The organism is Stenotrophomonas sp. SAM-B (genome assembly GCF_013387485.1).
In the GTDB taxonomy this organism is placed as follows: Bacteria; Pseudomonadota; Gammaproteobacteria; order Xanthomonadales; family Xanthomonadaceae; genus Stenotrophomonas; species Stenotrophomonas maltophilia_AA.
In genome coordinates this window covers 1-52,217 of sequence record NZ_JABBXB010000017.1, presented here as the reverse complement: position 1 = coordinate 52,217, position 52,217 = coordinate 1, and the positions used below count along the sequence as shown (strand labels likewise).

Genomic DNA, 52,217 nt, shown 5'->3' with positions numbered 1-52,217 from the left:
CTGGCAACGGATGGAACTACGCGAGCCGGCCAGCGGCCGGCACTACTCCCAGCGGCGGGGGCCGTCGCCCTGATCGCCCAGCGTGTCGCCGGGATTGGTCAGGCGACACCGCTTCAACGACAGGCACCCACAGCCGATGCAGTCGGTGAGCTGGTCGCGCAGCAGCAGCAACTGCTCGATGCGCTGGTCCAGCTCGCTGCGCCACAGCGCCGACATCTTCGCCCACTCGGCCTTGGTCGGCGTCTTGTTCTCGGGCAGGGCGGCAAAGGCGGTCGCCACCGCTTCCAACGGCATCCCGACCCGCTGGGCCACGCGGATCACCGCCAGCCGGCGCAGCACGTCGCGGGCGAAACGACGCTGGTTGCCGGCGGTGCGCAGGCTGCGGATCAGGCCCTTGCGCTCATAGAAATGCAACGCCGACACGGCCACGCCGCTCCGCTTGGCGACTTCGCCTACACTCAATTCCTGCGCGATCACTGCTTGACCTCAACCATGGTTCAGGTGGCATCCTGCGCGCCGCCGGGGGTGTACTGCAAGCCCGGCCCTCCTCCCGATGTCTGGAATCCGCATGTCCGTTGAAGTTTCCTCGCCGCCCACCACCGCTCCGGTGGAGGACGCCCCGATCCCGTCGATCCTGTCGCCGGCCTATCGCGCGACCACGATCGGGATGGTCGCGCTGGTCTCGCTGCATGGGTTCGAGGCGCTGGCCGTGGCCGCGGCGATGCCGACCGTGGCACACGACCTGGACGGACTGCGCCTGTACGCCCTGGCATTCGGCGGCACCCTGGCCACCAGCGTGATCGGGATGACGCTGTCCGGCCGCTGGAGTGACCAGCGCGGCCCGGCGCGGCCGCTGTGGCTGGGCCTGGCCTGTTTCATCGCGGGCCTGCTGGTGGCCGGTTTCGCCCAGCACATGCCGGTGCTGGTGCTCGGGCGCCTGATGCAGGGCCTGGGCGCCGGTGCGATTTCGGTCGCGCTGTACGTGCTGGTCGGGCGCTCGTTTCCCGAGCCGATGCGACCCCGCGTCTTCGCAGCATTCTCCGCCGGCTGGGTGGTCCCCTCGCTGATCGGCCCCAGCATCAGCGGCCTGATCGTGCAGCACCTGGGCTGGCGCTGGGTGTTCCTGATCGTGCCGCTGCTGGCGATCCCGGCCGCCTTGCTGCTGCGCCCCGCCCTGCGGCAGGTGGGCGTAGTGACTGCGGGCAGCACCGGCCGCAACGTCGTGCCGTGGGCAGTGGGTGCCTCGTTGGGCGCGCTGGCGCTGTACATCGGCGGGCAGCAGCAGGGCTGGCGGGCCGTGGCGCTGCTGATGCCGGCGCTGGGCGTGCTGGCACTGTGCAGCTGGAAGCTGTTGCCGACCGGCACGCTGACCCTGCGCCGCGGGCTGCCCAGCGTGATCGCGCTGCGCGGGATCGCGGCCTCCGCGTTCTTCGGCTGCGAAGCATTCCTGCCCTTGCTGCTGCAGCGCGAGCGGGGGCTGACGCCCGTCGTGGCCGGTATCGCACTGAGCCTGGGCGCGCTGGGCTGGTTCTCCGGCTCGTGGCTGCAGGGCCACCAGCAGCGTGGCTGGTCGCGCCGACAGTTGCTGCAGGCGGGCGCGCTGCTGATGTGCGTGGGCATCCTGGCCACGTCGCTGGCGATCCAGCCGGGCATGCCGCTGTGGTCGGCGATGGTCGGCTGGGTACTGACCGGGCTGGGCATGGGGCTGATCTATCCCAGCCTGTCGGTCCTCACGCTGTCGCTGTCACCGCCGGCACAACAGGGCGCCAATACCTCCGCCCTGCAGCTCAGCGAAGCCCTGGGCGTGGCGACCACACTGGCCGTGTCCGGCTCGCTGTTCGCGCTGTTCCTGGACGGCCGGGAAGCGTTGGGCTACCTGCTGACCTTCGCGATCATGCTGGTCTTGGCGTTGCTCAGCGTAGGGGTCGCGCGGCGGATCTGAGCCGGCGTCGGCCACGCATCCTCACGGGTGCGTGTCGCCGACCTCTTTCAGATCCTCGCGCAGGATGCGGCGGATCTCCAGCACGGCCTGCGGGGTTTCCTGCACGCTGTGCCCGGAGATGATCACCTTCTCGGAAACCGCGCCGTCCAGGTGCGCGCTCCAGTACGGCACCAGGCCATCGTCGGACTGCAGCAGCGGCACGTCCGGTTTGCGCTGGGCGACGATCGAGTGGTACTTCAGGCCCGGGGTGATCGGCAGCGCACCGGCAGCTTTCACGAACGGATCGCTGGCCTTGAGGTTGTCGATGCTGTTGGGCACCTGCAGCTTCGTGGTGGTGTTGGCCGATTCGGATTCCTGCAGGGTCAGGAACACATCCTCGAACTTGCCCAGGATGGTGATTGGCAGCCGCACCAGCCGGCCGATCAGACGCCCTACCCGATTGCCCGCGATATCCGTGCCCTTGTGCGGGGCGGCGATGAAGATCGCCCGCTCCACGTTCGGTTCGGCCGTGAAGTGCAGCAGCGGGCCCAGCTTGGTTTCGACCCGCTTGAGGCGCTCGCCCTTGAGGTCGTAGTTGGCCAGCAGGTCGTTCCAGAGCACATCACCGGAAGACGTCACCAGCAGGCGCGCAAGCACGCCGCCCATACTGTGGCCGATGAACACCATGTCCTTCGATGCCGGCGTGCTGCCGGTCGGATCGAAGTGTTTGAGCGTGTTGTCGAAGGCCTGGTTGATCTCGTAGCGGTTGAGCGCGATCGGGGCATTGGTCGGGTAATACACCTGCCAGACCTGGAAGTGCCGGCGCAGCTCGGGATCACCCATGATCTCGTTGGCCACGTTCACCCAGGCCTCCGGGCTGCTGCCCAGGCCGTGCAGCATGAAGATGATGCGGCGGTTCGGATCCCACGGCTGCATCAGGTACATGTGCGGCGCGCCGATGCCTTCGCTCAGGCCGAACAGCGTGCGCAGCGACTGCGTGGCGAAGCCGGACTGCGCCAGCCACATACCGTAGGCGGCGGTGAAGTTGCCGGCCAGCGGCACCTTCTCACCGTGCAGGTCCACGCTTTCGGTGGACTCGGGCGAGTACACATCGAACAGCACCTGGGTGGTATCGAGCACCTGCCGCAGGTCGTTGCCCTTGAAACGCAGCAGCGCGGTGGCGTTGATCGCCGACATCTCGCTGTACTGCGGAATCTCCGCCTTCTCGCCATCGGCCGGGGCCACCAGCTTGGGCGGATCCATGATCACCACCAGCTCCGCACCGAAGCCATCGCGCCGATAGGTGCTGCGCAGGCCGGCGAAGCTCACCGCCGAGGCGGACACCATCCGGGTCGGGATGCTCTGCATGCGCAGCTCATCGAAATCGGAGGTCAGCGTCCAGCGCTCACCGGCCACGGCGGCGTTGTAATCCTCGCCCTCGAGCGCGCTTTCGCGGCTGCGCTTGAACACCACCGCGGCGGTCTGCTCGGCGGCGTAGTTGTAGTAATCCCGGACCTGGGTCTGGCGATCCTCGAAGGCGCGGTCGGACGGCGTACGGCCACTGAAGAACAGGTACGCATAGGCATAACGCGCCGCTTCCAGCCACGCATCCAGCGCGGCATCGGACATCGGTGTTTTCTCGCGGTCCTTGGGCTTGGGGGTCAGCGCGAGCGCGGTCTTCACCCAGAGCTCGGACTGCGCCGACAAACGCTGCTCCTCGGGCAGGACATCGGTGTCGGCGAGGGTCTTCTGGCAGGCGGTGACATCCTTTTCGCACTGCGCCACGTCCATGCCGATCACGCTCAGCGTTTCCTGCGAGGCGGCGCTGAGCTTGCCCGAGGTGAGCACGTCGCCACGCTTGTTGGCGAGGTACTCGGTCGGGGCCACCTGCTTCATGGTGACCATCGCACAGCCGCTGGAGAGCAGCAGCGAGAGCACCACGGCCGTCATCGGCAACGCGCGGTGCGCGAGCAATTTCACAATCGACCTCATGGAACGCTTCCCTGCCCTGTCCCCGGAACATCCCGGCGGATCACCTGTGAAAAATCATCGTTTTCATTGCTTGCCCGCGCACGATCGGTAATCCGCCCACGCGCCTTCAGCGTCTCGAACGGCACGCCCGGCGTGAGCACACCGAGATCGCGCGCGTACTCGGCGAAGTAGCCCGAGGCCAGCAGCCGGTAGTCCATCGGCAGGCCCGGCGCGATCTGCTTGGCCAGTTCGTACACGATGGTCGTGCAGTTGCTGGTCAGCGTGTTGTAGAACGCTGGCGCGGCATCCAGCTTGCGGGCCTCGCCGAGGTAGGAGACGAACAGTGCCTTGAGCTGCTCCTGGGTCATGCCGTGCAGGCGGTACAGATACACATCTTCGCCGCGTGCGTTGGTACGCGTGCGCACGATGTCGGTTTCCTCCGAGGCGACCAGGGTCATCTCGAATTTGCGGAAGAAGCCGCCGAGCGCGGAGAAGGACTCGCCGCGCTCCTTGCGGATCTCCAGCGAGAACACCAGGTAACGGCCGTCATCGAAGCCGAACGAGATCAGCGTGTGCGCGATCATGGGCCCCATCCAGTAGGACAGGATCAGGTCGGCCGAGCGCAGCTGGTCCAGGTTGTACTCGCGGCGCACCCAGCGCGCGTCGTAGTCGGTCTCGCTGCGCCAGGTGAAGTCACGCACGTTGTCGAGCACCACGCGCGAGCCATCGACCTGCACCACCTTCAGGCGCTGGGCGACATCATCGGCCCAGACCCGGTCCTGGCGCGGGGTCAGCAGCAGCCACCAGATGCCCGAGAGCACCAGCGCCACGCCGTACAGCACGCCCGGCCAGCGCCCGGCGCGCGCGCGCGCCACGCCGATCGCCCCGCTGACGGCGAACACGACCCACAGCCCGACCAGCAGATACCGCACCCAGCCCGGACCCGGCAGCTGGTAGGCCAGCAAACCGGTGATCCACAGCGCCGCCAGCAGCATCAGCAGCGCCAGCCCCCATCGTCCTGCCTTCTTCACGCATCGATCCGTCGTCTATCCGGGGCGCTAGTTAGCCATAACCCCTGTGTGCGCCGCATGTCGAGCCTGTTCAGCTTCGGGCCGCCGTTCACCCCGGGACCCCGCACGGGCTGGCTCCGCCCCCCGGGCCGGTCGCATACTTGCGCGATCAACGGCCATCAGGGAAGCGCCAAGCATGCAGGGTCCGACCACCGTGGGCGGGGTGCCCATCGAGCGCCACCATCTGCTGCGCTGCCATTGCGGGGCCGTGGTCCTGCGCCTGCACCTGCCCGACGGCGTGGTGTCGCCTCGCCGCTGCGACTGTTCGATGTGCCGGCGACGTGGCGCGATCGTCGCCTCGGTCAAGCTGGCCGATCTGGAGGTCGTGCAGGGGCATGACGTCCTGCGCCTGTACCAGTTCAATACCCACGTCGCGCGCCATCACTTCTGCAGCGTGTGCGGCATCTACACGCATCATCAGCGCCGCTCGTCGCCGGACGAATACGGCTACAACGTCGGCTGCCTGGACGGGGTGAATCCGTTCGACATCGGCGAGGTACCGGTCAACGACGGGGTGAACCACCCGTCCGATGCGACCCGCGCTTAGCGGCGCTCGCGGCCCGGGCCGATCTTCTGCCACGGGGCCATGCCCTTGCGCCCATGCAGCAGCGGGCGCTTGAGCGGCAGCCGGCGCGGCATCGGGATGCCCACCCCGGGTGCGGCCGTATCGTCCTCGCGCAGGGACTCGGCGCGCTGGCCGACCAGCAGCGCTGCCACTTCTTCCAGTCCATTACGCATGGCGCGGGCCGCCGTCTGCAGGGGATTCATGGCATGTCTCCAACCGGTGTGGGGACGATCTACGCTACTGCCGCGCCGGCATGGAAACCGTGAATGGAATGGGTCAGAAAGATGAAATCGCGCGACTAACGCCCGCCGTTCAGGGCGTTGGCGGTGACACCGGCTTCGTCTTGCCCAGCCGCCGCACCAGCACGAAGAACAGCGGCACCAGCAGGATGGCCAGCAGCGTGCCGGAGAGCATGCCGCCGATCACGCTGACGCCGATCTCGCGCCGGCTGACCGCACCGGCGCCGGTCGCCAGCGCCAGCGGGATCACGCCGGCCACGAAGGCCAGCGAAGTCATCACGATCGGCCGCAGGCGCAGCCGCGCGCCCTTCAGCGCCGCGTCCACCGCCGAGCTGCCCGCGCGGTACTCGGCCTCGGCGAACTCGACGATCAGGATCGCGTTCTTGGCGGACAGGCCGATCGTGGTGAGCAGCCCCACCTGGAAATAGATGTCGTTGACGAAGCCCGCCGCAGTGGTGGCGATCACCGTGCCGATCACCCCCAGCGGGATCACCAGCATCACCGCCACCGGCACCGTCCAGCTCTCGTAGAGCGCGGCCAGGCACAGGAAGATGAAGGCGATCGAGGCCGCGTACAGCCACAACGTCTGGTTGCTGGACAGCTGCTCCTGGTAGGACAACCCGCTCCACTGCAGTGCGAATCCAGGCTGTTCGGCCACCAGCGCCTGCATGGTCTGCATCGCCTCGCCCGAGCTGCGCCCTTCGGCGGCACTGCCCTGCACCTGCATCGCCGGCAGGCCGTTGAAACGCTGCTGCAGCTGCGGCCCGCGCGACCAGTGGCTGCTGGCGAAACTGGCGAACGACGCCATCTGTCCGTTGCTGCCGCGCACGTACCACTGGCCGATGTCGTCGGGCACACTGCGGTAGGGCTGGTCGCCCTGCACATACACGCGCTTGACCCGACCGCGGTCGAGGAAGTCGTTGACGTAGGTGCCACCCCACGCCGAGGACAGCGTTGAATTGATGTCGGCCTGGGCCAGGCCCAGCGCGCTGGCCTGCGCCTGGTCGATGTCCAGATGCAGCTCGGCCTTGTCGCCGAGACCGTTGAGCCGGACCGAGGTGAGCCGGTCGTCATCGCCGGCGGCCTGGACCACCTTTTCCTGTGCGGCCTGCAGCGCCGGGCGCCCGGCGGCGCTGTTGTCCTGCAACCACAGCTCGAAGCCGCTGGACTGCCCCAGCCCGCGCACCGCGGGCGGCGCCAGCACGTTGACCTTCGCATCGGGCAGGTGGCGGAACCAGGCGTTGGCGCGGGCGATGATCGCGCCGGCACTGTGCGTGGCATCGCGTTCGGCCCACGGCTTGAGCGCCATGAACCCCTGCCCTGCGTTCTGCCCGGTGCCGGCGTTGTTGCGGCCGACCACCACGAACACCACGTCCAGGCTGTCCTTCTCGTGCTCCATGAAGTAACGGCTGATCTGCTCGCCCAGCGCCTCGGTGCGCGCCATCGGCGTGCCTTCCGGAGTGGAGAACTGGAACGTCACCTGGCCCTGGTCTTCCACCGGCAGGAAGCCGGTCGGCATGCGTGCGTACAACACGACCACGCCGATCACCAGCAGCACGTAGAACGCCATCCAGCGCCGCGGGTGCGCCACGATCCCACCCAGCTTGCCGCGGTAGGCGTTCTGGCTGCGCTCCACGCCGCGGTTGAACGCGGCGAAGAAGCGGCCGGGTGGCTTCATTGCGCTGGCCGGCTTGAGCAGGGTCGCGCACAGCGCCGGGGTCAATGTCAGCGCGACCAGCGCCGACAGCGCCATCGCCGAGGCGATCGTGATCGAGAACTGCCGGTAGATGATGCCGGTCGAACCGCCGAACAGCGCCATCGGCAGGAACACCGCACCGAGCACCACGGTGATGCCGACCAGCGCACCGGTGATCTCGCCCATCGACTTCTCGGTCGCCTCGCGCGGCGGCAGGTGTTCCTCGTGGATGATGCGTTCGACGTTCTCCACCACCACGATCGCATCGTCCACCAGCAAACCGATCGCCAGCACCATCGCGAACAGGGTGAGCGTGTTGATGGTGAACCCGGCCACCGCCAGCACGCCGAACGTGCCCAGCAGAACCACCGGCACGGTGATCGCCGGGATCAAGGTGGCGCGCAGGTTCTGCAGGAACAGGAACATCACCACCACGACCAGCACGATCGCCTCGATCAGGGTGTGGATGACCCCCTCGATGGAGACCCGCACGAACGGCGTGCTGTCGCGCGGATAGGCCACTTCCAGCCCCGGCGGGAAGCTCGGCCGCAGACGCTCGATTTCGGCACGCACCGCATCGGCGGTTTCCAGCGCGTTGGCGCCGGAGGCCAGCGTCACCGAGAAGCCGGCCGCGGGATAGCCATTGAGGAAGCTGCTGGTCTGGTAGTTCTCCGCGCCGATCTCGACCCGCGCGACATCGCCCAGGTGCACCGCGGCGCCACTGGGCAGCGTGCGCAGGATGATCGCGCGGAACTGCTCGGCGGTCTGCAGCCGCGACTGTGCAGTGACGGTGGCATTGAGCGCCTGCTCCGGCCCGGTGGGCAGCGCACCCAACTCACCGGCGGTGACCTGGGTGTTCTGCGCCTGGATCGCGGTGCGCACATCCGAGGGCATCAGATCGAAGGCCCGCAGTTTGTGCGGGTCCAGCCAGATGCGCATCGCATACGGCGAACCGAACACGTTGATCTCGCCCACGCCGGGAATGCGGCTGATCGGATCCTGCACATTACTGACCAGGAAATCGGAGACGTCCACCCGTTCCATGCGCCGGTGGGTGTCGTACAGCGCCACCACCATCAGCGAATCGCCCTGCGATTTGGCCACGGTGACGCCCTGCTGCTGCACTTCCTGCGGCAGCCGGTTGATCGCCTGGTTGACGCTGTTCTGCACCTGCACCTGGGCGATGTCCGGGTCGGCGCGCTGGTCGAAGGTGACCGTGATCCGCGCCTGGCCCGAGGACGAACTGGTGGAGGAGAAATACAGCAGGTGGTCGATGCCCTTGATCTGCTGTTCGATCACCTGGGTGACGCTGTCCTCCACCGTCTGCGCCGAGGCGCCGGTGTAATTGGCGGTGATGTTGACCTGCGGTGGCGCGATGTCCGGGTACTGCTCCACCGGCAGCTGGGTCACCGCGATGGTGCCCAGCGCCATGATGCAGATGGCAAGGACCCAGGCGAAGACCGGGCGGTGGATGAAGAAGCGCGGCAGCATCGGCTCAGCCTTCGCCGGCCGGCACGGTGGCGGGTGCTGCGGCCGGTGCGGCTGCGCCCGCGGGCTTGATCCGCACCGTGGCCCCCTCGCTCAGGCCCTGGCGGCCACTGAGCACGACCTGCTCACCGGCACGCAGGCCATCGAGCACCAGCCACTGGTCGCCCACCGCACGCGCCGTCGAGAAGGTCCGTTGATGCACGCGGCCGTCCGCGCCCACCACCCACGCCAGCGCCTCGCCCTTCGGGCTGCGGTCCACCGCGGCCTGCGGAACCAGCAAGGCCTGCTGGCGGGTGCCCTGCCCGACCTGGGCGCGCACGTACATGCCCGGCAGCAGCTGGCCCTGCGGGTTCGGGAACTGCGCACGCAGGGTGATGCTGCCGGTTTCCTGGTCGACATCGATGTCGGCGAATTCCAGCGTGCCGGTCACGGGGTAATCGGTGCCGTCGGACAGTCTGAGCTGCACCGGCGCGGTGGTCGCTTCCACGCCGCCGTCGGCGATCGCGCGGCGCAGCGCGAGGTACTCGTTGCTGGACTGGGTGATATCCACGTTCATCGGATCCACCTGCTGGATCCGCGCCAGCGGCTCGGCCTGGCCGTTGGTTACCAGCGCACCCGGGGTGAACAGTGCGCGGCCGATCCGCCCGCTGATCGGCGCCGTCACGCGGGCGAAGCCCAGGTTGGTGCGCGCGGTATCGCGGACCGCCTGCGCCGCCTGCACGGCGGCCTCGGCCTGCTGGTGGGTGGCCACGGCATCATCCACATCCTGCTTCGCCGCCAACTGACCGACGCCGAGCTGCTGCATGCGCTGGGCCCGCAGCCGCGCCGCGACCGCGGTGGCCTCGGCCGTGCGCAGGTTGGCCTGCGCCTCGTTCACCGAGGCCTGGTACAGCGCCGGTTCGATCTGGAACAGCGGCTGCCCGGCCTTGACCACCTCGCCCTGCTCGAACAGCCGCGCCTGCAGCACCCCGGAGACCTGCGGGCGTACATCCGACTCCTGCGAGGCCACGGTACGCCCGGGCAGCTCCTGGGCCAGCGCCAGCGATCGGGTCTGCAGGGTGAGCACCGTCACCTCGGGCGCCGGTCCCTTCGCCTTCGGCGCCTCCCGGCTGCAGCCGGCCAGCGCCAACGCCACGGCCAGCCCCAGCAGTGGCAGGCGCCAGGGTCGGGGCAACGGGCCAAGGGCCGGGGAGGACGGGAGCGGGTCGGTCATGGGGGACGGTATTCCAGGCGTGAACGGGGCACGCAGCCCGGGCGGCAGGGCCACTGCTCGAGGCGAATATAGGAGAACCGGGGGGACGATCCGGCGAAAACCGCATGAAACATTTTTCATTTGCAGTCGCTCCGGGGGGTTGCGACGATGCACCGGTCCCCATTGTCAAAGTGGCCCATGCCGCGCGTACTCACCATCGAGGACGACCTCGTCACCGCCGAGGAAATCGCCACGGAACTGCGCAGCCACGGCTTCGAGGTGGACCGGGTGGGCAACGGCGAGGACGGCCTGGCGATGGCCTGCCGCGGCGACTACGCGGTGATCACCCTGGACCGCATGCTGCCCGGGATCGACGGCCTGGCCCTGGTCACCGCGCTGCGCCGCCAGGGCATCACCACGCCGGTGCTGATGATCAGCGCGTTGTCGGACGTGGACGAGCGGGTGCGTGGCCTGCGCGCCGGCGGCGATGACTACCTGACCAAACCGTTCGCCTCCGATGAAATGGCGGCCCGCGTGGAGGTGCTGATCCGTCGCCACGGCCAGCCCGCCGTGGCGGAGAACCAGCTGCGCGCCGGCGACCTGGAACTGGACCTGATGACCCGCACCGCGCGCCGTGCCGGCGAGGAGATCGCGCTGCTGCCCACCGAGTTCAAGCTGCTGGAATTCCTCGTCCGCAACGCCGGCCAGGTGGTCACCCGCACCATGCTGTTCCAGGACGTGTGGGGCTACCACTTCGACCCCGGCACCAACCTGATCGACGTCCACATCGGCCGCCTGCGCAAGCGCATCGACCAGCCCGGGCGCCACCAGCCGATCCGCACCGTGCGGGGCACCGGGTATGTCCTGGACGACCATGTCTGATCACTGGCGCTCGTCCAGCAGCCGGCTGCTCGGGCTGTACTGCGTGCTGTTCGTCGCCTGGTCCAGCGTACTGCTGGGAGTGATGTACTGGCGCGTCTCGGACTACCTCAACGACCTCGCCGAATCCGGCCTGCAGCAGCGCGCGCACCTGTTCGAGAAGTTCGAGGGGCAGGCGCTGGACGATGCGCTGCGCGACAGCCTGCGCTACGACCTGCACGGGGCGTATGCCTACGGCATCTTCAGCCGCAACGGGCAGCCGCTGTCCGGCCCCCTGCTGGCGATTCCCGATGGGCTGCGCATCGACGGGCACGCGCAGGCGGTGGAACGCTGGTCCCTGCGCAGTGGGCCGATCAAGGCGCCCGGGCGCGCGCTCGGCGTGGAAACCCAGGACGGCCGCCTGCTGGTGTTCGTGCGCCAGAGCGGCAAGCTGACGGCGGTCAACAGCATCATCCTCGATGCGCTGCTGTGGGGCGTCTCGTTGACCGTCCTTCCCGGCCTGGCCGGCTGGCACATCCTGCGCCGGCGGCCGCTCAGACGGATCCAGGAGATCGAGGCCGCGACCAACCGCATCATCGCCGGCGATCTCGGCCAGCGCCTGCCCATCTCCGGCCGTCCGGATGAGATCGACCGTCTCTCGAGCATCGTCAATGCCATGCTCGAACGCATCGAGCAGCTGATGACCGAGGTCAAGGGCGTGTGCGACAGCATCGCGCACGATCTGCGGACTCCGCTCACCCGCCTGCGCGCGCATCTCTACCGCACCCGTGTCGGGCTGGAGGAGGACGATCCGCGCGCCGCGCAGCTGGACAAGGCGCTGACCGAAACCGATATGTTGATGGCGCGTTTTTCCGCACTGCTGCGCGTATCGGAACTGGAAAGCCACCAGCGCCGTTCGGCCTTCGTGCAGATCGACGTGACCGATCTGCTGCAGGAACTACACCAGTTCTACCTGCCGCTGGCGGAGGAAAAACAGCAGCAGTTCACGCTGCGGGTTGTCCCGGGGATCAGCATGATCAGTGGCGATCGTGAGCTGCTGTTCGAAGCCCTGGCCAACCTGTTGTCCAACGCGCTGCACTTCGCCCCCGAACACGGGCAGGTGCTGTTGCGCGCACTGGATGATGACGGCGCAGTACGCATCGACGTCATCGACAACGGCCCGGGCATACCGCCAGAGGAGCGCAGCTTGATTTACCAGCGGTTCTTCCGCGGCAGCAGCGACGCTGCGCAAGGCAGCGGCTTCGGCCTGGGCCTGTCGATCGTGGCCGCGATCGCCGGGCTCCACGGTTTCCGCTTGCGCGCCGGCAGCGCCCCTGGCGGCGGTGCCTGGTTGAGCATCCGCGCCGCGGCCGACGGGCTTCTTTGAGCGGTCACCCTGCACGCGCCGCACAGCAGCCACGCACCGTCAGCTATCGGCTCTGACCCGCGCCGGCGGGGGTGCACGGCCCAGCAGTGCCTGCACCAGCACGGCACTGCCCACGGTCAGCCCGCACAGCCCGCGCAGCAGCCCGGCCAGCGCCTCGCTGCTGGCCTGTCGCAGCAACGCCATTGAAAGATCCGGCACCCCGGCCGCGGCCTGCGCCAGCGCTCCGGTGGCCAGGTAGGCACCGGTACCTGTCAGCGATGCCGTCGGCAGGCCGCTGGTCACCGCCAGCCGATGGGTCACCAGCATCGCCAGCACGGCCGTCACCGCCGCCAGCGCGATGCCCTCGCCGGCCACCCGTACCGTGCCGAAAATGCCTGCCGCCATGCCGGCGCGCTGGACCGGCACAACACTGACCGAGAGCCCATCCATCAGCCCCCAAGGCAACGCCGTGCCTGCGCCAATCAACAGCAGCGCCGGCCACCACTGCGTGGGCGGCGCATGCAGCACGCGCTGGGACAAGGCGTACAAACCCGACGCGCAGACCAGCAGGCCGGACGCACACAACCGTGCCGCGCCCACGCGCTGCGCCCAGCCCGCCGCCAGCAGTGGCAGCACCAACATCGGCGCGGACAGCGCGAACATCTGCACGCCCACCTGCGCAGGTGACTGCCGCTGCACGCCGAGAAGGTGCAGCGGCAGGATCACCAGCAGCACCACGTAGCCCAGGCAGGTTGCCACCGGCAGCAGTTGCACGCCGACAAAGTCACGCTGCGTGAACAACGACAGATCCAGCAGCGGCTGCCGCTGGCGGCGTTCGATCTGCACGAAGGCCAGCAGCAACAGCCCCGCCGCGCAGAATGCGCAACGCACCCAGGCGGTGCCCATTCCGTGCTCCGCCGACAGCAGCAGGGCCACGGTCAACGCCGCCAGCATCAGGCTGAAACAAAGCATCCCGGCCACGTCCAGCCGCGCATGCTGGCCGCGGCTCTCATCCAGGTGGCGCCAGCCCAGTAGTAGCGCCGCCAGGGCCAGCGCGCCACCGCCGGCGAACACGCTGCGCCAGCCCAGCGCCTGCAACAGCAGCCCGGCCAGCAACGGCCCCAGCGCCAATCCCGCGCCGAACACGGTGCCAAGTAGCGCGAACACCCGGATGCGTGCGTGACCGTCGAAGCCTTGCGCCAGTGCCGCGCTGCCCGCCGCCAGCGCCGCCGCCGCGGCCACGCCCTGCGCGCCGCGGGCCAGGTCCAGCCACAGCAGGTCCGGTGCCAGACAGACTGCCAACGTGGCCAGCACGAAGGCACCGCTACCGCCAAGGAATAGACGCCGCCGCCCAAAGCGGTCGGCCAGCCCGCCAGCAGCCAACAGCAGGCTGCCAAAGGTGAGCATGAAGGCGTTGGTCACCCACGCCAGCGCAACGGGGCCGCCGTGCAGCTGGTTGGCCAGTGCTGGCACCGCGACTGCACCGGCGGAGAACGACAGCGGCAGAGCCAGCGCGGCCAGGCAGACCGACAGCAGACCCAGGCGCGGGTCGCGCGGCAGGAGGACAAGAGAGGACGCAGACATGGGGATACCGACAGGAACGGGCATTGACGATATAGATGCCGCTATCGCGGATAAATGCCCTCACTGTCGTTTGATTACGGACACTTATTCCGCAATCATCCGTACATGGATTCGATCACCGCTCTACTCGCCTTCGTCCGTACCGCCGAAACCTCCAGCTTCGTAGGCGCAGCGCGCAGCTTGGGGCTGTCTGCTTCCACCATCGGCAAGCGCATCGCGCGGCTGGAGAAAGAACTGGGCGTGCGCCTGTTCCAACGCACCACCCGCCGTGTCCATCTCACCGAGGAAGGCGAGCTGCTGCTACAGCGTTGCCGGCGCGCACTGGAGGAGTTGGCCGAAGCGCAGGCCGAACTGGCCCAGCGCGTGCAGGCCCCACGCGGGCTGCTGCGGATAGGCCTGCCCACCATCGGCTACCGCTTCCTGCTGCCGGCGCTGCCGGCCTTCCAGCAACGCTACCCGGATGTCCAGCTGGAGCTGGACTTCAACGACCGCCTGGTCGATGTCGTCAGCGAAGGCCTGGACGTGGTGATCCGCAGCGGCGACCTGGCCGATTCCAGCCTGATGGTGCGCCGCCTGGGCAGTTTCCGCTTCTTACTGTGCGCCTCACCCGCGCACCTGCAACTGCACGGCCAGCCCGGCACGTTGGCCGACTTGGCCGTGCACCCGGCGGTGCGCTTCCGCTTTCCCACCACCGGCAAGCTGCAGGCCTGGGCGTTGCCCGGCCACGAGAGCGATGCCGGTGCCGAGCTGGCCACGGTGATGACCTGCAACAACATGGAAGCACTGCTGGCCGCGGCGATAGGCGGCATGGGCGTGGCTTGGATGCCCGACTTCCTGGCCGCCGAGGCGCTGGCCGATGGCCGCCTGCAGGAACTGCTGCCTGACTGGCCGCGTCAATCCGGCCAGTTTTCGCTGCTGTGGCCGGGCAATCGACAGCCCAGTGCGCGGCTGCGCGTGTTTATCGACTACATGACCGCGCATTTGTTCACTGCCGCGCCGCACTGAGCCAATAGCATGGAGCGCGAGATCGACTTCGCGTAAAGGCTCCGCCCGATGACACGACTACCTGGCCCCCGCTTCCTCAACACCATCCTGCTTGGCGGCGACACGGACGGGAAACTCGATGCCGCCGCCGCGGCAGGATTCGCACAGGTCGAGCTGTGGCGTGAGGATGTCGAGTCCTCATCCGTCGCCGACGTGCGTGCAACCCTGACGCGCACCGGCCTGCAGCTCACCGACGTGCAGGTGCTGCTGGATTTTGATGGCGCTTCGGCTGCCACCCGCGAGGGCAAGCGTGCAGAGGCACTGTCATTGCTCGCGCTGGCGCACGACATGGGCGCAGGCACGGTGCTGGTCCCCGCCTGCACCGCGACCGACTACGTGCCCGACCGCGTCACCGATGATCTGCGCTGGCTGTGCGCGCGTGCCGCCGAACGTGGACTGCGCATCGCCTACGAAGGCATGGCCTGGAGCCGCCTGCATTCCACCCTGCCCTCGACGTGGCAGCAGATCGAGCAGGTCGGCGCGCCGAACCTGGACATCGTGGTCGATGCCTTCCACCTGTTCGCCGCCGGGCGCACCGCCGACGATCTGCGCCACGTGCCGGTGGAGCGCATCGCGCTGGTGCAGCTGTCGGACGTGCTGACCCAGCCACTGCCCGGCCAGGTCACCACGCAGGCGCGGCATCACCGCTGCCTGCCGGGCGATGGCCTCTGGCCGCTGGAGACGCTGATCGATGCGCTGGCCGCGATGGGTTACAGCGGGCCGATCGGGCTGGAGGTGTTCAACGACGCGCTGAAGGCCCGTGATCCACATGCGGTGGCGCGCGAGGCCATGGCAGCGCTGGAGGCCGTGCTGACGCGCTGAGGCTCGACGGCTGCCACCCGCGGGCCGTGTCGGGAAATCCGGCACGCGTAGGACGTCAGGACGTGTGCGGGTGTCAGCGTGGTTCGACTGCCGCCTTGGCGATCTGCGGCCACTGCCTGGCGACCGCCTCGATGTTACCGGTCACTACGGCCCGCAGATCACGCGGATAGCGCACGCCCTCGGCCTCGCTCAGCCGCGTGGCATGGAACTGGCCGTTGCTGGCGCGCAGGATCCAGCCGCCCTCGATGCAGGCGCGCGAGGCCAGGAACACGACGCCCGGCGCCACGGCCTCCGGGTGCAGCTCATCCGGCTCGCCTTCCACGCCCCACATACGGGTCTTGGCCACGGGCGAAACCGCGTTGACCACGATCCCATGCGCGGCGCCTTCGGCAGCCAGCACATTGACGATGCCGACCGCGGCCGACTTCGCTGCCGCGTAGGCCGCCAGCCCGTGCTGCACGTACTGCGGATACAGCGCGCGGTCGGAGGTGGTCAGCACGATGCGGCCATGCCCCTGCGCCTGCATCGCCGGCCACGCGGCCTGGGCGAGCCACAACGGCGCCTTGGCCGCGACCGCCATCATGTGGTCGAAACGATCCTCGTCCACCGCATCGATCCGCTGGTATTCGACCCAGCCCGCGTTGTGCAGGATCACGTCCAGGCGGCCATGCCGCTGCAGGATATCGGCGACCAGTGCGGCGGCCGGGGAGCGGGAATGGATGTCATGGTGGCTGGCCTCGACAGAGAGCCCCTCTGCACGCAGACGCGCAACAGCGTGATCGATACGCTGCCGATCACGGCCGGTACCGTCCAGCGTGGCGCCCACGTCCTGCATCACCACGTGTGCGCCGCGCTGCGCCAGCAACCGGCTGTAAGCGAAGCCGAGGCCACCCGCGGCGCCGGTGACCAGGGCGACCTGCCCGGCGAAAGAAAGTGTGTCGTTGATCGTCATGCGGACAGCATCCGCCCTGGGCCGCGCGGATGCCAATACCGATGAGAGCTTGCTGCGATACGCAGGGCGTATCGCACGCGGGATCCCTAGACGTGCGTGGGCTCGACGATCACTGCCGTGCCGTAGCACAGCACTTCGGTCAGGCCGGTCATCACGTCGGTGGCGTCATAGCGCATCGCGATGATCGCGTTGGCGCCGAGCAGCCGCGCATGGTTGGACATGTCCCGGTAGGTCTCTTCGCGCGCCTGCTCGCACAGCTGCGTGTAGATGGTGATGTTGCCGCCGAAAATGGTCTGCAGCCCGCCGAGGAAGTTGCCCACGATGGAACGCGAACGCACGGTGATGCCACGCACCACGCCCAGGCTGCGCACAACGCGGAACCCGGGCAGCTCCATCGCCGTGGTCACCATCGCATCATCGAGCCGGGTTGCAGGGCCTGCGCGGCCACCGCTGTTATAAGGATCCGCCATTGCTGCCTCTATCCAGGGTGAGTGCATCGGTCAGGCCAGCGCGCAGGGTGCGGCTGGAGGTGGCGGAAGGATAGCGCCAAGACGCGCACGGATGTGACGTCCACTCGCCTGCCGGCGCCCCTATACCCCACCGAGCCTGACCACCTGGTACACCGCCACATTCTGCTCTGCCAGCGCACGCACCACCTCGGGGATCAGCTGCATGGGCAGGTCCACTTCGTAGCCGTGCGGACGCGCGTGCAGGAGCGAGGCATCGAAATCGAAGGCAGGATTGTCGCTGGCGCGTTGAACGAGGAACGTGGTGATCGCATCGCGGGCGATGTTCTCCGATTCCCCGACTTCGAAATACACCCGGTACAGCGTGTCGCCGTAATCCCTTGGGGTGCCGTGCACGGAATCCACCGCTGGATCGGTCATCGCGTCCTCCTGTGTTGGCGCAGCGCGCCGGGAGCCAGCCGAAACCATACACCTCGGCCGGTCCCCAGCACCTGCACACACGGACGACATCGGATCGTCCTCAGCGACCGCGCGGATCCACCAGATCACTCCTGCTCCGCGCAAACACCGGTGCCGCTACGTCCAACGCCTTGTCACCCACCGGTCGCCCCGCCAGGAAGTCGCCGATGCCCGCCGCGATCTCGGGGTTCCCCACCCACAGTTCATTGTCGTGACTGGCACCACGCACCCGCAGCGTGCGGCTGTCGCTGAAGCCCGGCCGCAGCGCCTCGGCGTTGGCCGGCGGCGTGCGCCCATCCAGCGTGCCGCTGATGAACAGCACCGGCACCTTGCTGCGCAGCGGCCCGCGGAAAGCGTCGCCAAGATCGACCAGCCCCAGGCCATCACCGAGCGCGTGGACGATGGCAACCCGGTTGGCATTGGGATAGGAGACGTGTGCTGCTCAGTTGTTTCCAGGCTCTTATTAGGGATATCGGCATGAGATTGCCCTTCCAGCCGGATAGTTCAAGGCGTGTCAAGGTCGACACTGGTACAGGAAAGAACCCACGTGGCTACGGAGGTAGTGGACCATATCGTCGATGTGATTCCCGTTGACGACGAGCCGTTTGTCCAGAGGGTGCTCGGCCCATTTCGCGACCAGCCTTTCGCGCTTGGTGGCGCTAAGTCTTCCCCCCTCGTGAACCACAATGTTGCGAAGCAGGAAGAAGTTATAGATCCAACAGATAGCCGTGTCGCCGTTCAGCTGCGAATCGATGCTGTGCTTTTCGTGAATTGCCCTCACCATGCACAGCGTTTGATTCCTTATTTCGATCGGAACACCCTTTCTTCGCCCAGATACGATTCGAATGCTGCTTCCCGCTCGAGCTCCGAGACTCTCTCCGAGCTTCGCTATGAACACTTCGAATAGGGAGCACAGAGCAACCATCGCTTGGTAGGCATTCAGCCTTTCGTACTCACCGCGCTGATAAAGCTCTGTTACGTCATTGGCTTGACGAACCGTGGTCGCGACGAGCGGGAAGTCGTTGCTCATTCGCATCTCTAGCTCGTAGCCTTCTGGAAGCTCCAGGGAAGCAATTAGCTTGCCACTGGCTCCAGCGGCCAAGTAGAAGGTGGCCAGATCCGATACGTTCTTAAGGAACTGATCACACTGCTGCTCGATCACACTTAGATCATATTGCCCCACTCCAACTCCATATCACTCCGCATGAGAGATCGGAAGATATCAGCAATGAGCTCGCTGACAGCCAGTCTCCATCTGGAACATCGTCTTCAGGACCGGGGCGCTCTGTCTTCCAAGATCGACTTGGTGCAGCCTGCCGTTTCCTGGACTGAGCACGACCCAGCCCTAGGAATAGCAGATCACGAAGCGTGGGCGCCAAGTTCTTCACCAATGGTCGACCCGCTCGGCTGGTGATAGCCACACTTCAAGCCATCCCCATGTGCGTAAGTCCGGCATCAGTCGCGAACTGTTCCAAGACTGGTGGTTTGGGAAGTACGCTGATCAGTTCAAGACCCTTGAGCATCCTGCGCTGAAGAGCGTGACTCAGTTGGTCAACATGGTGAAAGCTGGGGAAGGGAATCCGTTCACGCATCCCAGCATGCGCCGTTGGCGGCATAACGCTGCTTGGGTCTGACAGTATGTCCGGCGCGGAGGGCTACCTGTGAATTGTCCAGGCTTATGTAGACATTGGCAGCGCGATGCTGGGGTCAGCTTCCTGCCAAGAGCAGACCTGCCTGGCTCTTCAGCACGGACAGCATCGGCGGAAGCAGTTGCTAACATTACAAGCTACTACTCCCTGGAAGGACGTCGCCCGCATGCCTTTCCTGGCTTTCCGCCGAGTCGCAGCGCTGACGCTCGTGGCGTTGCCAGCCTGTCTGTTTTCTACGTTATCAGCGGCGGAGCCTGCTTCTGAGACCAGCGCCTTCATCCACCCCATCAACAATGCCGAAGACGCCCCCTTGGTAGAACTGGGTAGCAGCGGCCTGCTGCGCTATGCCTTGTACTCCGAACGCGGTAGCGATCACGCGCGCAACATCGTCCCGGACTTCTCCCGCGCCGGCTACCAGGGCGGCGGCGTCAGTCTGCCCACCCGCTCCAGCATTCGTGTTGTCGAGGTCCTCGAGCCAAACGCCGAGGGTGACGACTATCCCCGCATCCAGGCAGCCATCGACGCGGTCGCCGTCCGTGTCCAGGACAGCCGGGGCCTACGCGGCGCTGTTCTGCTGCGGCGCGGCCACTATAGATTGAGCAAGACGCTGACCATCCAGGCCAGCGGCGTGGTGTTGCGCGGTGAAGGTCGAGGTGCCGACGGCACGGTGATCCGCTCCGAAGTCAGCGATCGGCAGGGCAGGATTCTTGAAGTGGGCAGCAGCGAATCCGCGGTTCCCCGCGCCGCTCTGGACCCACGCCGGACCGCCATCACCATGGACTACGTGCCGGTGGGGACGATGCGGATCACAGTGAAGTCCGCAGCCGGCTATCGCGTGGGCGATACGGTATCGATCGCGAGGGAACCCAATGCCCGCTGGGTCGGCCCCGAGGGCATCGATACCGCACGATACCGCTGGACGCCCAGCGACTACGCTGTGTACAGCGAACGCGTCGTCACCGCCGTAGACCACGACACGATCACCCTGGATGCCCCGATCATGGATGCCATCGCGACGCGCTTCGGTGGCGGCAGCGTCTATCGCACGGATCCTATCCGCATCTCGCAGGTGGGCATTGAAGACCTCCGCCTTGAGGGTAATCCCGAGACCGGTACGGTCAACGGCACCGCCGATTCCGGCCCCTTTACTGCGCTCCGCTTGGGTGCAATTTACAACTCATGGGTTCGCGGTGTAACGGTGCGTTATGTGTCGCATGGATTCGTGACCCGCAACGGCGCGCAGTTCAATACCCTGCAGGACATTGCCTATCTCGACCCGAGGTATGGCGAAACCCAAGGCGCCCGTCGCTATGTGTTCCTTTACGAGGGCAACGCCGCCTTCAATCTGATCCAGCGCTGCTACAACCAGGGCGGCAGGCATACCTTCGTCATCGGCGCACGTGTACCCGGTCCCAATGTGTTTCTCGACTGCCTCGCCGTAGGTGACAGCAATGACAGTGGTCCACATCATCGCTGGTCCACCGGCACGCTGTATGACAACACCAAGGGATACATGCTGCGGGCACAGAACCGCCGGCACAGCGGAACGGGGCACGGGTGGGCGGGCGCGCAGCAGATGTTCTGGAACACCGAGCACGACATCTACGTCATCCAGGCGCCGCCGTTCGCGATGAACTGGAGCGTGGGACAGGTGGGCGCTATTGCACCGGGGAAATTCCCGCCTGAGGAACCTGCGGGGATCGTGCAATCGATGGGCCAGGTGGTGACACCTCGCAGCCTGTATCTGCAGCAGTTGCGTGATCGTCTGGGCGAACAGGCGGTGATCAACATCACCACTGAAGCGCAACGTGACGGACGTATCTGGGACAGCTTGGCGGCTGGTGCGGGGGACTAGCGCTCGCACCAAAGAGATCGTCCTGAAGCGAGGGTTCGCTTCCGGCCAAAATCGGACATCGGCGACCTCTCCGACTCCGCCCTCAGCGAGTAGACGTTTTGGATTCAGGCACAAACTGCATCGGCCGCTCGGGCCACGCACATGCGCTGTTGAACCTGAACTCCAGTTTCGGCGGTGCATGGCGAGGGGTGAGTCCGTTTCGGAACCCGAGCCACATCAGCGCCGTGTCCAGCGGCTGTTCCTGCTCGAATTCCGCACGCACGAAGCATTGGCGGTTCAGGTCGCCCGCGGGCGCGATGTGCAACTGAGTGGGGCAGCCAGGCGCAGCTGCGTCGGCCACCTGGCGATCGATCTGCACCTGCATGGCGTCGAGCATTTCTCCAACGGTGAGCAGATACCAACCCGTCGTGTCGATCCGGATCTTGTGCATCGTTGCGAACTGACAGTGCAGGGAGGCGCGTAACACGGAATCTGTCTGCGCCTGCACTCTGTCCCACATTCCCTCGAGGATGACGATCGAACACCCCTCCGGATCATCCGTTCCACAAGACGTGAGCAGGGCATCGTTGCCACCCCACAAGCCGAACTGATTGCGCACGCCTGTGCCGTATCCCATGTAGAGCTGGCTGATGACAGCGTCCTTTGGGTTCCGCCGCATCCAATCGACGTCATCGGCGGGAAGTTCGCCCAGAAGTCGATCGACGGCTTCATCAACCGTACCAGGCCAGGGTGTGCTCGCCGGCGCTTCAGGCGCGCGCGGCGCGCACGCGACCAGCCCCAGCGAAAGCAGCGTGATCGTCCAGATCAGCGTCTTGCGCATGACTGGCCGGCCTCAGCCCGGGCGCTGGCGGCGCGCGTAGTCCACCAGGTCGCGCGGATAGACGCGATGGTCGATGGCGCTGTCGTCGATATCGTAGAGATACGCGATGGCGGCCGCCTCGAACGCCCAGTAGCCGACGAAGCGGCCATCGTCGTCCACATGGCTGTCATGCCAGGGCGCGTGCTCGAAGGCGGCGTACCAGCCCTCGCAGTAGGTGGCAAGCAGCGTGCTGGCCTCTTCCGGTGTATCGGCGTAGATTGCCTGCACAAGCGGCGTGCAGTAGTCGTGGAACCACTCGTCGACATCATGCCGGTCCGGCAGCACGCGCATCAGCAGGTCTTCATACAGCGTATCGCTGGCGACGAAGTTGGCCTGGTCCATCAAGGCGGCCACGCGCGCCAGCAGGTCCGGACGCCCCAACAGGATGCAGAGCGCGAACAGCTGCGTGCATTCCAGGTATTCATCCGGCCAGTGATCGATCGCAAACGGCGCAATCAGCGGTTGCCGCTCGTACTGGGCAAGCATCTGCTGGCGATGCTCCACGTGTTCCACCAGTGCTTCCAGCAGGGGCGGCAGCGACTCGACCGGGTGGCCGGCGGTGTAGGTGATGTACAGGTGCTCGGCAGCCAACCGCTGGAACCAGCGCGCGCGCAGCGAGCGTTCTTCCGTGTCCGAATCGGACTGGAAGCGGTGTTCCTGGAAAAAGGCGATCGTCGCTTGGCGGTCTTCCAGGAACTGCGCGTAGTGCTGGGCTTCAAGCGGAGCTTGGCGTGGCTGCATGGATCTTCCTTGACCGGGCATGTGCCCCCGGGATCGCCGGGCGCCGCAAACAAAAAAGCCGACCAAACGGCCGGCTTCTTCATGTTGCAGCGTGGTGGGCGGTACAAGGTTCGAACTTGTGACCCTTGCCGTGTGAAGGCAATGCTCTACCGCTGAGCTAACCGCCCGATGCTGCTGAGCCGCTCATTATAGGGCGGCAAATTTCGACGTCAACGGTTTCACCGAAATTTCTTCACATCGTGTGCGTGGGCTTGTCCGCGGTCAGGATGCCGGCCAGCAGGGTCTCGATCCGGTGGCGAACGGTCTCCCCTTCCGCGCCATCGGCCAGCTGTACGCCGATGCCTGCGGCACGGTTGCCCTGGGCCCCGGCCGGGGTCACCCAGATCACCTTGCCGGCCACCGGCAGGCGCTCGCTGGAGTCCGGCAGGGTGAGCAGCAGGAACACCTCATCGCCCAGGAAGTAGCGCTTGGGCGTGGGCACGAAGATGCCGCCGTTCTTCACGAACGGCATGTAGGCGCTGTACAGCGCGGCCTTGTCCTTGACGGCAAGGGACAGGATGCCCTGTCGGGCGTTGGTGGCGCTCATGCTCTATTCCCCTTGGCGTGCCGTTCGTTGACCTTTCCCCAGGCCAGCAGCAGCTCAACCACCGCAAGATCGGCGCGCACCGTGGTGCGCAGCAGGTCACGGGTGCGGTTGGCCGCATCGAACCAGGCGGCCAGCTTGTGCAATCGATCGGGATCGGTCAAGCCACCGCCGGTGGCCTGGGCCAGGGCGAGATCGGCGGCGTGCCGCAGGCGCAGGGCGGCGTTGTCGTCCGCGGTCCAGCGCTGGGCCAGTTCTACCGCGCCGGAGCGGCCGGCGACGAGGGCCTCCAGGTCGGTGGCGACCTGGCGGCGCAGGGCCAGGCCATCCTCGCGCAGCCACTGGTCGGCCAGGCCGGGGTGGCCGCGGGCAGCGTCCAGTGCTTCGCGGGCGCTGGCCTCGCTGTGGCCCAAAGTCTGCAGCCAGGCGAGCGCTTCCTCGCGCGGCGGCAGCTTGAACTCCAGGCGCTGGCAGCGGCTGCGGATGGTGGCCGGCAGGCGCGCGGGGTCGGCGCTGATCAGCCACAGGTAGCGGCCGGGCTGCGGCTCTTCCAGGGTCTTGAGCAGGGCATTGCAGGCGGCGCGGTTGATGGCGTCGGCGGGGTCGACGATCACCACCTGGGCCACGCCGTACTGCGGGGTCAGCGAGAGCTTCTGCGAGACCTCGCGGATCTGCTCGATCACGATCTCGGTGCGCAGCTTGTCGCCGGATTTGTTGGGGATGAACGAGATCCGCTGCAGGTCCGGGTGGGTGCCGGCGGCCAGCAGCTGGGCGCTGCGCTTGGCCGCGGCCGGCTCGCCCTGCCCCAGCACGTGCTCGGCCAGCCGCAGCGCGACGCCCAGTTTGCCCAGGCCGGCCGGGCCGCAGAACAGCAGGCCATGGCCGAGGCGACCGGCGTCGAGCGCGGCCACGGTCTGGTCATAGGCGCGCTGCTGCCAGGGGGAAAAGGGTTCAGCCACGATCCGGCTCCTGTGCCAACCATGCATCCACGGCCGCCACCACCGCGCCGGCGACGCCGGCCTGGTCCTGGCCGGCGTCGATCAGGCGGTAACGTGCGGGGTCTTCGCTGGCGCGCTGGCGGAACACCGCGCGCACCCGCTGGAAGAAATCATCGTGCTCGCTCTCGATCCGGTCCGGCCACATGTCGCGGCCGTTGGCGCGCGCGCGGCCGACCGCTACGTCCACATCCAGCAGCAGGGTCAGGCCGGGCAGCAGGCCGACGGCGCGGCGCTCCAGATCGGCGATCCACGCCGGGTCCAGGCCGCGGCCACCACCCTGGTAGGCGTAGCTGGAATCGGTGAAGCGGTCGCACAGTACATAGGCACCGCGCTGCAGCGCCGGGGCGATCACCTGGCGCACGTGCTGGGCGCGGGCGGCGAACACCAGCAGCAGCTCGGCCTCGGCCGAGAGCGGCTCGGCGGCGATCTCCTCGTCCGGCTTGAGCACCAGCCCGCGGATGCGCTCGGCCAGCGCGGTCCCGCCGGGCTCGCGGGTCAGCACCACCTCATGCCCGCGCGCCTGCAGGGCCTCGCGGATCGCGTTGATGGCGGTGGTCTTGCCGGCGCCCTCGCCCCCTTCCAGGCTGACGAAATGCGGGTGCCGGTGCAGCGCGGGACTCATCGGGGTGCGGCCTCTTGGGTACGTTTGCTGCGCAGCTGCTGCAGGTAGCGGGCAACGGCGGCGTTGTGGTCGGTGTAGTTGGCCGAGAAGATGTGCGCGCCACTGCCATCGCCGACCGCCACGAAGTACAGCGCATCGCCCTTGGCCGGCTGCGCGGCCGCATGCAGCGCATCGCGCCCGGGCATGGCGATCGGGGTCGGGGTCAGGCCGGCGCGCGTGTACGTGTTGTACGGCGTATCGGTGGTGAGGTCGCGCTTGCGGATGTTGCCGTCGTAGCTGCTGCCGATGCCGTAGATCACGGTCGGGTCGGTCTGCAGGCGCATGCCGATCTTCAGGCGGCGCATGAACACCCCGGCGATCTGCGGACGCTCGCTGGGCAGTGCGGTTTCCTTCTCGATGATCGAGGCAAGGATCAGCAGCTCATACGGTGAGTTCAGCGGCAGATCGTCCACGCGGCTGTCCCACGCGGCGGTGAGTTCTTTTTCCATGGCGGCATGCGCGCGCTTGAGCACGTCGATGTCGCTGTCGCCGCGCTGGTAAACGTAGGTCTCGGGCAGGAAGCGGCCTTCCGGGTGTTCGCCGGGGAAACCAAGCGCCTTCATCAGCGCGGCATCGTCCAGCGCATCGGTGGTGTGCACCAGCGGATCGGCACGCTTGAGCGCGGCGCGCAGCTGGCGGATGTTCCAGCCTTCCACGATGGTGACGCGGTGCTGCAGGACGCGGCCCTGGCGCATGCGGGTCAGCAGCTCGCGCGGGGTCAGCGCGGGATCGAGCGCGTATTCACCGACCTTGAGCTTGCCGGCGGCGTCGAGCTGGCGTGCCAGCAGCTGCCATTGGGTGTCGTTGCCCTCGTCCACGCCGGCCTGGCGCAGCTTGCCGAGCACGGTGCTGAAGCCATCGCCCGAGGCGATCACCACGCTCTCCGCGCTGGGGGTGACCGGCGCATCGGCAAACGCGCCCTGGCGATGCCAGAACCATGCGCCTGCGGCCGCGACCAGCAGGACCACCACCAGCAGCACGGCCAGTACGGCCAGACATCCGCGTTTCGCACCCGCCATGGTCACCTCGAATGAAATTCTTCGCCGCGCAGCATACCGCGCGGGTACTGCACACCGCCAAACGGCTCAGGCATCGCTGCCCAGCGCACGCAGCAGGCCGCGGGCCTTGGCACGGGTTTCGTCCAGTTCCTTGTCGGCGACCGAATCGACCACGATCCCGGCCCCGGTGCGGAAGCTGGCGGTGTCGGCGGCCACTTCGGCGGTGCGGATCAGGATGTTCAGGTCCAGGTCGCCATCGCGGTTCAGCCAGCCGAACGCGCCGGTGTAGGCACCACGCGCGGTCTGCTCCAGCTCGGCGATGATCTGCATGCAGCGCACCTTGGGGCAGCCGGTGATGGTGCCGCCGGGGAAGGTCGCGGCGATCACCTGGCCGGGGCTCACGTCCTCGCGCAGGCGGCCACGCACGTTGCTGACGATGTGGTGCACGTGGGCGTAGCTCTCCACGGTCATCAGCTCATCCACCTCCACGCTGCCCGGCGCGCAGATGCGGCCGAGGTCGTTGCGCTCGAGATCGATCAGCATCACGTGCTCGGCGCGCTCTTTGGGGTGGCCGACCAGCTCCTGGATGCGCGCGGCATCGTCATCGCCGGCGAAGCGCGGGCGGGTGCCGGCGATCGGGCGGGTCTGCACGTCATCGCCGTGCACCGAGACCAGGCGCTCGGGCGAGGAGCTGACCACCGCCCTGCCCTGCGCCATGAACAGCCCGGCGAACGGCGCGGGATTGGCCACGCGCAGCTGCGCGTACAGCGCCTGCGGCGAGAGCGTCCCGGCGAACTGCGCATTCCAGCGCCGCGAGAGATTCACCTGGAACACGTCACCCGCACGCAGGTAGTCGATCACCTTGCCGACGCCATCGGTGAAGCGCTGCGGCGCGTCCTCACCGATCGCGACCGGTGGCTGCCACGTCGGCAGCGGCGCCAACGTGGCGGCCGCAGCGAGGTCATCCTGCAGGGTCTGCAGCAGCGCCGCCTGCCCGGTCTCGCACACGGCGTGGAACTGGCCGAGCACGCGATCATGCAGCACCGCCGCCGGGCAGCGCAGCGCCAGCGCGGCGGGCAGCCCATCGGCGCGTGCCGGCAGCGCCAGCACGTCCTCGATCTGGCCGGCCAGTTCGTAATCCAGCATCAGCGCCCAGCCACCACGGAACGGCAGCGTGGTTTCTTCGCGCGGCTGCCGCAGCGCGGCCCAGTGCGCGTCCAGTACGTCGAGGAAGCGGCCGTCATGGGCGACGCCGTCCGCATCGCGCACCACGCCGTCGGCGTGCAGTGCGAGCGCTTCACCGTTGCCCATCAGCAGCAGGTCCCAGCGGCCCTGGGCGGTGCCCGAGGCGGTGGACTCCATCAGCAGCGGATAGCGCTGCGGGGCCAGGCGCTGCAGGGCCAGCAGGTCGGTGGTGGCGGGCAGCGGAAGCGTCTGGAACATGACAGGACACCGGAAGGGCGCGCAGCGTGCGCGGGGGCCAGATACACCAAGGCCGCCATGATGGCGGCCCGGGTGGGAGGACACGGAACGGGCGGTCAGACGCGCTTGAACACCAGCGTGCCGTTGGTGCCGCCGAAGCCGAAGCCGTTGGACATCACCACATCGACCTTGGCCTCGCGTGCGGTGTTCGGCACGTAATCCAGGTCGCAGCCCTCGCCCGCTTCATGCAGGTTGATGGTCGGCGGAATGATGTTGTCGCGCAGCGCCAGCACCGAGAAGATCGCTTCCACGCCGCCGGCCGCGCCGAGCAGGTGGCCGGTCATCGACTTGGTGGAGCTGACCATCATCTTGTAGGCGTGGTCGCCGAACGCGGTCTTCATGGCCATCGTTTCGCCCAGGTCGCCCAGCGGCGTCGAGGTGCCGTGCGCGTTGAGGTAACCGACCTGGTCCGGGGTCACGCCGGCGTCCTTCAACGCCATGGTCATGCAGCGTGCCGCGCCTTCGCCGTTCTCGCTCGGGGCGGTCATGTGGTACGCGTCCGAGCTGGCGCCGAAACCGGCCAGCTCCGCATAGATGCGCGCGCCACGCGCCTTGGCGTGTTCGTACTCTTCGAGGATCAGGATGCCGGCACCGTCGCCGAGCACGAAGCCGTCGCGTTCCTTGTCCCACGGGCGCGAGGCTTCCGCCGGCGCATCGTTGCGGGTGCTCATCGCCTTCATCGCGCAGAAGCCGCCCAGAGCGGTCGGCGAGGAGCCGCGCTCGGCACCACCGACCACCATCACGTCCGCGTCGCCGTACTGGATCATGCGCATCGCGGTGCCGATCGAGTGGTTCGAGGTCGCGCAGGCGGAGACCGCCGAGAACGACGGACCCTTCAGGCCGGTGATGATGCTCAGCTGGCCCGGGAGCATGTTGATGATGGTCTTGGGCACGTAGAAGGGCGAGATCTTCTTGCCCTCGTGGAAATCGATGGTCTGCTCTTCGATGCCCAGCAGGCCGCCGATGCCCGCGCCCACGATGGCGCCGATGCGCTCGGCGTTGCCGTCGGTGATTTCCAGGCCCGAATCGTTCAAGGCCATGAAGGCGGCACCGAGGCCGTAATGAATGAACGGGTCCATCTTCTTGGCATCCTTGCCAGTGACCCGGAATTTGCCGAACTGTTCGTTGTCGGCGGTGATGTCGAAGTCCCTGACCTCACCTGCGATCTTGGTGGTGAAACGGTCCAGGTAGGACTGCGAAACGTTGGTCAGCGGACCGATGCCGGAACGGCCTTCGGTGATGCCCTTCCAACTGCTGGCCATATCATTGCCCAATGGCGAGACCATGCCCATGCCGGTAACGACGACGCGACGCTTCATTGCAGATTCTCCTGACCCGGGTGTTGCGGGTATCACGCGGTATAACGCTCAAAAGCACAGGGCCGCAAGCGCGGCCCCATGGGTTTGCCGCACGCGGTCGCGGCAATCGCCACGGCCGCGCGCGAGCCGCCTGACATCAAGCCTTGACGTGGGCGTTGATGTAGTCGATCGCAGCCTGCACGGTGCTGATCTTTTCGGCTTCTTCGTCCGGGATTTCGCACTCGAACTCTTCTTCCAGCGCCATCACCAGTTCAACGGTGTCCAGCGAGTCAGCGCCCAGGTCATCGACGAACGATGCGCTGTTGGTGACTTCCTCTTCCTTGACGCCAAGCTGTTCGACGACGATTTTCTTGACGCGTTCTTCGATGGTGCTCATTGGATATCGCTCCAGATGGAGTAGTGGTTCAAAAATGACGCCATCCGGTGAGGGATGACCGTGGGATAGTGTAGTGGAAACCAGCGACACCTTGCATTGCAGCAAAACATCAAACGGATCAACCACTTGCGGCGCAATCCATGCGCCACATGCTTACGGCATGTACATGCCGCCGTTCACATGGAGGGTTTCGCCGGTGATGTAGCTGGCCGAAGGACCGGCCAGGAACGCCACCGCGTTGGCGATATCGGACGGCTCGCCGAGCCGCTCCAGGGCGATCGACTTGACCAGGCCGGCGCGCTGCTCTTCCGGCAGGGACTTGGTCATGTCGGTATCGATGAAGCCCGGCGCGACCACGTTGACGGTGATCCCGCGCGAGCCGATTTCCTTGGCCAGCGACTTGGAGAAGGCAATGATGCCGGCCTTGGCCGCGGCGTAGTTGGCCTGGCCGGCATTGCCGGTCACGCCGATCACCGAGGCGATGTTGATGATGCGGCCCTTGCGCGCCTTCATCATGCCGCGGATGACGGCCTTGGAGGTGCGGAAGACGCTGGTCAGGTTGGTGTCCAGGATCGCCTGCCAGTCTTCTTCCTTCATCCGCAGCAACAGGTTGTCGCGGGTGATGCCGGCGTTGTTGACCAGGATGCTGATGGCGCCGAATTCCTTGGCGATACCGTCGAGGACGGCCTCGAGCGCAGCGGCGTCGGTGACGTTCAGCGCGCGGCCGTGGCCACCCACGGCGGCCAGGCGTTCGCCGATGGCGGCGGCACCGGCGTCGGTGGTGGCGGTACCGATGACGGTCGCGCCCTGCGCGGCCAGTGCGTCGGCGATCGCGGCACCGATACCCCGGCTGGCGCCGGTGACCAGTGCGATTTCACCCTGAAGGGGCTTGCTCATCTCATTTCCTCAAACGGGACCGGTCCGGCCGGCCTGGCACGAAGCCATTCCAGCATGGACGCGATCGGAAGACATCAGGCGGCCCAGGTCTCGCGGGCCGTCTCGAAATCGGCGGGCGTGGACAGTGTGCGCGCGTCCAGCGATTTGTCGATGCGCTTGATCAATCCGCTCAGCACCTTGCCCGGGCCGCATTCGGCCACGCGGGTGACGCCACGGCCGGCCAGGGCCTGCACGCAGCCGGTCCACTGGACGGGCAGGTAGAGCTGCTGCACCAGCGCCTGGCGGATGGCGTCGACGCCGTCATGCACGCGGGCATCCACGTTCTGCACCACCGGCAGCGCCGGAGCGCGCCAGTCCAGGCCAGCCATGGTTTCCGCCAGGCGGTTGGCGGCTTCGCGCATCAGCGGGGTGTGCGAGGGCACGCTGACGGCGAGCTTGACGGCCTTGCGGACGCCCTTCTCGGCCAGCAGGGCGAGCGCGCGGTCCACGGCGGCAGCGTCGCCACCGATGACGATCTGGCCGGGCGAGTTGTAATTGGCGGGCACCACGACCTGGCTGCCGGCGGCCTGCTCGCAGACCTCCACGACCAGGGCGTCTTCGGCGCCGAGCACGGCGGCCATGGCGCCGACGCCGGTCGGGGCGGCTTCCTGCATCAGCTGCCCGCGCAGGCGCACGAGGTGTGCGCCGTCACGCAGGGTCAGCGCGCCGGCGGCCACCAGGGCGGTGTATTCGCCGAGGCTGTGGCCGGCCAGCACGGCCGGCTGGACGCCACCCACGGCGTTCCAGGCGCGCCACACGCCGATGCTGGCCGCGAGCAGGGCCGGCTGGGTGTATTCGGTGCGGTTGAGCATTTCCTCGGGACCGCCCTGCGACAGCGCCCACAGGTCGACACCGGCGCCGTCGGAGGCTTCGGTGAAGGCCTCGCGGATCTGCGGGTGCAGCTCGGCCAGTTCGGCCAGCATGCCCAGCGACTGCGAGCCCTGGCCCGGGAACACGAATGCGAGATTGGTATCGGTCACGCGATCATCCGCCTGCAAAAATCGAACGGCGAATGATAAAGGGGAACGTCGCCCTTCGTCTGTACTGCCGCGTATGTCGGGCCCTTCGTCAGGTAAACAGCTGGAGGATGTCCAGGTCGCCGTCGGTGAAGAAATCGAAGCAGAGGGCCACGACCATCAGCACGCCCAGCGTGGTGGCGCCGTGGACGATCAGGATGGAGTGGGCCAGCGCGCGGGCGGAGCGGCCCATCTTCAGGCTGGCGCGGGCCAGGCCCTGCAGGCGGCCGGTGACGTCGTGGGCATGCGCGAGGACCGGGGCTTCGGCGCCGTCCATGGCCTGGGCCATGAGGGTCTGGAGCTGCTGCGGGCGGTCCTCGTAGTACTTGGCGACGCCGTAGCCGAACATCAGCCAGTCGCGGGCCTGGGCCTGGGCGAGGTCCATGACTTCCAGGGGGTCTTCCTCGAAATCGATGAAGCCGATGGCGCTGCCATCCCAGGTGAGGTTGCGCGGCAGAGGCTGGCCGAAATAGGCGCCCTTGCTGTGCGCCTGGGCGATCGCATGCATGGCCGCGGACACGAGGCGGTCGCGACCGGCGTCGTCGGCTTCGCGCAGGCAGGTGTTGAACGAGGAGCCGTTGTCGCCCAGCACCAGGGCCGCGTGGCCGCTGCCGATCACGCTGGGGACGTTGACGCCCTGGGCCTGCAGTTCGGACAGGCGGCGGGCTTCGGTTTCGCGGGCGGCGTCGCCGCCACGGTGCGGCGGCGGGCGCAGGGCATCGAGCTGGAAGCGGCGGGCGATGAAGTTCAGCAGGCCCAGCGCGACCACGCGGCTTCCTTCGCCGTACTGCTTCAGCCAGGCGCGCTGCCCTTCAATGACGATGGGCTCAACCATGACAGTTCTCCTGAAATGCATACGGCCCCGTAATGGGGCCGTAACGACAGCGTCACGTTGTCGTAACTGACGCTATCAATAACGCAGCAGAGCAGAACCCCACGTGAAGCCGCCGCCGAAGGCTTCCAGCAGCAGCAGCTGGCCACGTTCGACGCGGCCGGAGCGGACCGCGTGATCCAGCGCCATCGGCACCGAGGCCGAGGAGGTGTTGCCGTGCTTGTCCACCGTCACCACGACCTGGTCCATGGACATGTCCAGACGCTTGGCGGTGGCTTCGATGATGCGCAGGTTGGCCTGGTGCGGGATCAGCCAGTCCAGGTCGTCCTTGGTCAGCGCGTTGGCTTCCAGGGTTTCGTCGACGACCGAGTCCAGCGCCTTGACGGCGTACTTGAACACGTCGTTGCCCTTCATCAGGATCGCGCCGCGGGCATTCTCGCCCTCGCCGAAGCCAGCCGAGACGCCGACCGGGTTCCACAGCAGCTCTTTCTTGCTGCCATCCGAATGCAGGTGGGTGCTGAGGATGCCGGTGTCTTCGTCGGCCTTGAGCACGACGGCGCCCGCGCCATCGCCGAACAGCACGCAGGTGGTGCGCTCGGTCCAGTCGACGATACGGGTCAGGGTTTCTGCACCGATGACCAGCACGTGGCGTGCATCACCGGAGCGGATGAATTTGTCGGCCACGCTCAACGCGAACACGAAGCCCGAACAGGCGGCGTTGACGTCGAAGGCGGGGCAGCCGGTCGCACCGAGCTTGGCCTGGATCAGGCACGCGGTGGACGGGAAAATCAGGTCAGGCGTGGTGGTACCCACCACGATCATGTCGAGCTGCGAAGCGTCGATACCGGCCGCTTCAAGCGCACGTACCGCGGCGTGGTAGCCGAGGTCGCTGGTGGTCTCGCCTTCGGCCGCAATGTGCCGTTCGCGAATCCCCGTACGCGATTGAATCCACTCATCGCTGGTGTCGACCATTTTCTCCAGATCCTGGTTGGTCAACACTTTTTCGGGCAAATAACTACCAGTGCCCGCGATCCTCGAGTAGATCCGCTTGCTCATTACATGTCCTGTAGCACGATCACCAAATGGGGTGATCGGGAAGAATGGGGTAAAGGCCGCCGCCCGACCGGGCAGCGGCCTTCACAAATCAATCTTCTTCGACGGCCGAGTTCGACTTGGTCGTGATCACCTTCTTGCCGCGGTAGAAACCGTCAGCGGTGATGTGATGACGCAGATGCACTTCACCGGTGGTCGGATCGGTGGACAGCTGCTTGGCGCTCAGGGCGTCATGCGCACGGCGCATACCGCGGCGGGACGGGGTGACACGGGATTTCTGCACAGCCATGGGATTGCTCCAAACTCGGTTCGTTTTGCTTCGTCGTATCGTCGCGCAGGACGCCAGCGCCCAGCACAGTTTTCGCTTTCGCCGCAGCCGCCGACGACAATCCGGCTGCTATTGTTTTTTCAGTGCCGCCAATGCCGCGAACGGATTGGCCTTGCTGATTTCTTCTTCGGTCGGTGCCCAGTCCTTGTCCACGGCCTCACCATCGGGAGACAGCGGCACGACGGGCACGGCCAGGACGAGTTCGTCCTCGACCAGTTCCAGCGGTCGCAGCATGCCGTCTTCCGGCACCAGCCACGGTTCCCAGCCTTCCGGCAGCGAGGACTCTTCCTCTTCGCTGCGGATCAGGCCGAGCCGCTGCACCATCGAAACCGGCAACAGGAAACGCTGCAGGCTGCGCTGACAGATCAGCGGCAGCGCGGTGTCGATGGACAGTTCAACATAGGATACCTGCAGGATGTCGTCGTGCGCGAATTCCAGTGCATAGGTGCACGTTCCTTCGGTATCGGCGACAAGGCCCTGGAGGCGGGTCAATTCCGCTAGATCCACCTGGCCGTCGAAGCACCTGCGTGCTGCGACCATCCGCCAAGCATCCAGCATTTCGGGCACGTTTGCGGACATAAGCCGCTGAATGTTAAGGATCGTCCGGGCTGCTGTCAAATACCTGCGCAGTCAGGTTGCCGATCCCCGCCCCAAGGGCCCAGACTGCCGGCCTTCCGTCCCCGGTATTGTCGCATGACCCCACTGCTGCTTGCCTCCACTTCCCGCTACCGCCGCGACCTGCTGGAGCGGCTCGGCCTGCCCCTGGAGACCGCCCGCCCCGAGGTGGATGAGACGCCCGCCGCCGGCGAGGCCCCACGCGCCGTAGCGGTGCGCCTGGCGCGGGCCAAGGCCGAGGCGGTGGCCCGGATCCACCCCGGCCGCTGGGTGATCGGCTCGGACCAGGTCGCGGAACTGAACGGCGCCCCGCTGGGCAAGCCGGGCACGGTCGACGCTGCCCACGCGCAGCTGGCCGCGATGTCCGGGCAGGTGGTGGAGTTCCACACCGCGGTGAGCCTAGTGCGCGATGGCGAGGCGCTGGAGACCTGTGACCTGACCCGGGTCCACTTCCGGGCCCTGGGCGCGGCCGAGATCGCCCGCTACGTGGCCGCCGAGCAGCCGCTGGACTGCGCCGGCAGCTTCAAGTGCGAGGGCCTGGGCATCACCTTGTTCGAGGCGATCGAGAACCGCGACCCGACCGCCCTGATCGGGTTGCCGTTGATCGCGCTGAGCCAACTGCTGCGCCAGGCCGGCTACACCCTGCCCTGAGCCTCAGCGCAGCTGCAGCGCCTGCAGGCAGCCCGCATCGAGGTCGCCGGTCGCCCAGCCGACCCAGCGCCCGGCCACGGGCATGGCCAGGCCCACCGGCCGTCCCGCACAGTGCAGGACCAGCCGCGGCGCCCTGCTCTGCGCAGTGAAGTCGATGCGCCACGCCGTGCCACCGAGCGTGTTGCGCACGGCCACCAGGGACACATCGCGGATCGGGACGGCCACGGCCGTTGACGCCGTTCGCTCTCCCTGCAGATGAAGGGTTTCCGGCCAGGCGAACATCGCGCTGCCGTGCGCACGCAGGCTGGGCAGCGCGGCCTGCACTTCGGCGGGCACGCTCTCGCCATGGGTCTGGTCCGGATCGACCACGCCGGCCGCCGCGGCCGTGGCGGTCATGCTGGCCACGCGCTGCATGCTGGCGCCCAGGTAGGCCATCCATGCCGTACTCGGCAGGGCCGCCACGGCCAGCAGCAGCGCCGCCCAAGCCACCACGCGGGGACGGCGCGGGCCAACGCGCACGAGCGTCCACAGCAGCAGACCGGACCAGAACAGCCACGACCAGGGCACATAGCGCGGCGCGGCCAACTGGGCGGGGAAGTCGGCGAAATAGGACCAGCGGCTGAGGGCGACCAGCCCCCCCACGGCGAGGCCGAACCAGGCCATCGCCAGCGCGACGGATTCCCCTGCCCCGGCGCTGCGCCCGCGCTGCCCGCTGCGCCAGGTCATGCCAAGCAGGCCGACCACACCGGCCGCGCCGATCAGCAGATGCGGCCAGCGCGAGGTCATCACCGGTCCGAACAGCGACTGGTACGCGCTCGCCACGGCATGCACCGCACTGCGCACCGGCGCGAACGGCAGCTGCTGGGCCGCCGCCGGATCCAGTGCCGGCCACGCCAGATAGATGAAGGGCGAGGCGAGCCAGCGCAGCAGCACGTCCAGTTGTGCCAACGGCATCAACCCCATCTGCGAAGGCATGCCCGTGCGCCCCATGCCCAGGTGCAGGCCAACGGCCACGAACAGCCCGGCGATCAAGGGCAGCCAGTGCGACACCGGTGCACGACGCACCGCCAGCACCGCGGCCAGCCCGACGAACACCGCCACGCCACTGCCGAAGGAGAACGTCGCCGCCACGCCACACACGGCGGCCAGCACCGCACCGCGGCGATCCCCACGCAGCAGCAGGGCGACACCGGCCATCAGCGCGACGGTGATCAGGTAGGCATGCACGGACTCGTTGCCATGGGTCAGCGCGCGCTGGCTGCCCAGCCAGAAGATCGACAACACGCCGACCAGGGTTGCCGCGGCGCACACCGACGGCGCCAGCGCATCGGCCTTGAGGATGCGGGCCAGCAGCCACACCGTCGCCAGCGCCAACACCATCCCGGTGCCGATCTGCAGCCATTGATTGCCGTGCAGCCAGCACAGCTCGGCGTAGCGCACCAGGTTCGGCAGGATTTCGCGGTGACCGTTGTCCGATACCAGCACGTTGGACGGCCATGGCATTTCCAGCAGCTTCTGGGTGAAGCGCCATGGATCGGCGTACAGCACGCGCGGCGAGAGCCAGGCCATGGCCGCGAGGCCCACCCCGACGACGGCCGCCACCGCGCACCACAGCAGGCGCGTCAGCACGGGCGACACCTTCGCGGCAGGCGCGTGGGCAGCAGACAAGGGGGCAGATTCCTGCGGCGCATTGCGCATGAGGGTGTCATCCATGGAAGAGCACGTGCGCTCAGCGCGCGGGGACGGTGAAGGCCTGTTCCTGCCACTGCTCCACGCTGCCGTCCTTGCCGTGCAGCGTCATGCCCAGCCAGTGGCGGCCGGGCGCGAGGTGGTCGGTCTTCAGCGTGGCATCGAAGGCCACGTCGGGGTGCTGCGGATCGGTGGAGATCTTCCAGGCACCGGTGATGTCATACGCGCGCCCATAGACCGCATCGCCGACCGGCATGCCATCGATCAGCAGCTCGACCCGGTCGATGCCGACGCCATCCTTGAAGGCCCAGCCACGCACCTCGAGTGGGTCGCCGACTGCGGCGCCGGGCTGCGGCGTATCCACCCAGGCCATCGCCGGGGTCACGCACGGCCCTTCGGCGCGCTCGGCCGGCAGCCTGAAAAGCAGGAAGCGCTGGTAGCCGTGATCGTTGCTGACCACGCGCGGCGGCGGCAGCGGCCCCACCTGCTCGCAGACCGCGTGGTACCGCTCCAGCAGATCGCGATAGCGTTGATCGCTGGGCGAGAGCACCAGCAGCATCGGCGTATCGCGCTGGCCGTCGTGCAGCAATCCCCACAGGCCGAGCTGTGCGCTGCGGCCATGCTTGTCGTTCAACGGATGGCGCAGCACCTCGATCGAGGGATCGCGCAGCTGGAAGCCCAGTTCCGCGCCGACCTTGAAGTTGCCGGCCAGCACGCGCGTACCGGGCGGCATGCGTTTCAGTTCTTCGCGTACCGCGCCGGCCAGCGGTTCCCAGCCGGCGAAGTTGCGCGGGTAATACTTGTAGCCCGCCAACTGCTCGCGCACGCTCGGAATGGAGACCATCAGGTAGTAGCCGAAGGCCAGGGCGAGCCCGGCACCGGCCAACCACCAGCCGGTGCGGCGCAGCCAGCGCGGCCAGCCGTTGAGCACTACCGGCACCGCGATCAGCAGCGCGAGGTAACCCGGCAGCGGCCAGTGGAAACTGATGCGCTCCACATCGGTGAAGAAGCCCAGGCCGAAGATGGACAGCGTCGATACCGCGCCGATCAGGCCGAAGTAGCGCCATTGCGCGCGCGCGCCACCGCCCGAGCGGGTACCGGCCAGGGCCACCTTCCACATCGCGATGCACAGGATCGGGGTGACCAGCATCGGCTGGATCACCAGGAACCACAGCCCGCTCCATTCGAACGCCCACGGGTGGCGCTCGACCACCTGGAATTTCAGGCCCGCATCATGGTTGTCGGCATTCCACGACAGCAGCGGCAACCACGCCAGCACGCCCACAGCCAATGCGACCCACACGCGCGGATCGCGCAGCATGCGCCGGCCCTGCGGCAGCACCAGCAGCGCGATGAAGCCGACCACGATCACGCCGATGAAGCGGTAATGGCTGAGCGCGCCGATCGCCAGGCCAGCGGCCAGCTTCACTGCCGCCGCCGCATCGACACTGCGCAGCAGGCGCGCGCCGGCATCCAGGCACAGCACCGCGGCCAGCGCCATCGGCACATCCGGCACGGCCAGCATGCCCAGCGTGGCCGACAGCGGCATCAACAACGTCAGGCTGCCGGCCTGCCAGCCGGCCACCGCACCGAACCAGCGCGTGGCGATCCGCGAGACCAGCCATGGCAGCCACGCACCGATCGCCAGGAACGGCAGGCGCAGCGCGAGCACATGGTTGCCGCCCACTTCCACGCCCAGGCGTGCCAGCCATGCGGTCAGCCCGGGCAGGTCCGAATAGGCCGCGGCCAGATGCTGGCCTTCCTGCCAGTAGAAGGCTTCGTCCACGAACAAGGGCAGACGTGCGGCCACCACCAATTTGACGGCGGTGACCAGCGTCCACAACAACAGGAATATGGTGCGTGCGCGTTGTTCGCCCTGCATTGCTCTATAGAATCAGTGGAATCATCGAATCGAGACGGACATGGATCATTCGCCCCCCGTGCCAGCCATGCTAACCGATGTACTGCGACAGTCCCTTCGCGCCGCCCAGGATCAGGTCAACGGGCTGGTGCTGGGCAAGGCGCAGGAGGTGCGGCTGGCCTTCGTGGCGCTGCTCTCCGGTGGCCATCTGCTGATCGAGGACCTGCCCGGGCTGGGCAAGACCACCCTCGCCCATGCCATGGCCTCCAGCCTTGGGCTGGGCTTCCAGCGGGTGCAGTTCACCTCCGACCTGCTGCCTGCCGATGTGCTCGGCGTCTCGGTATACGACGCGGGCACCCGCCAGTTCCAGTTCCACCCCGGCCCGGTCTTCACCCATGTGCTGCTGGCCGACGAGATCAACCGCGCGCCACCGCGCACCCAGAGCGCACTGCTGGAAGCGATGGCCGAGCAGCAGGTGACCCTGGATGGCGTGACCCATCCGCTGCCGGATCCGTTCTTCGTCATTGCCACCCAGAACCCGGTCGACCTGTGCGGCACCTTCCCGCTGCCGGACTCCCAGCTGGACCGCTTCCTGCTGCGGCTGGCGCTGGGCTACCCCAATCCGGAATCCGAGCGCGAGCTGCTGCGCGGCACCGATCGCCGTCATCTGATCGCGCAGGCCACCGCGCGCCTGAGCGAGCTCGAGGTGCGCACGCTGCGCGAGGCGGTCGGCCAGGTACATGCCAGCGAAGCCCTGATCACCTACGTGCAGGCCCTGCTCGCGCGCAGCCGCCAGCACGCCGGGGTGCGCGTCGGCCTGTCGCCACGCGCCGGCCTGGCGCTGCTGCGCGCGGCGAAGGCGCATGCGCTGCTGCTGGGCCGCGCGCACGTCGTGCCCGAGGACGTGCAGACGCTGTTCGTCGCGGTGGCCGGGCATCGCCTGGTGCCGGAGGCCGAAGCCGGCAACGGGCCCGCGCTGGCCCGCGCCATCCTCCAGACCGTGCAGGTCGACTGAGATGCGCCGCGGCTGGGGAGCCCGCTGGCAGCAACTGCAACACCTGGCGCGGCCGCGCCGACCGGAGCACCTGCCGTGCCGGTTCGACCGGCGCCGCATCTATGTGCTGCCGACGCGCTTCGGCCTGTTCGTCGCCGCGCTGCTGTCGGCGATGCTGATCGGCGCACTGAACTACAACAACAACCCGGCCCTGCTGCTGGCGCTGCTGCTGGCCACCGTCAGCATCGCCAGTGCGATCAGCGCGCACCTGCAGCTGTCCGGCCTGCAGGTGGATGCGGTCTCGGCCGAACCGGTCACCGCGGGCGCGCCGTTGCGGCTGCGCATCAGCCTGTCCCGCGCCGATACCCGCGCCCGCCGCGGACTGCATGTGGAGCACGCCGGCGTCGGCGCGTTCGGGCACCTGGTCGACAGCGACCAGATCGAAGTCGATCTCGATCTGCCCACCCAGCAGCGCGGCTGGTTCGACCTGGACCGGATCCGCCTCGCCACCACCCAACCGCTCGGCCTGGTGCGGGCGTGGTCGTGGGTGTGGCCGGAGACGCCCCTGCTGGTCTATGCCGCACCGGAATCGCACGCCCCCGCCCTGCCGGAAAGCGGCGGCGATCCACTGCATACCCGCGTGCACGCCAGCGGCGACGAGCTGCATCAGCTGCGCCCCTATCGCGCTGGCGACCCCACCCGCAGCATCGCGTGGAAGCACTCGGCGCGGCGCGACACCCTGCTGGTGCGCGAGTACGAAAAACCGGTCGGGGTGGAGATCGTGCTGGACTGGTGGCGACTGGCGCCGCTGGGCACCGAAGCACGGATCGCGCGGATGGCGCGCTGGGTCGACCTGGCCGAACGCGAAGGCCGCCGTTACACGCTCAAGCTGCCGGGCCAACCGGTGCTCGGCCCCGGCAACGGCAGCGCCCATCACCATCTGTGCCAGCGCGCGTTGGCGCTGTTGCCCCATGACTGACACGCCCGCCTCCCTGCTGAGCCCCGGGGCGCGCGCCTGGACGCTGGCCAGCGCGGCGCTGGGCCTGGTGCCGCTGCTGCTGCAGCTGCCCACCGTGCTGGCCGTCGTCATCGCCGGTGTCGCCCTGCTCACCGCCGCCGCCTCACGCCAGCGCCTGCTGCCGGGCGCGCTGCGCCTGCTGCTGGTGCTGGGCATGCTCGCCGCCATCTACTGGCAGATGGGCCCGCGCCCCGGCCGCGACACCGGCTGCGCGCTGCTGGCAGCCATGCTCGCGCTGAAGTCAAGCGAGCTGCGCAGCCTGCGCGATGCCCGCAGCCTGGTCGGCTTCGGCTTGTTCGGCCCGTTCGCTGCGTTCCTGCTCGACCAAGGGCCGCTGACCATGGCGCTGGCGGTGATGGCCGGCCTGGTCGCCCTGCTCGCCCTGCAGCGGCTGGCACACCTGGAGGGCCAGGCACCACCGGCGCCGCTCAAGCGCCAGCTGCGCGGCATCGGCCGACTGGTCCTGCTCGGCCTGCCGCTGGCGCTGGCCGGCTTCTGGCTGTTCCCGCGGTTGAGTGAACCGCTGTGGGGCATCCCGGACCGCGCGGTCGGCAAGCCCGGCCTGTCGGACACGATGGAGCCCGGACAGTGGCTGGACCTGATGGCCGATGACACCCCGGCGCTGCGCGTGCAGTTCTTCGGTGCGATCCCGGCGCCGCAGCAGCGGTACTGGCGCGGCCCGGTACTGACCCGTTTCGATGGCCAGCGCTGGGAACAGGACACGCGGCAGAGCGAACGCGCGCCCGCCGCGGTGACCCGTGCCGCCACCCAGTGGGAGTACCAGATCGATTACGAGCCGACCGACCGCCGCCAGCTGGTCGCGCTGGACCTGCCGCTGCAGGCGCCGCCGGGCAGCGAACTGGATGCCAACCACAGCCTGCGCAGTCGCGCGCCGCTGAACGCATTGACCCGCTGGCGGCTGACCTCCGCGCCGGCCGTGGCCTATACCGAAGCGTTGACGCCGTACGAGCGCCGGCTGGCGCTGCAGCTGCCCGCCGGCGTGAACCCGCGCACGGCCGTGCTGGCCCGCCAATGGCGACAGGAGGCCGGCAGCAACGATGCGGTGATCGTGCAGCGCGCGCTCGACTGGGTCCGGGCGAGCTTCGTCTACACCCTGGATACGGTCGAGCCGGGCCGCGATGGCGTGGACGAATTCCTGTTCGATCAGCAGGCCGGCTTCTGCCAGCACTTCAGCTCTTCCTTCGTCGTGTTGATGCGCAACGCCGGCATCCCCGCGCGGGTGGTGACCGGCTTCGCTGGCGGCAAGCGCAATCCCTACGGCGACTACTGGGTGCTGCGCCGGATGGACGCGCACGCCTGGGCCGAAGTGTGGCTGCCCGGTCGTGGCTGGGTGCGGGTCGACCCGACCGCCGCCGTGGCGCCCGAGCGCGTCTACGACACGCTCGACGACCGGCTGGCCGCCGGCGCGGCCGACGCCATGTTCGACAGCCGCTGGCTGCAGATTGGACAGATGGGCGATTGGCTGCGCCGGGGCTGGAACGACCTGGTTCTGTCCTTCGACGCCAACCGCCAGCAGCAGCTTCTTGAACCGTTTGGTTTCAAACGGCTGGAGCCGAGCCAACTGGTCGGAATTTTCATCGTCTTCGCGCTGACCGCGCTAGGCTGGATGGCATGGCTGCTGGCCCGGGGCGAACGCGAGCGCGACCCGCTGCTGCGGGCCTGGCATCGGCTGGGACGCCGTTACGCACGCCATGGGCTGTCCCGCGCCAGCGCCGAACCCGCTGGCGAGTGGGCGCGCCGGGTGGACCGGCAGCGACCCGATCCTGCGCTGCTGTCGCTCAGCGCGCGTTTCGTCCAGGCGCGCTACGCTGGCGCTGACGTCGACCTCACTTCATTATTGCGCGACCTGCGCAGGCATCGCCCGACCTCCGGAGCATCCCCATGAAGATTCAAATCCTGCTTCCCCTTGCTGCCTCTCTGGCACTGGCTGCCTGCGCCACCGCGCCGAAGCCGTTGCAGGGGCAGTTCAGTATGGTCAGCCCGCGCGACGCGGTTCCCACCCAGCAGGTGGGCACCCCGGTACGTTGGGGTGGTCGCATCATCGAAACCAATCCGGGCCAGGGCCAGACCTGCTTCCAGATGATCTCGCGCCCGCTCAACGGCAGCGGCCGCCCGAGCACCACCTCGGCCGACGCCAGTGACGGCCGCTTCATCGCCTGCCGCGCCGGCTTCTACGATCCGGCGGTGTTCGAGCCGGGCCGCGACGTGACCTTCATCGGCAAAATCGGCGGTTACGAGAACACCCGCATCGGCGAATACGACTACCGCCTGCCGAAGCTGGACGCCGACGTGATCTATCTGTGGCCGGAACAGCGCCAGGTCGATGTGGTGCCCGCCTACCCGTACGGCCCGTGGGGCCCGGGCTGGGGTCCGGGCTGGGGCTACCGCGGCTGGGGCTGGTGGTAACACGCTGACGCAGAAACGCCGCCCTCGGGCGGCGTTTTTGTTTGCGCCTGGCCGGCTCAGCCGTTCGGCGTACCGAAGTGACCCAACTGCGCGCCGGCCAGCAGGTGCAGGTGGATATGGAACACGGTCTGCCCGGCATGCTCGCGGCAGTTCATGACGATGCGGTAGCCGTCCTGCGCGAAACCTTCGCGGCGCGCGTATTCGGCGGCGGCCATGGCCAGCTTGCCGATCAGGTGTGCCTGGTCCGGCCGCACATCATCCAGGGTCGGGATCGCCTCGTGCTTCGGAATGAACAACACGTGCACCGGCGCCTGCGGCGCGATGTCCTTGAAGCCGAGCACTTCCTCGTCCTCGTAGACGATGGTGGCCGGAATTTCGCGGCGGATGATCTTGCCGAACAGGGTGTCGTGGCTCATGAGGGCACCTCGTGGAACAGGGCTTTGGAGAGTAGCGCGGATGCGCGTCCGGTTTCGATCATTGCCGCGCGCTGCGCGGCGTCACTCCTGGACTTCGGTCCGCGTGCCGAACGCGTGCGACAGCGTGCCGCGATCCACGTATTCCAGCTCGCCGCCCAGCGGCAGGCCCTGCGCCAGGCGGCTCGGCCGCACCTTGTAGCCGCGCGCCATCTGCGCGAGGTAATGCGCGGTGGCTTCGCCTTCGACGGTGGCGCTGGTGGCGATGATCAACTCGTTGACCTCGCCCTGCTTCAGGCGCGCCTCCAGCTGATCCAGGCCCAGTTCGCGCGGGCCGATGCCATCCAGCGGCGACAGCCGCCCCTGCAGCACGAAGTACACCCCGCGATAGCCGGTGGCCGTTTCGATCGCCAGGCGATCGGCCGGCGATTCCACCGCACACAGCTGCTGGCGCTCGCGGCTGCCGTTGGCGCAGACCGCACAGATCTCGGTCTCGCTGAAATCCCGGCACTGTTCGCAGTGCCCGATCCGCTCGATCGCCTTGGCCAGCACTTCGGCCAGCTTCTGGCCGCCCTCGCGCTCGCGCTCGAGCACGTGGTACGCCATGCGCTGGGCAGTCTTCTGGCCCACGCCCGGCAGCACGCGGAAGGCCTCGATCAATTGTTCGAGCAGGGGCAGGCTCATGGCGGATCGCTCATCTCAGAAACAAGCGCGCGAAGCCCGGAGGCTTCGCGGCGCGGTCACCACGGTCGCGCCAGGCAGACACCCGGCGCAGGCGGTGGGTCAGAACGGCAGCTTCATGCCCGGGGGCAGCTGCATGCCGGCGGTCGCCGAACCCATGCGGTTCTTCGACTCGGCATCGATCTTGTTGGAGGCATCGTTGAACGCGGCGGCCACCAGGTCTTCGGTCATTTCCGCATCGGACAGCACCGACGGATCGATGCGCACCTTGCGGCATTCCTTGGTGCCGGTCAGGGTCACGCTGACCATGCCGCCGCCGGCGCTGCCGGTCACTTCCAGCTTGGCGAGGTCTTCCTGGGCCTTCTGCAGGTTTTCCTGCATCTTCTGGGCCTGCTGCATCAGTTGGGCGATATTGCCGCGCATGGGTCTTTACTCTTCAAAAGGACGAATGGAATCGGCGACGACCCGGGCACCGTGTTGCTGGACCAGCAACTGCACCGACGGATCGGCCATGAAAGCGGCTTCCGCCGCCGTTTGGCGTTCGCCACGCTGGCGGTCAGCGCGCTGATGCAGGGTCTCGGCACCGGCTGCACCGGTATCGATCACCAGACGCGGGGCCTGCCCCAGGGGGCCGGTCAACGCCGCGATCAGCGCCGCCTGCGAGCGGTCCGAACTCAAATACTCAAATCCGGGCGAAATCGCCAGTTTCAAGACGCCGTGCTGGTAGCTGATGAACGCCGAGTGCGCCGCCAGCTGCTTGGACGGGCCATTGAGCTGGCTGCCGGCGACCAGTTCCAGCCACGCATCGGCGGTCAGGTCGCCCTGTGCCTCCGAGGGCGCGGCCTCCGGCGCCGAGGGTGCGATGGCGATGCCCTCCGGGCGGGCCACCGGGGCGGGGGCTTCCCGTACAGGCGCAGGAGCAGCAGGTGCCACGGTCCGCTCGGGCGGCGCTTCCCACGGGGCGACCATGGCCGCATCCGGGGTGGCCATTTCAGCGGCCAGCGCTTCGTCGCGATCAGCCGCGTCGCTTTCACGGTGCCACGGCGGCAGGTCGTCGTCGGCCGCGGGAGCGACGACGGCGGGCTTGGCCGGTTTCACCGGTTCGGCGGCTGCCGGGGCCGGGGCAGGTTTCCTGGGTGCCGGCGCCATGGGCGCCTCGGGCGCCGCGGAGACAGGGGCAACGACGGGGGCCACAGCGGCCGCCTGAGTGACGGGGGCGCTGGCCTTGGTCGGCACCGCGGCCGGAGCCGCGCTCGCTGACGCAGCGGCCATGCCGGTGCCCTGGCCGCTGGCCTGGCCACCACTGTTCACTTCGGTGCCGGTGCCCGGATCGCGGGGCACCGGCGGTACGGCGGCGGCCGGACGGAACGCCAGCATGCGCAGCACGGCCATCTCGAACCCGGCACGCGGGCTCGGGGCCAGGTGCAGGTCACGGCGACCGCCCAGGGCCATCTGATACCAGAGCTGGACCACTTCCGGGCGCAGGCGCTGGGCGAAGGCCTCGGCATCGATCCCCTCGCCCGCCGTCGCGGCGCCCGGCACCAGCTGCTGCACCTGGATCCGGTGCAGGGCTTCGGCCAGGGCGTCGAGCACCCCGCTCCAGTCCGGCGAGAACTCGGCCAGCAGGGCCACGGTCTGCAGCAGGCGCGGGCCATCACCATCGGCCAGCGCATCCAGCATCGCCGCGACCTGGGTGCGGTCGACCGTGCCCAGCATCGCGCGCACCACATCCTCGCGCAGCGCGCCGCCGGCATAGGCAATCGCCTGGTCCAGCAGCGACAGGCCGTCACGCAGGCTGCCATCGGCCGCCTTGGCCAGCTGCACGATCGCGGTCGGGTCGGACTCGATCTCCTCGGCGGCCAGGATCTTCGTCATCTGGCCCTGGATCTGGTCCTCGTCCAACCGCTTCAGGTTGAACTGCAGGCAGCGCGAAAGCACCGTCACCGGCAGCTTCTGCGGATCGGTGGTGGCCAGCAGGAACTTCACATGCTCCGGCGGCTCTTCCAGCGTCTTCAGCAGCGCATTGAACGCCGCCTTGGACAGCATGTGCACTTCGTCGATCAGGTAGACCTTGTACTTGCCCCGGGAGGGCATGTACTGGGCGTTCTCGATCACCTCGCGGACATCGTCCACACCGGTATTGGACGCGGCATCGATCTCGAGCAGATCGATGTAGCGGCCGGAGTCGATATCCAGGCAGGCCGGGCACTGGCCACACGGATCGGCGCTGGTGCCCTGCTCGCAGTTCAGCGACTTGGCGAAAATACGGGCAATGGTGGTCTTGCCGACCCCGCGGGTGCCGGTAAACAGGAACGCATGGTGCACCCGGCCGCTGTCCAGCGCATTGCTGAGCGCACGGACCACGTGTTCCTGGCCCACCAGCTCGGCAAAACGCTTCGGACGCCACTTGCGGGCAAGGACGAGATAGGACATCAGGCCACCGTCTTCATCGGGACGACCATTGTGCCACGCCTGTCCAGCCCCCCTGCCCCCTGTGACGAACCGCTTGTGCGATTCCAATTCCCCCGCTAGAATCTGCGCCCCTGCAGCGGGTTATCGCAGCAGGTCCGGAGAGGTGTCCGAGCGGTTGAAGGAGCACGCCTGGAAAGTGTGTAAGCGTCTAAACCGCGCTTCGGGGGTTCGAATCCCCCTCTCTCCGCCACACAAATAAAAAGGCCGCCCTCAGGGGCGGCCTTTTTATTTGTGTGGCGGACAGCATGGGGGCCGAGAACCCCAACGGGTTCGACGGATTCGCCCGGAGCGAATCCGGACAGCCGAACGGCTGGCCCTGGAGCGCGCAAGCGCGGAAGGGCTGGGTGCATGGATGCACCCAGCAATCCCAATGAAGCGGCCAGCCTGCATCGCCCGTCGCGGACCATGCCGCTACATTCACCGCATGACCTGAGCAGAAACCGGTGGGTCATTGCATGGCACCAAAGCCAGAAAGGCCGGACGCAGCTAAGGCTTGCCGCCCAGCGATAGCGATAAAAGAAACCCCGCCGAGGCGGGGCCGAAACTCTTAGTAGCCGTAGCCCGATCGAGGCTTTTGCGTCCTCGGTTGGTTGTACGGACTACCGTAGGGATTGCTCTGCGTCGGCTTGTAGGGATCAACAACGCCGGACTTTCCGTTGTAGGGATTGTAATTCCCTTGGGTGCTGTAGTTGTCCAGCTTCGTGGAATTCGCATCACTACGGTGGTGAGGCTGGACGTAGGTTCCGTCCGAGCGGTAATGGCCCTTCACCGAATGGCTCTGCGCCGAGGCGCCAAAAGATGCCGCGAGAACCATGCCAGCGGATACGACGAGCAACAGCTTCTTCATTTCCTTCTCCTTGGATGGGGCATCCATCTGCGCCGCTTCGTGCCCCCTGCATAAGCGGCAACCCTGCCATTCTCCCAGTTCGATACAAGTCGACTTGAGAAGGCCTAAATACGTGACGATTGTCTCACTTATCGCGCAGGAAGAGTAAGAACGGCCATCTTTCCGACGAGTGGGCGAATCCCGCTAAGAATGCGTAGCGACGCGGCCTGGAGTCCATTCTTCATTCAGAAGGAGCGACCCAGCAATCTAAGGAAGCGGCTAGCATTCTTCCCGCCCTGTGCACCAGCTCCTGGCTGCCGCTCCCAACGCGGCCCGGCCATACCAAAATATCCCCATGCCCACCCTCCGCCCCTACACCGCAACAGACGCCCCCGCCTGCCTCGCACTGTTCGACACCAACGTGCCGCGTTACTTCGCCCCACACGAACGCCAGGACTTCGCCACCTACCTGCTCCACCCGGACCGCACCCACGACTACCTCGTGATCGACCACAACGGCGAGCTCGTCGCCTGCGGCGGCATCGCCCTCGACAACGAACACACCGCCGCCTTCTGCTGGGGCATGGTCGACCGCACCCGGCATCGCCAAGGCCTCGGCACGCAGCTCTCCCACGCACGCCTGGCCCACGCAGAAACGCTCGGCGCCCAGCGCGTAACGCTCAGCACCAGCCAGCACACGCAGGCGTTCTACGCCGGACTCGGCTTCGTCGTCACCCGCATCACCCCCGATGGGCATGGCCCCGGGCTGGATGCGGTGGAGATGGCGCTCGAACTGGCGCCGCACTGAGCGGCGCCAGCGATTCGATCGGGTCAGCCGTGCGCCAGCCACGCATGGCGTGGCTCTACCCTTGAAGCCGCAGCCTTCGCTTTAATGCCTCAGCTGCTCGACAGCTTCATCAACACCAACCCGCTCACGATCAACACCGCCGCGGCAATCCGCATCGCGCTGACCTGCTCGCCGAGGAAGGTAATGCCGATCACGAACGCGCCGACCGCGCCGATGCCAGTCCAGATCGTGTACGCGGTGCCGAGCGGCAACGTGCGCATCGCCAGCGACAGCAGCCAGAAGCTGGCGATCATGGTGACGAGGGTGATGATCGAGGGGGTGAGTTTGCTGAACCCCTCGGATTGCTTCATCGAGAACGCCCAGACGATTTCCAGTACACCGGCTGCCAACAGATAGATCCAGGCCATGTGGCCCTCCTTGATGGGGGCCAGGCCGTCCTGGTCAGTGGGTCCCGAAATGGGGGAGGCCGTTCCTCCTGTGCCGCGTATTTTAGCAACCCGCCCGCGCAGTGGCCGCTGCCTGCGGCAACGGGCTACACGGGATTCAGGCTGGGCGTCTGGCACTGCGTGCCGCGCATGCGCTAGAATACGCGACTGCACTGCCGGACCTGTTCCTGCGCTGCAGCTTCCGCCTGCGGTTGGCTGATCCTTGATCGCCCAGCAGCCGGAACGTCTCTATGGTGGCCCCGTCGGCCCCTCGCGACGCTAGGTCGAAAATCCCGCCAGGGCCGGAAGGCAGCAACGGTATCGATCGACGCGGGCGCCGAGGTCAGCCGGCGGGGCCGCCACCTTTTTGGGGCCCCCTGTTTCCTTCGCGATGCTGCCGGTCAAGGCGCTGCGGGCGTGCCCTGGTGGAACACCATCCGCCACGCCTCGCCATGCTGCCGCCACAGCGAACTGCGCAGCACCTCGCGCTGGCGCTCGCCCTCGATCACATACCAGCTGCGATAGCGCACCTGTGCCAAGGTCGGGGCCAGCAACACGACGTGGTAGTCGGTGGACACGATCTCGACCTGCGCGCGCTCGCGCGGAATCTCGGCCAACGCAGCCGCACGGTCGAAGCACGCACCCGAGCTGCCGATCTCGTTGAAGCCGTCATCCAGCAGCGCCGCCAACTGTACGACATCACCGCGGACCGCCGGCGCATGCAACGCGCGTTCGAGCGCCTGCAGATGGGCGGCCAGCGCGTCATCCATGCTCAGGGAGGATCCTGCGCCAGCACGTGCATGGCGGTCGGGGTGGCCAGCGCCACGCGTTCACCGGGCAGGGCCACACGGTGGCCACGCTGGCGCAATGCCTCGCCGTCGGCCTCGCTGGCGTAGTGATAGAGCATCATCCGCGCCTGCAGCTCGGCCGTGTACTCACGCTCCAGGTCATCCACGCCGGTGTGCGACGGGTTGCCGTGCAGGCCGCAGTCGTGCGCGATCAGCTCGTTGTCGTCGGCGTAGCGCGCCAGCATTTCCGGAATCGGACGGGTATCCCCGCTCCAGGTGACCGCACCCTTCAGGCGCAGGCCATAGGCGGTTTCCGGCCAGTGATGGCGCACCGGGAACACCTCCAGGCGCACGCCGTCATGCCAGAACGCGTCGCCGACGACGATCAGCTGGAAGGCATCCCAGAAATTCGCACCGCCCTCGGCCAGCACGTTCGGGTAATCGGCCACGCGCTTGTGCAGCAGCGGCACCACGCTCGCCGGCACGTACACGCGGATGCGCCCACGGCGCTGCGGCGAGAAGTACGCATCCACGAACAGGCGCTCGAAACCGGCGACATGGTCCAGGTGCACATGGGTGACGAACAGGGCCTGCGGCATCTGGCCGTAGTGCGCCTGGAAGGCGGTCAGCCCTTCCCCGCCGCAGTCGATGGTGAGCCACGGGCGGCCATCGCGCTCGATCACCGCCATCGGCGAACCCAGCTGCACGGCCGACGCATTGCCGACCCCCATGAAACGCAATGCCCAGTCCATCAGTAACCCCGGTTCCAGGCCAGATCGTAGGCGCGGCGCAGCCGTGCGTAGTCCTTCTCGACGTCGTCATGGCTGCGCTCACCACGCAGTTTGATCAGCGAACGCAGCAGCCGCTTGAGATTGCGCTCGCGCCAGCGGGTGGCGGGGATGCGCAGCACGCCACGATCGAAATCGATCAGCCAGCCGTGGCCGTTGGCATCGAACAGAATGTTGTGGGCGTTGAGATCGGCATGATCCAGCCCCACGCGATGAAAGCGCGCGATCAGCCGGCCAGTCTCTTCCCAGGGGGCGCCGCGCCCGGCGACCAGCGCGCGGTCGGCCAGCGAGCGCACGCCCTCCAGCCGCTCCATCAGGATCGCCGCTTTGTAGCGCAGACCTTCGCGCATATAGAACGCGGCGATCGGTCGGGGCACCGGCAGCTTCTGCGCGTGCAGGGCACGCATCAGCCGGAATTCGGCAAAACTGCGGGTGCGATTGGCGCCGCGCCAGATGTAGTGGTCCCGGCTCAGCTTGGCCGCCAGGCCGCCGCGCAGGTACTGGCGCAGCACGGCGTGGCCGAAGGGCGCATCGACGAACCAGGCGCCGCCCCGGCCGCCATCGCCGACCGGCCGCGCCCGCTCGCCCCAGTGCGCTGGCGAGAACAGGCTCATCTCGGCTTGCCGCAGGGCTTCGCGGTCGAACAGAATGGCACCGATACCGCGTCCATCGCGGCAGGGCGTCAGCGCTTCAGTGGCGTCGAATGCGACCATTCCTTCGAGTCTAACAACACCATGGCACCAACGTCCTCTTCCTTGTGTCTTTTGCGTTTGTCCGCGCTGGGGGACGTGACCCATGTGGTGCCGCTGGTGCGCACGCTGCAGCAGGCCGATCCCGGGGTGTCGCTGCACTGGATCATCGACAAGGCCGGCCACAAGCTGCTCGACGGGCTGCCCGGCGTGACCTTCCACAGCTACGACAAGAAGACCGGCCTGGCTGGCATGCGGGCCCTGCGCGACAGCCTTCCGACCGGGCGTTTCGATGCGCTGCTGCAGATGCAGGTCGCCTTCCGCGCCAACGTGCTCTCGGCCTTCGTACCCGCCAAACGCCGCATCGGCTACGACAGATCGCGTTCCAAGGACCTTCACGGGCTTTTCATCAATGAGCGCATTCCCGACCGCCCGGGCATCCACGTGCTCGACGCGATCGGCAGCTTCTGCGAGCCGCTGGGCCTGAAACAGACCGAGGTCAGCTGGGACCTGGCCGTGCCGCCGGCGGCGTTCGAATGGGCCAACGCCCAGTGGGCCGACGACGGCCGCCCGGTGCTGATGATCTCGCCCTGCTCCAGCCACGTGCGCCGCAACTGGTATGCCGACCGCTATGCGGCCGTGGCGAACCACGCCACCTCACGCGGCTGGCGCGTGGTGCTGTGCGGCGGGCGCAGCGACCTCGAACGTGGCATGGCCGATGCCATCCAGGCACAGCTCACCACGCCGGCGCTGGATCTGGTCGGCAAGGACACGCTGAAGCAGTTGCCCGCCCTGTTGGCGCGCGCCGCGCTGGTGATGACGCCCGATTCGGGCCCGATGCATATCGCCAACGCGATGGGCACCAAGGTGCTCGGCCTGCATGCGGCGAGCAACCCGCATCGCAGCGGCCCCTACTCCGACCGCCGCTACTGCGTGGACCGCTACGACGATGCCGCGCGCAGATTCCTGGGCAAGCCGGCCAGCGAACTGAAGTGGGGCGCGAAGGTCGAGTTCGACGACGTGATGCAGCTGATCACGGTCGAGGACGGCATTGCCGCCTTCGAACGCTATGTCGCCGATTACGCACCGCGCGGCGCGTAATCCTTGTACGACTTCTCTTCCACGTAGAGCGAGCCCAGCGCCAGGTTGATGTCCTTCTTGATGCGGGCGCGCTCATCGTTCTGCTGGTAGACGCTGCGGGCCAGTTCGACGAAGTGGTCGTCGAAGGCCTGCGCCTTGTCCTGCAGGCGGATGTTGTCTTCGATGTCCCACAGGCGCTCGTTGACAGCCTTGAGCTCGGCACGCAGGCGCGCGATGTCCTTGACCCCGGCCGGGTGCGCCATCCAGGTCTTTTCCAGCGCGCTCAGTTCGGTGCGGATGTTGGCCAGCTTGGCCTCGTCGCTGATGCGCTCGGACTTGATCTGCAGGATCGAGATCTTGTCGAGCAGTTCACCGAAGGACACGGGGACGAGGATTTCAGCGGTCATGGTGGGGATCCGTTACGTGAGGTGGGCAGTTTAGCGGAGCGCATGTTGGAGGGGTGTGGGGCAAGGGTGCGGGCGCTCGGGTAGCAACTGTCTTATCAGGTGCAGACCAACGCGGCCTCGGCGTCCCGCTTGCGGGCGTTGAGGATGACCAGCATCTTGCGCATGACCGCTACCAGCGCCACCTTGCTCGCCTTGCCTTTGGCTT

At 67.5% G+C, this 52,217-nt stretch carries 53 protein-coding genes, 2 tRNA genes, 1 other RNA gene and 1 pseudogene; 16 read left to right on the top strand and 41 right to left on the bottom strand.

Going from position 1 to position 52,217, the window contains the following annotated elements; genetic code table 11:
* Positions 1-42: 42 nt before the first annotated feature.
* Positions 43-477, bottom strand: a complete 435-nt coding sequence (gene soxR, locus HH110_RS18640) for a redox-sensitive transcriptional activator SoxR (RefSeq protein ID WP_176990998.1) — start codon at positions 475-477, stop codon at positions 43-45.
* A gap of 91 nt (positions 478-568) precedes the next feature.
* On the opposite strand from soxR, the gene HH110_RS18635 reads away from it, so the two are divergent.
* Entirely contained in the window at positions 569-1,942 is a 1,374-nt protein-coding gene (locus HH110_RS18635) for an MFS transporter (protein WP_176990997.1), read from the top strand.
* A gap of 21 nt (positions 1,943-1,963) precedes the next feature.
* On the opposite strand, the gene HH110_RS18630 is transcribed toward HH110_RS18635, so the two are convergent.
* Both HH110_RS18630 and HH110_RS18625 read right to left on the bottom strand, forming a co-directional pair.
* Positions 1,964-3,871 (bottom strand): triacylglycerol lipase, encoded by a 1,908-nt coding sequence (locus tag HH110_RS18630; RefSeq protein WP_241696638.1) that lies wholly within the window; start codon positions 3,869-3,871, stop codon positions 1,964-1,966.
* Positions 3,872-3,909: 38 nt separating this feature from the next.
* On the bottom strand, positions 3,910-4,887 hold the full coding sequence (locus tag HH110_RS18625) for a DUF4105 domain-containing protein (RefSeq protein ID WP_176991002.1): 978 nt from the start codon (positions 4,885-4,887) through the stop codon (positions 3,910-3,912).
* A gap of 211 nt (positions 4,888-5,098) precedes the next feature.
* On the opposite strand from HH110_RS18625, the gene HH110_RS18620 reads away from it, so the two are divergent.
* Positions 5,099-5,509, top strand: coding sequence for a GFA family protein (locus HH110_RS18620; RefSeq protein WP_176990995.1), 411 nt, complete (start codon positions 5,099-5,101; stop codon positions 5,507-5,509).
* On the opposite strand, the gene HH110_RS18615 is transcribed toward HH110_RS18620, so the two are convergent.
* The 3 genes from HH110_RS18615 to HH110_RS18605 all read right to left on the bottom strand — a co-directional run bounded on the left by HH110_RS18615 (position 5,506) and on the right by HH110_RS18605 (position 10,163).
* Positions 5,506-5,730: a hypothetical protein gene (locus tag HH110_RS18615; protein WP_241696635.1), complete on the bottom strand. Its 225-nt coding sequence runs from the start codon at positions 5,728-5,730 to the stop codon at positions 5,506-5,508. The two genes, HH110_RS18620 and HH110_RS18615, sit on opposite strands and share 4 nt — an antisense overlap.
* A 109-nt stretch (positions 5,731-5,839) precedes the next feature.
* Positions 5,840-8,953 carry an efflux RND transporter permease subunit gene (locus tag HH110_RS18610; protein WP_176990994.1) on the bottom strand — a complete coding sequence of 1,038 codons (3,114 nt, stop codon included), beginning with the start codon at positions 8,951-8,953 and terminating at the stop codon, positions 5,840-5,842.
* Positions 8,954-8,957: 4 nt separating this feature from the next.
* On the bottom strand, positions 8,958-10,163 hold the full coding sequence (locus HH110_RS18605; RefSeq protein WP_176990993.1) for an efflux RND transporter periplasmic adaptor subunit: 1,206 nt from the start codon (positions 10,161-10,163) through the stop codon (positions 8,958-8,960).
* Positions 10,164-10,340: 177 nt separating this feature from the next.
* Between HH110_RS18605 and HH110_RS18600 the strand changes: the two genes are divergently transcribed.
* Together HH110_RS18600 and HH110_RS18595 are read left to right on the top strand one after the other, a co-directional pair.
* Positions 10,341-11,024: a response regulator transcription factor gene (locus tag HH110_RS18600; protein WP_176990992.1), complete on the top strand. Its 684-nt coding sequence runs from the start codon at positions 10,341-10,343 to the stop codon at positions 11,022-11,024.
* On the top strand, positions 11,017-12,387 hold the full coding sequence (locus HH110_RS18595) for a cell wall metabolism sensor histidine kinase WalK (RefSeq protein ID WP_176990991.1): 1,371 nt from the start codon (positions 11,017-11,019) through the stop codon (positions 12,385-12,387). The genes HH110_RS18600 and HH110_RS18595 overlap by 8 nt, the downstream gene beginning before the upstream one ends.
* Before the next feature lie 39 nt (positions 12,388-12,426).
* Here HH110_RS18595 and HH110_RS18590 read toward each other — a convergent pair whose 3' ends face one another.
* Positions 12,427-13,950 (bottom strand): MFS transporter, encoded by a 1,524-nt coding sequence (locus HH110_RS18590; RefSeq protein ID WP_176990990.1) that lies wholly within the window; start codon positions 13,948-13,950, stop codon positions 12,427-12,429.
* 105 nt (positions 13,951-14,055) lie between these two features.
* On the opposite strand from HH110_RS18590, the gene HH110_RS18585 reads away from it, so the two are divergent.
* Positions 14,056-14,955 (top strand): LysR family transcriptional regulator, encoded by a 900-nt coding sequence (locus HH110_RS18585; protein WP_176990989.1) that lies wholly within the window; start codon positions 14,056-14,058, stop codon positions 14,953-14,955.
* 48 nt (positions 14,956-15,003) lie between these two features.
* Positions 15,004-15,816 (top strand): sugar phosphate isomerase/epimerase, encoded by an 813-nt coding sequence (locus HH110_RS18580; RefSeq protein ID WP_176990988.1) that lies wholly within the window; start codon positions 15,004-15,006, stop codon positions 15,814-15,816.
* Between the two features lie 73 nt (positions 15,817-15,889).
* On the opposite strand, the gene HH110_RS18575 is transcribed toward HH110_RS18580, so the two are convergent.
* The 5 genes from HH110_RS18575 to HH110_RS18555 form a co-directional block, all read right to left on the bottom strand.
* Positions 15,890-16,768: an SDR family NAD(P)-dependent oxidoreductase gene (locus HH110_RS18575; protein ID WP_176990987.1), complete on the bottom strand. Its 879-nt coding sequence runs from the start codon at positions 16,766-16,768 to the stop codon at positions 15,890-15,892.
* Positions 16,769-16,854: 86 nt separating this feature from the next.
* Positions 16,855-17,238 carry a YbjQ family protein gene (locus tag HH110_RS18570; RefSeq protein WP_121043079.1) on the bottom strand — a complete coding sequence of 128 codons (384 nt, stop codon included), beginning with the start codon at positions 17,236-17,238 and terminating at the stop codon, positions 16,855-16,857.
* Between the two features lie 120 nt (positions 17,239-17,358).
* Positions 17,359-17,655, bottom strand: coding sequence for a hypothetical protein (locus HH110_RS18565; RefSeq protein ID WP_206677563.1), 297 nt, complete (start codon positions 17,653-17,655; stop codon positions 17,359-17,361).
* A gap of 100 nt (positions 17,656-17,755) precedes the next feature.
* The gene (locus HH110_RS18560) at positions 17,756-18,022 is read right to left on the bottom strand and encodes an alpha/beta hydrolase (RefSeq protein ID WP_342589254.1); all 267 of its coding nucleotides are present in this window, start codon (positions 18,020-18,022) and stop codon (positions 17,756-17,758) included.
* Positions 18,023-18,208: 186 nt separating this feature from the next.
* Entirely contained in the window at positions 18,209-18,856 is a 648-nt protein-coding gene (locus HH110_RS18555; RefSeq protein ID WP_176990986.1) for a hypothetical protein, read from the bottom strand.
* A gap of 653 nt (positions 18,857-19,509) precedes the next feature.
* On the opposite strand from HH110_RS18555, the gene HH110_RS18550 reads away from it, so the two are divergent.
* Positions 19,510-21,198 carry a hypothetical protein gene (locus tag HH110_RS18550; RefSeq protein ID WP_176990985.1) on the top strand — a complete coding sequence of 563 codons (1,689 nt, stop codon included), beginning with the start codon at positions 19,510-19,512 and terminating at the stop codon, positions 21,196-21,198.
* Between the two features lie 82 nt (positions 21,199-21,280).
* Here HH110_RS18550 and HH110_RS18545 read toward each other — a convergent pair whose 3' ends face one another.
* The 16 genes from HH110_RS18545 to HH110_RS18470 all read right to left on the bottom strand — a co-directional run bounded on the left by HH110_RS18545 (position 21,281) and on the right by HH110_RS18470 (position 33,959).
* Entirely contained in the window at positions 21,281-22,018 is a 738-nt protein-coding gene (locus HH110_RS18545; protein WP_176990984.1) for a DUF6794 domain-containing protein, read from the bottom strand.
* A gap of 12 nt (positions 22,019-22,030) precedes the next feature.
* Complete coding sequence (locus HH110_RS18540) at positions 22,031-22,798, bottom strand: PoNe immunity protein domain-containing protein (RefSeq protein ID WP_176990983.1); 768 nt, start codon at positions 22,796-22,798, stop codon at positions 22,031-22,033.
* 92 nt (positions 22,799-22,890) lie between these two features.
* Positions 22,891-22,965: transfer RNA gene (locus HH110_RS18535), tRNA-Val, on the bottom strand.
* Positions 22,966-23,030: 65 nt separating this feature from the next.
* The gene (locus tag HH110_RS18530) at positions 23,031-23,384 is read right to left on the bottom strand and encodes a PilZ domain-containing protein (RefSeq protein WP_088432861.1); all 354 of its coding nucleotides are present in this window, start codon (positions 23,382-23,384) and stop codon (positions 23,031-23,033) included.
* A complete protein-coding gene (locus HH110_RS18525; protein WP_176990982.1) occupies positions 23,381-24,340 on the bottom strand; it encodes a DNA polymerase III subunit delta' in 960 nt (319 codons plus the stop codon). The genes HH110_RS18530 and HH110_RS18525 overlap by 4 nt, the downstream gene beginning before the upstream one ends.
* On the bottom strand, positions 24,333-25,001 hold the full coding sequence (gene tmk, locus HH110_RS18520) for a dTMP kinase (RefSeq protein ID WP_176990981.1): 669 nt from the start codon (positions 24,999-25,001) through the stop codon (positions 24,333-24,335). Before tmk ends, HH110_RS18525 begins: the two co-directional genes overlap by 8 nt.
* Positions 24,998-26,059: an endolytic transglycosylase MltG gene (gene mltG / locus HH110_RS18515; RefSeq protein ID WP_176990980.1), complete on the bottom strand. Its 1,062-nt coding sequence runs from the start codon at positions 26,057-26,059 to the stop codon at positions 24,998-25,000. Before mltG ends, tmk begins: the two co-directional genes overlap by 4 nt.
* A 66-nt stretch (positions 26,060-26,125) precedes the next feature.
* Positions 26,126-27,481, bottom strand: a complete 1,356-nt coding sequence (locus HH110_RS18510; protein ID WP_176990979.1) for an aminodeoxychorismate synthase component I — start codon at positions 27,479-27,481, stop codon at positions 26,126-26,128.
* 95 nt (positions 27,482-27,576) lie between these two features.
* Positions 27,577-28,839, bottom strand: coding sequence for a beta-ketoacyl-ACP synthase II (fabF, locus tag HH110_RS18505; RefSeq protein WP_176990978.1), 1,263 nt, complete (start codon positions 28,837-28,839; stop codon positions 27,577-27,579).
* Between the two features lie 136 nt (positions 28,840-28,975).
* Positions 28,976-29,215 (bottom strand): acyl carrier protein, encoded by a 240-nt coding sequence (acpP, locus tag HH110_RS18500; protein ID WP_017357544.1) that lies wholly within the window; start codon positions 29,213-29,215, stop codon positions 28,976-28,978.
* Between the two features lie 153 nt (positions 29,216-29,368).
* Positions 29,369-30,112, bottom strand: a complete 744-nt coding sequence (gene fabG, locus HH110_RS18495) for a 3-oxoacyl-ACP reductase FabG (RefSeq protein ID WP_176990977.1) — start codon at positions 30,110-30,112, stop codon at positions 29,369-29,371.
* Positions 30,113-30,186: 74 nt separating this feature from the next.
* Positions 30,187-31,131 (bottom strand): ACP S-malonyltransferase, encoded by a 945-nt coding sequence (gene fabD, locus HH110_RS18490; protein ID WP_176990976.1) that lies wholly within the window; start codon positions 31,129-31,131, stop codon positions 30,187-30,189.
* An 88-nt stretch (positions 31,132-31,219) separates the two neighbouring features.
* Positions 31,220-32,002 carry a serine/threonine protein phosphatase gene (locus HH110_RS18485; protein ID WP_176990975.1) on the bottom strand — a complete coding sequence of 261 codons (783 nt, stop codon included), beginning with the start codon at positions 32,000-32,002 and terminating at the stop codon, positions 31,220-31,222.
* Between the two features lie 75 nt (positions 32,003-32,077).
* Positions 32,078-33,055, bottom strand: coding sequence for a beta-ketoacyl-ACP synthase III (locus HH110_RS18480; RefSeq protein ID WP_176990974.1), 978 nt, complete (start codon positions 33,053-33,055; stop codon positions 32,078-32,080).
* A gap of 88 nt (positions 33,056-33,143) precedes the next feature.
* Positions 33,144-33,341: a 50S ribosomal protein L32 gene (gene rpmF, locus HH110_RS18475; protein ID WP_017357626.1), complete on the bottom strand. Its 198-nt coding sequence runs from the start codon at positions 33,339-33,341 to the stop codon at positions 33,144-33,146.
* Between the two features lie 108 nt (positions 33,342-33,449).
* Positions 33,450-33,959 carry a DUF177 domain-containing protein gene (locus tag HH110_RS18470; protein ID WP_121043054.1) on the bottom strand — a complete coding sequence of 170 codons (510 nt, stop codon included), beginning with the start codon at positions 33,957-33,959 and terminating at the stop codon, positions 33,450-33,452.
* A gap of 114 nt (positions 33,960-34,073) precedes the next feature.
* Here HH110_RS18470 and HH110_RS18465 point away from each other — a divergent pair, with 114 nt between their 5' ends.
* On the top strand, positions 34,074-34,646 hold the full coding sequence (locus tag HH110_RS18465) for a nucleoside triphosphate pyrophosphatase (protein WP_176990973.1): 573 nt from the start codon (positions 34,074-34,076) through the stop codon (positions 34,644-34,646).
* A 3-nt stretch (positions 34,647-34,649) separates the two neighbouring features.
* On the opposite strand, the gene HH110_RS18460 is transcribed toward HH110_RS18465, so the two are convergent.
* Positions 34,650-36,359: a hypothetical protein gene (locus HH110_RS18460; RefSeq protein ID WP_241696634.1), complete on the bottom strand. Its 1,710-nt coding sequence runs from the start codon at positions 36,357-36,359 to the stop codon at positions 34,650-34,652.
* 16 nt (positions 36,360-36,375) lie between these two features.
* The gene (locus HH110_RS18455) at positions 36,376-38,217 is read right to left on the bottom strand and encodes a glycosyltransferase family 39 protein (protein ID WP_176990972.1); all 1,842 of its coding nucleotides are present in this window, start codon (positions 38,215-38,217) and stop codon (positions 36,376-36,378) included.
* Between the two features lie 40 nt (positions 38,218-38,257).
* On the opposite strand from HH110_RS18455, the gene HH110_RS18450 reads away from it, so the two are divergent.
* From HH110_RS18450 to HH110_RS18435, 4 genes are read left to right on the top strand one after another with little or no spacing between them, the layout of a single operon-like run.
* A complete protein-coding gene (locus HH110_RS18450) occupies positions 38,258-39,211 on the top strand; it encodes a MoxR family ATPase (protein ID WP_176990971.1) in 954 nt (317 codons plus the stop codon).
* Position 39,212: 1 nt separating this feature from the next.
* Entirely contained in the window at positions 39,213-40,169 is a 957-nt protein-coding gene (locus HH110_RS18445) for a DUF58 domain-containing protein (protein WP_176990970.1), read from the top strand.
* On the top strand, positions 40,162-42,114 hold the full coding sequence (locus tag HH110_RS18440; RefSeq protein WP_176990969.1) for a DUF3488 and transglutaminase-like domain-containing protein: 1,953 nt from the start codon (positions 40,162-40,164) through the stop codon (positions 42,112-42,114). The genes HH110_RS18445 and HH110_RS18440 overlap by 8 nt, the downstream gene beginning before the upstream one ends.
* Positions 42,111-42,635, top strand: a complete 525-nt coding sequence (locus HH110_RS18435) for a Slp family lipoprotein (protein WP_019185338.1) — start codon at positions 42,111-42,113, stop codon at positions 42,633-42,635. The genes HH110_RS18440 and HH110_RS18435 overlap by 4 nt, the downstream gene beginning before the upstream one ends.
* 56 nt (positions 42,636-42,691) lie before the next feature.
* Here HH110_RS18435 and HH110_RS18430 read toward each other — a convergent pair whose 3' ends face one another.
* The 4 genes from HH110_RS18430 to dnaX form a co-directional block, all read right to left on the bottom strand.
* Entirely contained in the window at positions 42,692-43,051 is a 360-nt protein-coding gene (locus HH110_RS18430) for a histidine triad nucleotide-binding protein (RefSeq protein ID WP_019185337.1), read from the bottom strand.
* Between the two features lie 81 nt (positions 43,052-43,132).
* The gene (gene recR / locus HH110_RS18425; protein WP_176990968.1) at positions 43,133-43,732 is read right to left on the bottom strand and encodes a recombination mediator RecR; all 600 of its coding nucleotides are present in this window, start codon (positions 43,730-43,732) and stop codon (positions 43,133-43,135) included.
* 99 nt (positions 43,733-43,831) lie between these two features.
* Positions 43,832-44,152 (bottom strand): YbaB/EbfC family nucleoid-associated protein, encoded by a 321-nt coding sequence (locus HH110_RS18420; protein WP_019185335.1) that lies wholly within the window; start codon positions 44,150-44,152, stop codon positions 43,832-43,834.
* 6 nt (positions 44,153-44,158) lie between these two features.
* Positions 44,159-46,162 carry a DNA polymerase III subunit gamma/tau gene (gene dnaX, locus HH110_RS18415; RefSeq protein WP_176990967.1) on the bottom strand — a complete coding sequence of 668 codons (2,004 nt, stop codon included), beginning with the start codon at positions 46,160-46,162 and terminating at the stop codon, positions 44,159-44,161.
* A 136-nt stretch (positions 46,163-46,298) separates the two neighbouring features.
* Here dnaX and HH110_RS18410 point away from each other — a divergent pair.
* Positions 46,299-46,391, top strand: a tRNA-Ser gene (locus HH110_RS18410).
* A gap of 357 nt (positions 46,392-46,748) precedes the next feature.
* Here HH110_RS18410 and HH110_RS18405 read toward each other — a convergent pair.
* On the bottom strand, positions 46,749-47,048 hold the full coding sequence (locus HH110_RS18405; RefSeq protein ID WP_176990966.1) for a hypothetical protein: 300 nt from the start codon (positions 47,046-47,048) through the stop codon (positions 46,749-46,751).
* 334 nt (positions 47,049-47,382) lie between these two features.
* Between HH110_RS18405 and HH110_RS18400 the strand changes: the two genes are divergently transcribed.
* The gene (locus tag HH110_RS18400; protein WP_176990965.1) at positions 47,383-47,835 is read left to right on the top strand and encodes a GNAT family N-acetyltransferase; all 453 of its coding nucleotides are present in this window, start codon (positions 47,383-47,385) and stop codon (positions 47,833-47,835) included.
* 89 nt (positions 47,836-47,924) lie between these two features.
* On the opposite strand, the gene HH110_RS18395 is transcribed toward HH110_RS18400, so the two are convergent.
* On the bottom strand, positions 47,925-48,242 hold the full coding sequence (locus HH110_RS18395; protein WP_123728503.1) for a multidrug efflux SMR transporter: 318 nt from the start codon (positions 48,240-48,242) through the stop codon (positions 47,925-47,927).
* Positions 48,243-48,520: 278 nt separating this feature from the next.
* On the opposite strand from HH110_RS18395, the gene ffs reads away from it, so the two are divergent.
* An RNA gene (gene ffs, locus HH110_RS18390) (signal recognition particle sRNA small type) lies at positions 48,521-48,617 on the top strand.
* 44 nt (positions 48,618-48,661) lie between these two features.
* Here ffs and HH110_RS18385 read toward each other — a convergent pair.
* The 3 genes from HH110_RS18385 to HH110_RS18375 are packed head-to-tail and all read right to left on the bottom strand — an operon-like array spanning position 48,662 to position 50,549.
* On the bottom strand, positions 48,662-49,030 hold the full coding sequence (locus tag HH110_RS18385; protein ID WP_176990964.1) for a DUF4440 domain-containing protein: 369 nt from the start codon (positions 49,028-49,030) through the stop codon (positions 48,662-48,664).
* A gap of 2 nt (positions 49,031-49,032) precedes the next feature.
* Entirely contained in the window at positions 49,033-49,800 is a 768-nt protein-coding gene (locus HH110_RS18380) for an MBL fold metallo-hydrolase (RefSeq protein WP_176990963.1), read from the bottom strand.
* The gene (locus tag HH110_RS18375) at positions 49,800-50,549 is read right to left on the bottom strand and encodes a 3-deoxy-D-manno-octulosonic acid kinase (RefSeq protein WP_176990962.1); all 750 of its coding nucleotides are present in this window, start codon (positions 50,547-50,549) and stop codon (positions 49,800-49,802) included. The genes HH110_RS18380 and HH110_RS18375 overlap by 1 nt, the downstream gene beginning before the upstream one ends.
* A 21-nt stretch (positions 50,550-50,570) precedes the next feature.
* Between HH110_RS18375 and HH110_RS18370 the strand changes: the two genes are divergently transcribed.
* Positions 50,571-51,626, top strand: a complete 1,056-nt coding sequence (locus HH110_RS18370; protein ID WP_176990961.1) for a glycosyltransferase family 9 protein — start codon at positions 50,571-50,573, stop codon at positions 51,624-51,626.
* Here the strand turns inward: HH110_RS18370 and HH110_RS18365 are convergent.
* Complete coding sequence (locus HH110_RS18365) at positions 51,605-52,012, bottom strand: DUF6165 family protein (protein ID WP_019185792.1); 408 nt, start codon at positions 52,010-52,012, stop codon at positions 51,605-51,607. The two genes, HH110_RS18370 and HH110_RS18365, sit on opposite strands and share 22 nt — an antisense overlap.
* A 95-nt stretch (positions 52,013-52,107) precedes the next feature.
* A pseudogene (locus HH110_RS18360) lies at positions 52,108-52,217 on the bottom strand (IS110 family transposase); the annotation flags it as partial.

Bases quoted from the DNA above. Each gene is read 5' to 3' on its own strand.
- HH110_RS18620 (WP_176990995.1), top strand. From the start codon at position 5,099: ATGCAGGGTCCGACCACCGTGGGCGGGGTGCCCATCGAGCGCCACCAT.
- HH110_RS18385 (WP_176990964.1), bottom strand. From the start codon at position 49,030: ATGGATGACGCGCTGGCCGCCCATCTGCAGGCGCTCGAACGCGCGTTG.
- HH110_RS18540 (WP_176990983.1), bottom strand. From the start codon at position 22,798: ATGCAGCCACGCCAAGCTCCGCTTGAAGCCCAGCACTACGCGCAGTTC.
- HH110_RS18460 (WP_241696634.1), bottom strand. From the start codon at position 36,359: ATGGATGACACCCTCATGCGCAATGCGCCGCAGGAATCTGCCCCCTTG.
- HH110_RS18575 (WP_176990987.1), bottom strand. From the start codon at position 16,768: ATGACGATCAACGACACACTTTCTTTCGCCGGGCAGGTCGCCCTGGTC.
- HH110_RS18455 (WP_176990972.1), bottom strand. From the start codon at position 38,217: ATGCAGGGCGAACAACGCGCACGCACCATATTCCTGTTGTTGTGGACG.
- HH110_RS18610 (WP_176990994.1), bottom strand. From the start codon at position 8,953: ATGCTGCCGCGCTTCTTCATCCACCGCCCGGTCTTCGCCTGGGTCCTT.
- HH110_RS18625 (WP_176991002.1), bottom strand. From the start codon at position 4,887: ATGCTGCTGGCGGCGCTGTGGATCACCGGTTTGCTGGCCTACCAGCTG.
- dnaX (WP_176990967.1), bottom strand. From the start codon at position 46,162: ATGTCCTATCTCGTCCTTGCCCGCAAGTGGCGTCCGAAGCGTTTTGCC.
- rpmF (WP_017357626.1), bottom strand. From the start codon at position 33,341: ATGGCTGTGCAGAAATCCCGTGTCACCCCGTCCCGCCGCGGTATGCGC.
- HH110_RS18530 (WP_088432861.1), bottom strand. From the start codon at position 23,384: ATGAGCGCCACCAACGCCCGACAGGGCATCCTGTCCCTTGCCGTCAAG.
- HH110_RS18585 (WP_176990989.1), top strand. From the start codon at position 14,056: ATGGATTCGATCACCGCTCTACTCGCCTTCGTCCGTACCGCCGAAACC.
- HH110_RS18420 (WP_019185335.1), bottom strand. From the start codon at position 44,152: ATGCGCGGCAATATCGCCCAACTGATGCAGCAGGCCCAGAAGATGCAG.
- HH110_RS18570 (WP_121043079.1), bottom strand. From the start codon at position 17,238: ATGGCGGATCCTTATAACAGCGGTGGCCGCGCAGGCCCTGCAACCCGG.
- HH110_RS18400 (WP_176990965.1), top strand. From the start codon at position 47,383: ATGCCCACCCTCCGCCCCTACACCGCAACAGACGCCCCCGCCTGCCTC.
- HH110_RS18565 (WP_206677563.1), bottom strand. From the start codon at position 17,655: ATGACCGATCCAGCGGTGGATTCCGTGCACGGCACCCCAAGGGATTAC.
- fabF (WP_176990978.1), bottom strand. From the start codon at position 28,839: ATGAAGCGTCGCGTCGTCGTTACCGGCATGGGCATGGTCTCGCCATTG.
- HH110_RS18590 (WP_176990990.1), bottom strand. From the start codon at position 13,950: ATGTCTGCGTCCTCTCTTGTCCTCCTGCCGCGCGACCCGCGCCTGGGT.
- HH110_RS18435 (WP_019185338.1), top strand. From the start codon at position 42,111: ATGAAGATTCAAATCCTGCTTCCCCTTGCTGCCTCTCTGGCACTGGCT.
- HH110_RS18545 (WP_176990984.1), bottom strand. From the start codon at position 22,018: ATGCGCAAGACGCTGATCTGGACGATCACGCTGCTTTCGCTGGGGCTG.
- HH110_RS18635 (WP_176990997.1), top strand. From the start codon at position 569: ATGTCCGTTGAAGTTTCCTCGCCGCCCACCACCGCTCCGGTGGAGGAC.
- HH110_RS18430 (WP_019185337.1), bottom strand. From the start codon at position 43,051: ATGAGCCACGACACCCTGTTCGGCAAGATCATCCGCCGCGAAATTCCG.
- HH110_RS18395 (WP_123728503.1), bottom strand. From the start codon at position 48,242: ATGGCCTGGATCTATCTGTTGGCAGCCGGTGTACTGGAAATCGTCTGG.
- HH110_RS18440 (WP_176990969.1), top strand. From the start codon at position 40,162: ATGACTGACACGCCCGCCTCCCTGCTGAGCCCCGGGGCGCGCGCCTGG.
- HH110_RS18405 (WP_176990966.1), bottom strand. From the start codon at position 47,048: ATGAAGAAGCTGTTGCTCGTCGTATCCGCTGGCATGGTTCTCGCGGCA.
- HH110_RS18470 (WP_121043054.1), bottom strand. From the start codon at position 33,959: ATGTCCGCAAACGTGCCCGAAATGCTGGATGCTTGGCGGATGGTCGCA.
- HH110_RS18445 (WP_176990970.1), top strand. From the start codon at position 39,213: ATGCGCCGCGGCTGGGGAGCCCGCTGGCAGCAACTGCAACACCTGGCG.
- HH110_RS18480 (WP_176990974.1), bottom strand. From the start codon at position 33,055: ATGAGCAAGCGGATCTACTCGAGGATCGCGGGCACTGGTAGTTATTTG.
- HH110_RS18375 (WP_176990962.1), bottom strand. From the start codon at position 50,549: ATGGTCGCATTCGACGCCACTGAAGCGCTGACGCCCTGCCGCGATGGA.
- HH110_RS18485 (WP_176990975.1), bottom strand. From the start codon at position 32,002: ATGGTTGAGCCCATCGTCATTGAAGGGCAGCGCGCCTGGCTGAAGCAG.
- acpP (WP_017357544.1), bottom strand. From the start codon at position 29,215: ATGAGCACCATCGAAGAACGCGTCAAGAAAATCGTCGTCGAACAGCTT.
- HH110_RS18595 (WP_176990991.1), top strand. From the start codon at position 11,017: ATGTCTGATCACTGGCGCTCGTCCAGCAGCCGGCTGCTCGGGCTGTAC.
- mltG (WP_176990980.1), bottom strand. From the start codon at position 26,059: ATGGCGGGTGCGAAACGCGGATGTCTGGCCGTACTGGCCGTGCTGCTG.
- HH110_RS18510 (WP_176990979.1), bottom strand. From the start codon at position 27,481: ATGTTCCAGACGCTTCCGCTGCCCGCCACCACCGACCTGCTGGCCCTG.
- HH110_RS18370 (WP_176990961.1), top strand. From the start codon at position 50,571: ATGGCACCAACGTCCTCTTCCTTGTGTCTTTTGCGTTTGTCCGCGCTG.
- HH110_RS18465 (WP_176990973.1), top strand. From the start codon at position 34,074: ATGACCCCACTGCTGCTTGCCTCCACTTCCCGCTACCGCCGCGACCTG.
- fabG (WP_176990977.1), bottom strand. From the start codon at position 30,112: ATGAGCAAGCCCCTTCAGGGTGAAATCGCACTGGTCACCGGCGCCAGC.
- HH110_RS18365 (WP_019185792.1), bottom strand. From the start codon at position 52,012: ATGACCGCTGAAATCCTCGTCCCCGTGTCCTTCGGTGAACTGCTCGAC.
- HH110_RS18380 (WP_176990963.1), bottom strand. From the start codon at position 49,800: ATGGACTGGGCATTGCGTTTCATGGGGGTCGGCAATGCGTCGGCCGTG.
- HH110_RS18550 (WP_176990985.1), top strand. From the start codon at position 19,510: ATGCCTTTCCTGGCTTTCCGCCGAGTCGCAGCGCTGACGCTCGTGGCG.
- HH110_RS18600 (WP_176990992.1), top strand. From the start codon at position 10,341: ATGCCGCGCGTACTCACCATCGAGGACGACCTCGTCACCGCCGAGGAA.
- HH110_RS18630 (WP_241696638.1), bottom strand. From the start codon at position 3,871: ATGACGGCCGTGGTGCTCTCGCTGCTGCTCTCCAGCGGCTGTGCGATG.
- HH110_RS18605 (WP_176990993.1), bottom strand. From the start codon at position 10,163: ATGACCGACCCGCTCCCGTCCTCCCCGGCCCTTGGCCCGTTGCCCCGA.
- HH110_RS18450 (WP_176990971.1), top strand. From the start codon at position 38,258: ATGGATCATTCGCCCCCCGTGCCAGCCATGCTAACCGATGTACTGCGA.
- tmk (WP_176990981.1), bottom strand. From the start codon at position 25,001: ATGAGTCCCGCGCTGCACCGGCACCCGCATTTCGTCAGCCTGGAAGGG.
- recR (WP_176990968.1), bottom strand. From the start codon at position 43,732: ATGAGCCTGCCCCTGCTCGAACAATTGATCGAGGCCTTCCGCGTGCTG.
- HH110_RS18580 (WP_176990988.1), top strand. From the start codon at position 15,004: ATGACACGACTACCTGGCCCCCGCTTCCTCAACACCATCCTGCTTGGC.
- HH110_RS18615 (WP_241696635.1), bottom strand. From the start codon at position 5,730: ATGAATCCCCTGCAGACGGCGGCCCGCGCCATGCGTAATGGACTGGAA.